Below are 57,671 nucleotides of genomic sequence, written 5' to 3'. Positions count from 1 at the left end.
AGCAGATGCAGCCGTATCGATTGCGCGCGCAGCGTTGCTGGCGTCAGCTCCCATTGCCCGGCACCGCGTCGCTCGGTGCGGGTGGCGGTCGTGTAGAGTTCGACGATCGTCCGCGAACGTCCGTGGGCGCGAGCAACGGAGTCGCCGAGCTTCGGCGCGAGTTGTGCCGCGAAATTATTGGCATCGACGGCAGTCTCGTCACGCAATGCGTCGAGGCCGAAAAAGTCGACAGCAGGGGTGACCCGCGGGTCGATCGAGGAGAAGCCGCCATTGAGCGCGAAGCTGCCGACATGTGGCAGGATCTCATGTCCGGTCAGGGACAGGCCATGCCTTCGCGCAAACGCCTTCAGCGGCTGGAAAAAGCCATCATACATTAGCCGGGTATAGGTTCCGTAGAAGAGACAGCGCAGCCGTGCGGTCGACGGACCCAGGTCCGTCACCAACGACAGCAACACAGTGCCGAACGCGGTTCCGCTTGCCGTCTCGACCGCGGCTTCCAGCAGCGGCGCATAGAGCGGGCTGTTGCCAAGGTTGCCGGTCTGCTGTCGCCAGCGATAGAAGCCGGGACCCGGCTGGTCGAAGAACAGGAATTCAAGCGGCTTCGGCATCAGTCTGCCGAGCGCATCCGCATAGGGTTGGAGGCCGACGTCCACGAACCGTTGGCCGGCTTCCGGCAGAAGATAGTTGATGAGCCGAGAGGTTAGGCAGCGCGCCGAGGCGAACACCGTCAGCCTCCATCCCTTCGGAATTTGGCCATCGTAAGAGAAGCGGCAGCCCTCGTCTGTCCCCACAATGCGAACCCGATCGCTCACGTCCAGGATCAGGTCCGGAGACGGCGCATCGACGGGATGCAGCAAGGCGGCGACGCGTTGCCAGTCACCGAAGCGCGGCACACCGCCGTCATATAGCCAATCGGCAATATCCGGGCCTAATGCGGCCGCGAATGGCGCCTCGATCCCGTCGATTTCGCCTGTGGGCGTCTCTTCGGCTGCCCAGAAGAGATGCCGTTCGCGCAAGTGGTCCGCGCCTTCGACCGTGCGCCCGCCGGCCTGACCGCTCGTCCAGTTGTAGTCATCGTACAGCCCGGCGGTGAGGCCGAGGTCGCCCATAATCGCGACTGCCTGCGCATAGGCCTGCAGAAAGGCAGGCGAGAGGTAGACCGAGCGCGGGAGTGCAAGGCGCGCCTGGATGAGGATCGTGCCGTAACCCTTGTCGCGAAAGTCCGTCAGTTGCGCCCTCATCTCGTCTGGAGACGGCAGACTGTGCCAGAACCAGTAGGCGGCTGGACGGAAACGGGATTGCGGAGCTGCAAACCAGTCCGGCGCTGTCTGCTCAGTCCTTTCCATTTTTCCGGCCTCCTCCATCGTGCGCATTCGCTCCCACCTCAATCCATCGGCTGGGCGGCGCGAGCGCGTTCGATGGCGGCACCAAGCTCCTGCCAGGAGGGTCTATCGGGGGCGAAGCGGGCGCGTAGATAGGTGGCGAGGTCGGTCAGTTGGCGATCACTCAGGCTTTCGCCATAAGCCGGCATGGACATGATCTCGGCGGCATCGGCACCTGCCTTCTGGGCGAGCAGCGCCGGAGCTTCCGCCCCGTGCATCATCGTCAGCAGGACATTGTCGGGTCGGTCAGCGTGCAGGTTGCTATTGAAGGTGAGCGATCCGAGCGGTGAAGTTTCGGTGTGACAGGCTGAACAGGCACCCTCGAATAGCCTTGCTCCCACCGGCGCGATGCGTGCCGCCATCGCCTCGGCCGCCTTTGTGGCAGCGAGCGCGGTCGTTTGCTGCGCGGCCGCACCGTCTTCGGTTTGGCCAGAGAAACTTGCCAGATACGTCGCCATGGCCTGGATATCGCTGTCGGGAAGGGGAGCAAGCGCCTTGACGACCGCGCCCATCGGCCCGCCGGCGCTGCCATGGCCCTTGGCGGTGCCGGTGCGCAGATAGTCGTAGAGAGCGGTTTGGCTCCAGCCGACGGGGGCAAGACCGGCACCGTTCAGCGCCGGTGCATTCCAGCCCTCCGCGACACCGCCCGCAAGATGGAACTCGCCCTTCTTCTCGGCGCCGAGCACGTTGCGCGGCGTATGGCAGGCGCCGCAATGGCCGAGGGTTTCGACGAGATAGGCGCCGCGGCTCCAGGCTTCACCTTTCGTTGCGTCCGCCGGCACTGTCATTCCGCCGGGAAAGAGCATGTTCCAGCCGGCCAGCAATGGCCGGATGTTGAAGGGAAAGCGCAAGGCGTTGTCCTTGGTCTTTGTGGCAGAAGGTGCCTGCGTCATCAGGAAGGCATAGAGCGCCTGAAGATCCGCATCGGTGGCACCGGCAAAGGACGGATAGGGATGCACGGGATAGAGATGTTTTCCATCACGGCGCACGCCTTGTCGCATCGCCCGTTCGAAGGCTGGATAGGACCAGGCGCCGATGCCGCTTTTGGCGTCGGGCGTGATGTTCGTGGCATGGATCACGCCAAACGGCGTGTCGAAGGCGCGGCCGCCGGCAAAGGGTGTTCCGTCCGGTCCGGTGTGACAGACATTGCAGGCACCGACCGCCGCCGCCAGCCGTCCGCGTTCGATCGTGGCGGCGCTGTAGGTGCCGGGGTCCGGTCGCGTGATCTCGGGATAGGCCCCGCGCCAGGGCGAGGCGGCGAGAATGCCGCCGGCAAGCACGCCTGCGACGATGCCGCCTGCGCCTGCGAGCGTCGATCCGCGCCGCCACCATGGTTTCTTGACCGGTGTCGGCGGAGCGAGTGCCGGAGGTGTTTCACCAAGGGCTGCTAGCACGCGTTCGGGTGTCAGCGGCAGTTCGCGGAACCGAATGCCGGTGGCGTCGAAGACGGCGTTGACGATGGCTGCAGCCGATGGGACCGACGCGGATTCACCGGCGCCACGCGGTTCTTCGTCCTGCCGCAAAAGCATCAGCACGTCGATCTCAGGCACTTCCGGGAAGGTGATGATCGGATAGCCGCCCCACTCCGCGCTCTCGACCGCGGTGCTGGAGAAATCCACCTTCTCCTTCAGCACGCGGCTGGTGGACTGGATGACATTGCCGTGGATCTGGTGACGCACGCCATCCGGATTGATCATCATGCCGGAATCCTGGCCGACCGTCACGCGCGTGACCGCGATTTCGCCGGTCTTGCGGTTGACGGCGACATCGGCGACCCAGGCCGACCAGGCGGCCGGCGTTCCCGGAAACTTGCCGTGGACATAGAGCGCGTAAGCAAAGCCCCGGCCATAGAGCAGGTCGCCTTCGCCGCCTATCGTTCCCGGCTCAGTGCGCGGCGTCCAGCCGGCGCGCGCGCTCACCGCATGGACCAGATCGACCGCTCTTGGATCCTTCAGGTAGCGCAGCCGGTATTCGATTGGATCGACTTTGGCCGCGAAGGCGAGTTCGTCGATATAGCTTTCATGCGCGAAGCTGTTCGGCATGGCTGAGACGCCGCGAAACCACGACGCCCGCGCGATCGGCGGCATGTCCTGCACGGCGATGCGCATATTGCTGAAAGCATAGGGCGGGATCGCCGTGCGGTCACCCATGTCCGATGTTGCCGCGATGTTCGAGGCTTTGCCGGTCAGGATCAGGGCAAGCGTCGGCGACAGGTTCGACGGATAGCGCGTCTCGAAATCATAGGCCGCCGGCCCGCCTTCGAAATCGAGCCCGCCGCGCACATCGATCACCTGCGCGGCGCCCTTCGGTTCCCAGCCATGCTCCTGTTCGCGGGTGAGCTGCACGCGCACCGGCCGGCCGACTGCGCGCGACAAAAGGGCGGCATCGGCGGTCACGTCGTCAGCGCAATTGCGCCCGTAGCAGCCGGCCGCCTCCAGCCGCTCGACGAGAACAGCCTCTTCCGGCATGTCAAGAAGAAGCGCCAGATCACGGCGCATCGGATATGGGTTTTGCGTTCCGGACCAGACGACCAATCGCTCCGGGCGCCAATCGGCAACGGCGCAGGATGGGCCGATAGAGCCGTGCATCTGATAGGGCCAGACGTAGCTGCGATCAAAACGCGGCGAGGCGCCTTCGAGTGCGCGGTCGACATCGCCCTGATCGGCTAGAATGCGCTTCTTGGCCGGATTGTCGCGCAGCGCCTGCTCGGGATTGTTGAGGTCGGGCAGAAGTGGCGGATCGCGCCATACGACCTCGAGCCGGCGTGCGGCCTCGGCAGCGTTTTCCTCGCGCGTGGCGACGATGCCGACGAAATCGCCGATCGCCACGACGCCGACCAAGCCGGGAATATCCGAGATCGAGGCCTCGTTGACGGAGATCAGGCTATGGCCGACATGCGGGCCATGGTCGAAGCCGACATAGGGCGGGCGGACGACGCGGCCATGCAGCATGTTCGGCACGCGGACATCATGGACATAGGTCCATTGTCCCGTCGCCTTTGCGGCGATGTCGTTGCGTGACTGCGGCTTGCCGACGATCCTGTAGTTTTCTACCCGCTTCAATGGCGCGGTAACGTCGATGGCGATCCGCTCATGGCGCCCGGCGATCAGCTCGCCGAAGGTGATCGACCAATTGGCCGGTGTTTCGGGGTGAATGATGCCTTCTTCGACCGTGAGTGTCTGCGGTGCTTCGCCATATCGAAGGGCAGCTTGTTCGAGAAGCCATTGCCGCGCGGTTGCCGCCGCCTGGCGCAGCGGTATCGCTGTCACCTGTATCGTTTCGCTGGCGATCGTCGCACCCTGATCGGGTGCCGCCGTCGTGCTGCCGAGCACCATCCGGACCCGCTCGAAAGGCAGATCGAGCTCTTCCGCTACGATCTGCGCCAGAGCCGTCCGGATGCCTGTGCCAAGATCGACATGGCCGTTGAAGGCGCTTGCGGTCCCATCGGGATGAAGGGCAAGGAAAATGTCGGGCTGAAGCGCGTCTCCAGGCTTGACCACCAGCAGGATTTCATCCGCTTCGAGATAGCGGGTGCGGGGCGTCTCTTGCAGTGCGGTCATGGCGCATCCTCCGCAATCACCCACAAGGGGAGGGCAGCCATCAGTTCGCTGGCCCGCCGGGCCGCTGCGAGAATCTCGATATGCGTGCCGCAGCGACAGAGGTGGCGGCTGAGGGCTGCGCGAATGGCACTTTCGTCCGGCTGCGCGTCGCGCAGGAGCAGGGCCGTGGTCGCGATAATCATGCCGTTCAGGCAATAGCCGCATTGCGCGGCCTGTTGCTCGATGAAGGCCTGTTGCACCGGATGCGGCTTGTCCTTTGTGCCAAGACCTTCGAGGGTGACGATGGCGCGTCCCTCGGCGGCGGCAACCGATATCGTGCAGGCCCGCACGGCGCGCTTGCCGATCAGCACCGCACAGGCGCCGCATTCGCCGAGGCCGCATCCGAATTTCGGCCCGTTGAGACCGAGATCGTTGCGCAGGATATAGAGGAGAGGCGTTTCGGGAGGCAGGTCGAGCGTGTGGCAGTGCCCATTGACACTAAGAGCGATCGGACGAGTCTTCACCGCAGCTCCCTTCCTGACGCGAAAGCAATGGAAGGGCTCGCCGTTCCCTGCCGTCCCGGAACAATCCCGCCAACCGCAGAGGATGGCAGGACGCCACGCGAAATCGGGCGGTCGCAGCCGCGCGTTGTCAGGATTCTCATAGGCTCTGTTCCCAAGGGTCTTGGCCGCCCTTCGTTTGTATACGAATGATTGCCGCGGGGTGGCCGTCTGTCAATGGGCAAAGCTTGAAAACTGTATGACGGTGATGTCGTGTTATTTTTGGCGCGGTGGAGCAGCCGATCGGGCTTGAACGCCAATTGGGTGCTCCAGCGACCGAACAGCCGGGGCGAGATCATGCTGCGCTTGGCGGACCCGACGGAATATCCGGCGATCGATCCAAAATATTTCATCGCCGATCCCGGCGGGACAGATCTTGTGACCATGATCGTCGGCGTGCGCTCAACCGTGATATCCTCGCCCAATTGCCCTGGTGATTGATGGAGACCGGCGGCACGCCTGTTTGCAGGGTGCCCAGCATGTTGAGCGGCACGAGCTTGTCGGCGGTCGACGACTTCGAGTACAAATGCGAGAGCGCGTCAGCGGAGAGGACAAAGCGCGGGTCGAGTTCCATGACGACGTGATATTGGCTGACTTGCGTAAAAAGCGTCGCAACCTGCGCAAGACGGCCAAGGAACTGTGCTTGTTGTCGAAGACACAGGTCCCGGCATCCGGCCGGAGGAATCCGAAGCGGTTTTAAGGCGATTTTATAGAGCAGAACGCAGCAGGCACTCTCCGGGTAACGGGCCGGCCTCAGTCTGGTTGCGGCAATCGCGTGACTTCACAACATGGATCTGGCCATCGACCAGTGACCTGCGGGATCGCGCATTCGTCTCATCACGCGTTGACCGAATACGAACCCAAAATCATCGCAAGCGCATATTGCAAGACGCAAACAGCGGCTTTCTTCCTTCAGTCGCCGTTCCCGTGCGGACACCACTGGCTACGATAGCGCTTGAGCTCCAAGCTATACTTACGAAAATGTAAGAATATTACCGCCTTGAGGACATAATGATCTGCGAAGCTTGCGAACTTTCGATGTCCTGCATCTTTCGACGGCAGGAGCCGATGCAAGCAGCGAAGATCAAGAAAGAGTACCGGCATCGGTTCGCCTCAGCATCGGGCGGCGTCATACTGGATTTTCCGCAGAAACGAGAATGAGACCATGATCAAACTACTAAAGACATCTATTTGGATCGCCGGTATCTCGATGGTGCTTCTCGGCTCGCATCTGAGTGCGATCCAGCTTACGGATAATTTCGACGAGGTGGTGCCGGGTCAGCTCTATCGTTCCGCGCAGCCTTCCCAGGCCGATATTGACAATTATGTGAAGCACTATGGTATCCGGACCATCATCAACCTTAGAGGCAGGAGCGACGCCCTTTGGTATAAGGACGAGATCGGTGCCTCACAGCATGCCGGTATCTCCCATATTGATTTTGCGTTGCCACCATCTAAGGAAGTAACACCAGCGCAGGCCAACCGGCTAGTCGCCATTCTGCGCGATTCACCAAAGCCGATCCTTGTTCATTGTGAAACCGGTGCCGACCCTACCGGCCTCGTGTCGGCCATTTATCTTCAGCAAATCGCGGGTGTTGACGAGAAAAAGGCGGAAGGGCAGCTATCGATCCTCTATGGTCACTTAGGGATCCCCTATCTTTCGTCCACCTATGCGATGGACGAAAGCTGGGAGCAGCTTGAAAAGCGCTTTGGGCTGAAAAGCTAGGAGCAGGTTGCTTGGTGCTGGATACTTGCAACGGACTTTTATGGCGCTTCTCGTTCCGGTAGGGCTATGGGTTTGTTCAAGAAGCTCCGGAACCGGCCGCGCTTATCCCATTGCCGACCTTCAGCGCTCGTGGCGGGCGGCGTAATCGGCACCCTGTGAACCCTATTTTATTGTGCGCTCGGCTCGTGTCACCATCCCGTTGAGAAGCAGGTCAACGTGTCCGTCGATGAAGGCTTTTACGTCGCGAGGTTTTCGATCGGCGAACAACATGTACCAAAAGCTCAGCATTATCGCAGGACTGAGGGTAAGTTCGGGGATTTGCAAAGCAGCAGAAGCCCGCAGTTCGCCGGCGGCTACTCCCTCTTCGAAGAGCTCTCTTGCTGCATCGAACATTGGCGCGATGGTCTCTTCATAGTGGCGATCAACCACCTGCGGAAACCGCGACCCTTCTGATATGATGAAGCGCAGCATTTCTCTCGATCTGCGGTCGAGGACGATCCGTTCGTAAAAGAAATAGAAGAATGCCTTGATGCGGTCCGCATAAGGGCCGGTGAGCGTCTTCAGCTGAGCTCTTATATCGGCAAACGGAACCGCCATGTGCTTGAACATTGCCTCGAAAAGAACCTCTTTCGTCTCAAAATAGAAATACACTGTTCCTTTGGTCACTCCGACCCGAGCAGCGATATCTTCGACGCGGGTTGCCACATAGCCATGAGCAACGAATTCCTCAAAAGCGGCGTCCAGGATCTCCAACGGCCTGGCAGCCTTTCGCTGCGCACGCACCCCGAGCTTTTTTTTCTCCGCCATTATCCCTCCGACAGGCATTCCAATGCTGACGAGAAACCATCTCATTGACTAATCGGTTAGTCAAGTTTATCTGTCCGAAAACGTAAAGTGGTTCGGTGTTCGATCGGGGCCTTCATGGGAATTTCCAGAAATCTAATCTGGCTGGCGATGTCGGCAGCCATTCTTTCGTCATGTAGCGAAAAAAGCGGTGATCACTCCGCTGTCAGCCGGGAAGTGCGCACCGTGAGCGCCGAGCTCTCCAGCTATGCCTCCAATACGGCGGTGACCGGCGAGGTCAGAGCGCGGATTCAATCGGAATTGTCTTTCCGCGTCAGCGGCCGGATCATTGAGCGATCGGTGGACGTCGGTTCCAAGGTGAAGGCCGGTCAGGTTCTGGCGAAGATCGATCCCCAGGAGCAGCAAGCGGATGTCGATGTCGCAACGGCGAGCCTCCATTCGGCCGAAGCTCAGCTGATGCAGGCCCAACTTGCCTCGGATCGCCAGAAAAGTCTTTTCGCAAATCAAGTGACGACCCGCGCCAGCTATGACGCGGCGCAGGAAGCGCTTCTGACTGCGCAAGGCACGCTCGACGCGGCGCAGGCTCAGCTCGGGACCGCCAGGGACGCGCTTTCGTTCACGGAGTTGCGGGCAGATGCGGATGGTGTGATTACGGCACGCAATGCCGAGGTAGGGCAGGTGGCACAAGCCGCCCAGTCGGTGTTTACGCTTGCCCATGACGGACCGCGCGATGCGGTCTTTAACGTATTCGAATCGCTGTTCCTTCAAAAGTCCAAAGCGGATGTTCAGGTAAGCCTTCTGTCGAGCCCCGAAAAACGGATATCGGTGCCCGTTCGCGAGGTGTCTCCCACGATCGATTCCGCCACGGGCACGATCCGCGTGAAAGTGGGCCTCGATAAAAGCGGCGACGGCATGCCGCTCGGTGCGGTGGTCGTCGGCACGTTCACGGCGCAGCCACGCCAGGCGATCCTGCTGCCATGGAGCGCAATGACCTCGAGCGGCGGCACGCCTGCCGTCTGGGTTGTCGATCCATCCAAGCAGACGGTCTCGATGAAGAAGATCGATGTCGCGGAGTATCAAACGGGCAAGTTCGCCGTCAGCAGCGGTCTTGAGCCGAAGGAGCTGGTCGTCGTTGAAGGAGGCAAGTTCCTCCGGCCCGGGCAGCAGGTATCGGCCACACCGGAGACGAAATAATGAATAAACGCTCGATCATCGCGATCTCCGCAATAGCCGTCGCCCTTGCCTCCTGCGGGCAGAAAACCGATGCTCCACCGGAGAAAATCCGTCCACTGTTGTCGGTCGTGGTACAGCCGCAAGCGGCCGCCACTCTGAAGCTGGCAGGCGTCGTACAGCCCCGCATTCAAACCGATCTCGGCTTCAGGGTACTCGGCCGCCTCATTGCCAGAGAGGTCGGGGTTGGAGACGTCGTCACCAAGGGACAAGTCGTCGCCGCCATCGACCCGTTGTCGCTGCAGCTCGCGGTTCGCAGCGCGCAGGCCGATCTTTCGAACAGCCAGGCGCAATTGGCCAACGCCTCCACGACCGCGCAACGGCAGCAGGCGCTTGCGGACGCGAAATCCGGCAGCGAGGCAGCTCTCGAGAGCGCACAGCAGGCCGAGAAAACCGCCAGCGCCGCCGTTGCCAAGGCGCAGGCTAATCTTGCAAAGGCGGAAGAACAGCTTGGATATGCGCAGTTGAAAGCCGAGTTCGATGGTGTCGTCACGGCGGCATCGGCGGAAGTCGGACAGGTGGTGTCCGCGGGAGATACCGTTCTGACGGTCGCCCAGCCGGACCTCCGCGACGTGGTCGTCGATATTCCGGAAGCCGACATGCAGGGTCTGAAGATGGGCTCGCCGTTCGAGATCGCCCTTCAGCTCGACACCACCATTCGCGCCAGCGGCACGGTTCGCGAGATCGCTCCGGAAGCCGAGGCGGCAACCCGCACGCAGCGTATCAAGATCGGTCTGAACAATCCGCCGTCGGCCTTCCGGCTCGGCTCGGTCGTCACCGTCACGGCAACGACCGATGCCTCGCCGACGATCTCCGTCCCGCCACCGGCAATTCTGCAGAAAGATGGCAAGGCGAGCGTCTGGGTCGTCGATCCGGAGAAAAAAACCGTTTCGCTGCACTCGGTGGAAATCGCAAAACCGGATGGCGACGAAAGCCCGGTCACCGTTCTGTCGGGGCTGAAGCCCGGCGACCGTATCGCGATAGCCGGTGTCAATCACCTCTCCGAAGGCCAGCAAGTCAGAATTAATCAGGAGACGACCCCTTGAAGACGTTTAACCTCTCCGATTGGGCGCTCGAGCATCGCTCCCTCGTCTGGTATTTCATGATCGTCTTCATCATCGCCGGGGTTTTCTCCTACGTCAGCCTGGGACGCGAGGAAGATCCGAATTTCACGATCAAGACGATGGTCATCCAGGCCCAATGGCCGGGCGCATCCGCCGAGGATGTGACGAAGCAGGTCACCGATCGCATCGAAAAGAAGCTTCAGGAACTGCCGTCGCTCGATGTGACGCGCAGTATCACGACCGCCGGACAGACGATTGTCTTTGTCGACCTCCTCGCAACAACGAAAGCGAAGGATGTCGCCGGAACCTGGGTGCGCATCCGCAACATGATCGCCGATATCAAGGGCGACTTCCCGTCCGGCGTCGTCGGGCCGTTCTTCAACGACCGGTTCGGTGATGTCTTCGGCAACATCTTTGCCTTCACCAGCGACGGTCTCTCGCAGCGACAGCTGCGCGACCGGGTCGAGGACGCCCGTTCGAAGATCCTGACTGTGCCCAATGTCGGTAAAGTGGACGTCATCGGCGCTCAGGACGAGGCAATCTACCTGGAATTCTCGACCCGCAAGATCGCAGCTCTCGGCATCGATCGGCAAGCTGTGATTTCGACGTTGCAAGCGCAGAACGCAGTGACGGCGTCGGGCTTTGTGGAAGCTGGCCCCGAGCGCATCGCTTTGCGCGTCGGAGGGCAGTTCACGTCCGAGGAGAGCCTGCGCGCCATCAACCTTCGCGTCAACGATCGCTTCTTCCCGTTGACGGATATCGCGACGATCAAGCGCGGCTATGTCGATCCGCCGTCTTCGCTCTTCCGTTTCAACGGACAGCCGGCAATCGGTCTGGCGATCGGCATGAAGGACGGATCGAACCTGCTGGAATTCGGCAAGGCCCTCGAAAAGGAGATGGGCGTCATCGTCGGCGATTTGCCTATCGGCGTCGACGTCCATCAAGTGTCCGATCAGCCGGCCGTGGTCGATGAGGCGGTTTCGGGCTTTACACGCGCACTGTTCGAAGCGATCGTCATCGTTCTTGCCATCAGCTTTATCAGCCTCGGGCTTCGCGCCGGTCTCGTGGTGGCGATCTCGATCCCCTTGGTGCTGGCGATTACCTTCCTGGTCATGGCCTATTCGGGAATATCGCTGCAGCGTATCTCCTTGGGCGCGCTTATCATCGCGCTTGGCCTTCTCGTCGACGATGCCATGATCGCGGTGGAAATGATGGTGGCGCGGCTGGAATTGGGAGACGACCTGCGCAAGGCAGCCACTTACGTCTACACCTCCACCGCCTTTCCGATGCTGACCGGCACGCTGGTTACGGTCGCCGGCTTCATTCCGATCGGCCTCAACGACAGCGCCGCCGGTGAATTCACCTTTACGCTATTCGTCGTCATTGCTGTCTCGCTCCTCGTCTCCTGGATCGTGGCGGTCCTGTTCACGCCGCTGCTCGGTGTCAGCATCCTGCCGAAAACGATGAAGCAGCATCACGAGAAGAAGGGCAGGTTCGCGTCGATCTTTGCGGCCGCGCTCGATCTCGCCATGCGCTTCCGCTACGTCACGATCATCATCACGGTTGCCGCTTTTGGGCTTTCCGTCGCCGGAATGGGCTTCGTCCAGCAGCAGTTCTTTCCGTCTTCCGACCGGCCCGAGCTCGTAGTCGACTGGAATCTGCCGCAAAACAGCTCGATCGGCGAGACGAATCGCCAGATGGCGCAGTTCGAAAAGGACATGCTGGTCGGAAATCAGTCGATCGACCATTGGTCCAGTTATGTCGGCCAGGGCGCCCCGCGCTTCCTGTTGTCGTTCGATGTTCAGCCCGCCGACGTCAGCTTCGGCCAGACGGTCATCGTCACCAAGGGGCTGGACGTGCGTGACAAGGTTCGGGCCGATCTTCAGGCCTATCTCAACAAGACCTTCCCCGGAACGGACGCGTTCGTAAAGCTTCTCGATATCGGCCCGCCGGTCGGCAAGCCCGTGCAGTACAGAGTGAGTGGTCCGGACATTCAGACCGTCCGCGATCTTGCGCAGAAGCTTGCGGGCATCGTCGGCACGAACCCCTCTCTCGCGGCCCTGACCTTCGATTGGAATGAGCCCGCACGTGTCGTCAAGGTCGATGTTCTTCAGGACAAGGCACGGCAGCTTGGGGTGACGTCAGAGGACATCTCAACGGCGCTCAACGGTATTGTCGAGGGCTCCAGCACCACGCAAGTCCGTGACGACATCTATCTCGTCGATGTGATCGGCCGCGCCCAGGGATCGGAACGCGGATCTATCGACACGTTGCAGAACCTGCAATTGCCTGGCTCCAATGGCAAATCGGTGCCGCTGTCAGCGGTCGCGACATTCCGCTACGAGCTCGAGCAGCCGGTTGTCTGGCGGCGTAACAGGGTGCCCACGATCACGATCAAGGCCGGCGTCGTCGGCGCGATCCAGCCGGCAACGATCGTCACGCAGCTGGAGCCGAAGGTGGCCGAGTTCGAAAAGACCCTCCCTGTCGGATACTCGGTCGCCGTGGGCGGCGCCGTCGAGGAAAGCGGCAAGGCGCAAGGCCCGATCGCAGCGGTGGCGCCGATGATGTTGTTCGCAATGGCGACCATCCTGATGATCCAGCTTCAGAGCTTCCACCGCCTGTTTCTGGTCTTCGCCGTTGCCCCGCTGGCACTGATCGGCGTCGTCATCGCGCTACTGTCGAGCAATGCGCCCATGGGGTTCGTGGCGATCCTCGGCATTCTCGCACTGATCGGCATTCTGATCCGCAACTCAGTCATCCTGATCGTGCAGATCGAGCATCTAAGAGAGAGCGGCGTGCCCCCCTGGCAAGCCGTCGTCGAGGCGACAGAGCATCGAATGCGGCCGATCCTTTTGACCGCAGCGGCCGCCACGCTCGCGCTGATCCCGATATCGAGGGAAGTGTTCTGGGGACCGATGGCCTACGCCATGATGGGCGGCATCGTGGTCGGCACCGTCCTGACGCTGCTCTTCCTGCCGGCGCTCTATGTCGCGTGGTTCAGGATCAAGCGCACGTCACCCCATGGGAGTGAAGGCGTGCCACACACTTGACGAGGCATAGCGCATCGCCGGTCCGGACGGCGGTGCGCTGGAAATTCCATGTCGCTCGGCCCAACTCGGGCTCGTCGGCACGGGATATGATCCAAGCAGAGGGCTGAAGCTAAGCGAGAACGGTGTCGGCAAAGCTGTTGAGCAGCCGACGTCGGTACAATCCACGAAATAGTGATTTTATCGGATTTCAGCACAATGCAGTTTCTCGCCTCCTTCCGCCGTTTCCCACGGTTGCTTTTCCCGCTTGGCATCCTTCTCATCCTCGGTGCATGTGCCGGACGTCCTGGGCCTGAGGTTCTCAAGGTCGTCTCGGCAAAGAGCGCCGGTACACAAGAAGTTACCCTCTACGCAGCGACGACCAGGACAAAGGACGAGGGAAACGACAACGGGTTTTCCGTGGGACGCGCTGATGATCTGAATTACACCAAATATACGATATCGATCCCGCCGGCTCACAAGGCTTCGACGATCGAATGGCCAAAGGGTGCGCCGAATGCAAAAACCGATTTCGTTGTCACCTCTCAAAGCACACTGACGGCACCGGTCTTTGACAAGGATGTGGCCACCCAACAGATGCGGCACCGGCCCGTCGCCATATTTGTCCATGGCTATAACTATACATTTCAGGAATCGCTTTTCCGGTTGGCGCAAATGGCGGCCGACGCAAAGATGGCCGTGGTTCCGATTCTATTCGCATGGCCGTCGCAAGGGGCATTGACGGGCTACGTCGCCGATCGCGAATCCGTACTCTATTCCCGAGATTATCTCGCCTCGCTTCTGGTCTCGATCTCGGCTGATCGAAACAGCGGGGATATCATCCTGTTTGGGCACAGCATGGGTGGATTTTTGATCATGGAAACCGTGCGGCAGCTCAAGCTCGAAGGCCGGGACGATGTCCTGTCGAAGCTGCGCATCGTGCTGGCCGCACCTGACATCGATGCCGACGTTTTTCGCCGGCAGATGGACGTGATCGGCAAACTGAAGATACCGCTAAACCTGCTTGTTTCGAAAGACGACCGTGCGCTTGCCGCGTCCAGCTTTCTTGATGCCAATCATCCGAGGGTAGGACGTCTGGATATCGATGATCCGCAAGTCAGGGAAGCGGCAGTTAGGTTCGGGGTTAAGGTCATCGACATCACATCCGTCAAAGGATCCGATGGGCTTGGCCATGATCGTTTTGTGAGCCTTGCCAAACTTTATCCGCAACTGGCATCGCTCGATGAGCCGCCCAACCGCAGATCCGCTGGACAGGTCGGCGCCTTCATTTTCGACGCGGCGGGAGCCACGGTCGCCAGCCCCTTCAAATTGGTGAGCAAGGTGTTCGACCCTCAATAGGTGAGTTCCTTGATGCTTATGTTGCATCCGTCGAGCGGCGTGGAGCGAACACCTAAGTCAATGGATCCATTCGTTGGAATGCTTGGCCGACGGACACGCCGTGTTTGTCAATGAATGAACACACAGTGCGGCGCTTGACAGATCCGCGATTGTCAAACAGGATTAGTAAAGCGATTTACTAAAGCGGTTTACAAGACAATGGCGCATGAACGAGCTCCCGGTTTGAAAGATGTGGCGAAAGCCGCCGGGGTATCGGTGACAACCGTCTCGCGCATGCTGAATGGGTCACTCGATCTGCCGGCCGCAACCAAGCAACGCATCGACGAAGCGATCTCCGCGCTAAAATATCAGCCCAACCCTCATGCGCGTCGTTTGAGCCGTGGCCGTTCCGATACGATCGGGCTCGTCGTCCCCGACATCGCGAATCCCTTTTTTGCCACCATGGTTGCCGCCGTCGAGGAGGCAGCCAATGATCTGGGCCTTGCGGTCTCGCTATATGCGACCCTCAATCGCACCGGGCGTGAAGTCGCCTATCTTCGGCTGCTTGAGCATAATCATGTCGACGGCCTTGTTTTCGTGACCAACCATCCGGACGACGGCGAACTGGCGGCACTCATCAATCGAACCGGGAAGGTCATCGTTGTCGACGAAGACGTACCGCTCGCGATGGTGCCCAAACTTTTTTCCGACAACTTGCAGGGTGGTTATCTCGCGGGCCGTCACCTGGCCGAATTCGGTCATCGTAACGTGCTTTTTGTCGGAGGCCCCGACGCGATGATCAGCACGCAGCGCCGCTTCAATGGATTGCGCAGCGGTCTGCAGGAACGGTTTGGCGAGGCATTTTCGATCCGGCGCTATAGCGGCGAATATACGGTCGCGTGCGGCCGGGAGATGGCACGGCGTTTCCTTGAGGAAGGATCCCCTGCGACGGCCATTTTTGCCAGCTCGGACGAAATCGCGATCGGCATGATCGAAGTGCTGCGCGAACACGGCATCTCCATTCCCGATGATCTGTCGATCATCGGTTTCGACGATGTCAGCCCCTTGCATCTCTTTGCACCGCCTTTGACGGCGATCCGCCAGCCGGTGCGTGCCATCGGCCGGCGTGCCCTATCCCTTCTTCTAGAAACAAACTGGCAAGAGAGCGAGGTGCTTGCCACCGAGGAACTCGTGCCGGTCGAAATCGTCGTGCGGAACTCCGTTGCACTGCCGTCGACCCGTAATAAGCAACGGTAACAATAAGCAAAGATAACGAAACCAGAGGATGAGAACATGATGAAACAGATCAGACGTCGGGCGTTCAATACCGCGCTCGCTTTCACAGCCCTTGCCGGTGTCGCCATGAGCGCATCGCTTGCTCATGCCGCGGGCAAGACCTATGCGCTTGTGCAGATCAACCAGCAGGCCCTCTTTTTCAACCAGATCAATGAAGGTGCGCAGAAGGCGGCCGATGCGTCGGGCGACAAGCTGGTCATCTTCAACGCCAACAATGACGCCGCGGCGCAAAACAGCGCCATCGAGACTTATATCCAGCAGAAAGTGGACGGCCTGATCGTTGTCGCCATCGACGTGAACGGTATCATGCCGGCCGTCAAACTGGCCTCCGACGCAGGTATTCCGACCGTCGCGATTGACGCTATCCTGCCGGAGGGCCCACAGAAATCGCAGATCGGCGTCGACAACGGCAAGGCAGGTGCCGACATCGGCGCCCATTTCCTCGACTACGTGAAGAAAAACATGGGCGGCAAGGCAAAGGTCGGAATTGTCGGCGCCTTGAACTCCTATATCCAGAACGTTCGTCAGAAAGGCTTTGAAGACGCCATCAAGGGTGATGGGATCGAGACGGTCGGCGTTGTCGATGGCCAGAATATCCAGGATAACGCGCTGGCTGCCGCCGAAAATCTCATCACCGGCAATCCCGACATGACGGCAATCTACGCGACCGGCGAACCGGCTCTTCTTGGAGCGATCGCCGCCGTCCAAAGCCAAGGCAAGCAAGGTAGCATCAAGGTGTTTGGCTGGGATCTCACCGCACAGGCTATCGCCGGCCTTGATGCGGGCTATGTTGTTGCCGTGGTTCAACAGGATCCGGCAGGCGAAGGCACGGCGGCCGTCGAAGCGCTTGCCAAGCTGACGTCCGGCGGCAGCGTCCAAAAAAGCATCTCCGTGCCGATCACAATCGTGACGAAGGAGAATGTCGAGCCGTACCGGGCTGTTTTCAAATGATCACAGAGAATCGGCCTGTTCATGCCGGAGCCGGGGAGGCGAAAGCCTCCTCGCAGCCTCCCGGCCGATCGATGCCGACGCCGGCCGTCTCCTTGCGGGGCATCCGAAAGACTTTCGGCTCGCATCAGGCGCTCCGCGGCGTTGATCTTGATCTTTTTCCCGGCGAGTGCCTCGGCCTTGTGGGCGATAACGCCGCAGGCAAGTCAACGCTTACTAAGATTATCTCCGGCACTTATCTGCCGGATGAGGGGACGATTTCATTGAACGGCGAAGAGGTCCGCCTTTCCGGTCCGGCGGACGCTCGCGACCGCCATATCGAGATGGTTTTCCAGGACTTAAGCCTCTGCGATCATATCGATGTCGTCGGCAATCTCTTCCTCGGGCGCGAGCTGACCAGGGGGCCGTTTCTTGACCGCAAGAGAATGTTGGTCGAGGCTCGCGGGATGTTGGATGCCTTGGAAATCCGCATTCCGCGCCTTTCGGCCAAGGTCGAGAAACTGTCCGGCGGCCAGCGCCAGGCGATCGCGATTGCGCGCGCTGCCTCTTTCAATCCGCAGGTTCTGATCATGGATGAGCCAACATCGGCTCTGGCAGTGGCTGAGGTCGAGGCGGTCCTTTCCCTGATCAATCGGGTCAAGGCCAAAGGCGTTTCCGTCGTCCTCATCACCCATCGCCTGCAGGATCTCTTCAGGGTCTGTGACAGGATCGCGGTCATGTACGAGGGTACCAAGGTCGCCGAGCGCGATATCGGTAAGACCAATCTCGAGGATCTCGTTAAGCTCATCGTCGGGGGAGAAGGACATTGACCCTCTATACCGAACGCGCCAAGGGTTCGCCGCTGGCCGATTTCTTCGGCGAGCATGCCCAGGTTCTATCCATCGCCTTTTTCTTCCTGGCCTGCCTCGTCTTCTTTTCGCTGACGACCACCACCTTCATGACCGCCGGCAATATTCTCAACATCGTGCGTCAGGCCGCCCCCATTCTCATCGTGGCGATCGCGATGACCATGGTCATCGTCACCGGGGGCATCGACCTGTCGGTCGGCTCCATGCTGGCGCTCATAAATGCGGTTGCCGCGATCACGCTCGCCACGGGCCTGCCCTGGCCCCTCGTGTCGCTCGGCATGCTTCTGTTCGGCGGTATTATTGGCCTGCTGCAGGGCTGGTTCATTGCCTATCAGGACATTCCGGCCTTCATCGTCACCCTGGCCGGGCTCTCCATCCTGCGCGGCGTGGCACTCTATCTGACGCAGGGCTATTCGATCCCCATCAATGACGTCCCGGGCTTCTTCTACATGGGGCGCGGCGAACTGGCGGGCTTTCCCGTGCCGGCGCTGATCGCAATCGTCATTGCGGTCTTCGGCTATGTCGTCATTGCGGCCACGAAATACGGCCGGCAGATCGTGGCGGTCGGTTCCAACATGGAGGCGGCTCGCCGTGTCGGCATGCCCGCCAAATGGATCGTTGCCTCGGTCTATCTAGTATCGGGCCTTGCGTCCGCGCTGGCCGGATTGTTGATCGCGGCGCGTCTCGGTTCCGGCTCGTCGAATGCCGCCGTCGGTTTCGAACTGCAGGTGATTGCGGCGGTTGTCCTCGGGGGCACGTCATTGATGGGCGGGCGTGGGACGATGATCGGCACGGTGCTCGGGACCATGACCATCGCCGTCATCGGCAACGGCCTGATCCTGATGCATATTTCGCCCTTCTTCACCCAGATCGTCACCGGCGCGATCATCCTCGTCGCCATCTGGCTCAACACTCGCATCTTCACCACCAATTTCCGGTTCGCCCGCAAGAGGAAAGCCTGACATGAAGATCGACGAGCTTTCACCAGGTCATGTGCGCTCCGGCATGGTAATGACCGTGGACGGACCAATTCCGGTATCCGACCTCGGCGTCACGCTGATGCACGAGCATATCCTCAACGATTGCCGCTGCTGGTGGCATGCGCCGAAGACGCCCGAACGGCAATACCTTGCCGAAGGCTTCGTCTGCATGGAAATCTTGAGTGAGCTTCGGCAGGATCCCTTCGTCAACAAGCATAATATTACGCTCGATGATGAAAAGCTTGCTGTCACCGAGCTTCAGGATTTCGCGGGGCTTGGCGGCCAGACCGTCGTCGAACCTACCTGCCAGGGCATCGGACGGGATCCGCTGGCGATGCGGCGCATATCGAAGGCGAGGGGATTGAACATTGTCATGGGGGCCGGCTTCTATCTCGGCTCCTCGCATCCGGCAAGGGTCGCCGACATGTCGGTCGGTGATATCGCCGACGAAATCGTCCTTGAAGCCACGGTCGGGGCGGACAATACCGATGTCAGGATCGGCCTCATCGGCGAGATCGGCGTCTCTTCCGACTTTACCGCGCAGGAGGAAAAGTCGCTGCGTGGCGCAGCGCAGGCGCAGACACGCACCGGCCTGCCCCTCATGGTGCATTTGCCCGGCTGGTTTCGTTTGGGTCACAAGGTCCTCGACATCGTCTCGTCCGAGGGCGCTGATCTCAGGCATACCGTCCTTTGCCACATGAACCCGTCGCATGACGATCTCACCTATCAGTCGGAGCTGGCCGCCCGCGGCGCCTTCCTCGAATACGACATGATCGGCATGGATTTCTTCTATGCCGACCAGCAGGTGCAGTGCCCGAGCGATGAGGAGGTGGCCCGCGCGATCGTCAAATTGGTCGAGATGGGCCATGCCGGCCGGATACTGCTGTCGCACGACGTCTTCTTGAAGATGATGCTCAAGCATTATGGCGGCAACGGCTATGCCTATATCCTGCGCCACTTCCTGCCGCGACTGAAGCGTCACGGCTTGGATGACAAGATGCTCGACATTTTCATGCGCGCCAATCCACGGTCGGTCTTCGAAGCGACGATCTAACCATCAAGAAAAAACAGAAATGGAAACATCATGACGAAGAAGGTTCTTCTGGTCGGCGAAAGCTGGGTCAGTTCGGCGACGCACTACAAAGGGTTCGACCAATTCGGAAGCGTCACTTTTCATCTCGGCGCCGAGCCGCTCGTCAAGGCTCTCGCAGGCAGCGAGTATGAGTTGACCTATATGCCCGCCCACGAAGCGGTCGAAAAGCTGCCCTTCGAGATGGCGGGACTTGACGTCTATGATGCCATCATCCTTTCCGATATCGGTGCGAATTCTCTTCTTCTGCCACCGGACGTCTGGCTGCATTCCAAGACCGTGCCGAACCGCCTGAAGCTGCTCAAGGCCTGGGTCGAGAAGGGCGGCGGCCTGCTGATGGTCGGCGGCTACTTTTCGTTCCAGGGGATCGACGGCAAGGCCCGCTGGCGTCGCACCGCCGTCGAGGATGTGCTGCCGGTCACATGCCTGCCTTATGACGACCGCGTCGAAATCCCGGAAGGGACCATGGCCGTCATCGAAAAGCCGGATCATGCGACCGTCACCGGCATGCCGAAGGAATGGCCTCTGCTCCTGGGTGTCAATGAGGTCGAGGTGCGGGAACGGGCCGACATCGAAGTCATTGCCCGCCTGCCGGACGACCAAGGCGGCCATCCGCTGCTCGTCACAGGCAAATTCGGCAAGGGCCGCACGGCTGCGTGGACGTCGGATATCGGGCCGCACTGGCTATCGCCGGCCTTCTGCGAATGGGAGGGTTACGGACGCCTTTGGAAGAACATTCTCGGTTGGCTGACCGAGAGGTCGTAGGCTCAGCCGCCGGCAAGAATGTCGGCAAGCTCCTGGCGGCTGGGGAATGCGGATCTTGTTCCCCGCCGGCTGACGGTAATGGCCGCAGCCGCCGTCGCATGGCCGATAGCCCTGATGTCGAGCGCGGCGTTTCTGAGCGCTGCCGAGGCGAGGGCGATGGCCATGAATGTATCGCCGGCACCGGTCGTGTCGACGACGTCAGTGGTAAGCGCGGGGACGGTTGCGACGATTTGGTTTGCATGTGCAAGGATCGCACCTTCGCCGCCGAGCGTCAGAACGGTCTGGGCAACACCGGCTTCGGCAAGGTGGCGAATGGCGTTCTCGCCCGAGGATCCGGTCAAGCTTTCCGCCTCGCCTTTGTTGAGGAAGGCAATGTCGATCAGCGGCCAGAGGTCGGTGAAGTAGGGTCGAAGCGGCGAGGGGTTGAAGGCCGTGGTGAGCCCGCGGCGCCTTGCTTCGGTAAGGATGCCTCGGGTGACATCCTGGCTGAGGTTGCCTTGCAACACGACGAGGTCGCCGGCTGCGGCGTCGTCCAGCGGCGCAAGAGCCTCGGAAAGGGACAGCGCTTCGGCGGAAGCCGTGGTGGTTACGATGGCGTTTTCGCCGTCGGGAGTGGTGAAGATGATGGAAAAGTCGCTGGAGCGGGCAGGACTGCCCGACAGCCGGGCATGCAGGGTTTCTCCGGCAAGCTGGTCGCGGATCGTCTGGGCGCGAAAATCCTCGCCGACAGCTGCGACGAGCGTCGTGGAGAGGCCGGTCCGGCTCATCACGACTGCCTGGTTGGCGCCCTTGCCGCCTAGGTCGCGGGTTTCCTCCCGACCAAGGATAGAGGCGCCCGCTTCGGGCATCGATAATACGGATATGGTTTCGTCGATGGCGACGTTACCGATGACATAGGCACGCATGGCACACCTTCGGAAGGGAAAGAGAAATGCAACTGATATCGGACAGAGCTTCAAGCGCCATAAGGGAAATATTCGGGACTGACAAGGCGCTGATCGGCATGATTCATTGCCCGGCCTTTCCGGGCGCGCCGCGTTATCGCAGTGCCGCGATGGACACGATCTATGACGCCTGCATGCGCGATGCGGAAGCGCTTGTCAAAGGTGGCATGCATGGGCTGATCATTGAAAACCACGGTGATATTCCCTTCTCCAAGCCCGAAGACATTGGACACGAGACGGCCGCCTTCATGTCTGTTATCACGGATCGCATTGCCCGTGCCGTCGGTGTGCCGCTTGGCATCAATGTGCTTGCCAATGCGCCTATCCCCGCCTTCGCGATTGCCATGGCCGGAGGCGCGCGCTTCATCCGCGTCAATCAATGGGCCAATGCCTATGTCGCCAATGAGGGCTTTATGGAGGGCCGGGCTGCCGAGGCGATGCGTTATCGGTCGCTGCTGCGCGCCGAGCATATAAGGGTTTTTGCCGACAGCCACGTGAAGCATGGCGCGCATGCCATCACCGCAGACCGGACGATCGATGAATTGACGCGCGATCTTGCCTTCTTCGATGCCGACGTGGTGATTGCCACCGGCCAGCGAACGGGCAATAGCGCGACGATTGAAGAGATCGAGGAAATCGGCGCGGCAACGCATCTGCCGCTGCTCGTCGGATCCGGCGTCACCAAGGACAATATCGTTGAAATCCTCAGGCGTACGAACGGCGTCATTGTTGCCTCCTCGCTCAAAGAGGGGGGTGTCTGGTGGAACCCAGTCGATCCAGCCCGCGTCGCAGCTTTTGTGGCCGCTGCTGCACCCGGCCTGGAGGCGTGAGCAAATGATGCAAAGCCTCTCCGACCAGATGCTCGAAGAAAACCGCGATATATTCGATGCCATGGTTCATCATCGATTTGTCGAGGACATCAAGGCTGATCGACTGCCAGTCGCCGCTTTCGAGCGCTATCTGGTTTTCGAAGGCGCCTTTGTCGATACCGCGATCGCGATCTTCGCCTATGCCACCGCCAAAGCGGAGACGATGGCGCAGAAGCGCTGGCTGATCGGCGTGCTCGACGCTTTAGCCAATCAGCAGATCGCCTATTTCGAAAAGACCTTCGTCGTCCGTGGCATTGATCCGGCCAGCTATGACACCAGCCGCGAGGATGTCGCCGCTTTCCGCGACGGGATGCTGGCGATCGCGCGCAATGGCGGCTTCCTCGATACGATTGCGGCGATGTTTGCCGCCGAATGGATGTACTGGACCTGGTCGAAGACCGCCAGCAGATGCACGATCAACGATCCGCTTCTGAAGGAATGGGTTGCGCTCCACGCCGAACCGGCATTCGAGGCGCAGGCGCGATGGTTGAAGACCGTGCTGGACGAAGCCGGCGAGACGCTGGATGCCGCCGAGCGCAAACGCCTGAGCATGATTTTCGGACTGGTGCAACGCTTGGAGATCGATTTCCATGAGGCGGCCTATTCCTAGAACCTCAGAGATGACCCGGGGTTAGCAATCAATGGGCCCGATCGCTCACCTTTTTCATCTGCACCGCAAACACTTGGCGCTTCCGACCATCGTCAATGCCGTACCGCCGCTGTGGCAACCTGGCACGAAATCGTGTTGTCGATTGCCCTCATAGGTAGGTCCACAACTCCGCTCATCCTGTGTCCCTGTCCAGATTAAGCCGAAGCCTCCAATCAGCCTGCTCGCCGCCAGGTAATCATGGAGCTGGTAATATAGTTCCAGCCTGCACCAATGACGGCTCCCGCCAGGCCGGCGAGCCACCATTGCGGCTCCCGACTGTAAAAAAGTGACGACACACCGGTCCCTGCGAGAACTCCAATGCTGCAAAATGCCGAGAACAACATCAAGCCTGTCAGGAATCGCACGCCGCGGCGGCGTCGATCTCTATATGTGAGGGCATTGTTGAACGTGTAATTCGAGACGACTGCGGCCAACATGGCGGCAGCCTGGCTGACCGGAAACTCCAGCCCGCCCAGCAGCAGCAGCCGCAAGATAGTCAGGTGAACGACAACACCGCTAAGGCCGACCAAGCCGAACAATAGCATTCGCGAGGAGATAATATCGCCCGACCATTTTGCGACGAGGAGCCCAAGATATTCGAATACCACCAATGCATCCAGTTTGCTCTCGCCGTGAATCCTCGGCCGAAACACGTATGAAATCTCCCCAATTTTCAAGGGAACGGGCGATGACGCTATAATATCCAGCAGGATCTTGAAGCCTTGCTGCGAGAGCTTCGGAGCAAGCTCGTCGATCAGCGCGCGTTTGACCATGAAAAACCCGCTCATCGGATCGGACGTCTCGATCCTCAGCAGACGCCTGGCAATCCGGATGGCCATCTGACTTCCCACTTGGCGGACGCCAGTGAACCCCTCAGACGACGAGCCTTCCCCGCCATATCTCGTTGCAACCACCAGATCGGTCCGATTGCTGCGCATCATGGCAAGCATGGCTACCAGCCGTGTTTCATCGTGCTGCAGATCAGCATCCATAACGGCAACGATAGGCGCCGATGTCGAGAGAATGCCCTCTAGGCAAGCACCGGCAAGTCCGCGCCGATGGATCCGTCGGATCCCTCGGATACGCCGATCGGTTAGAGACAGGCTTCGCACGACATCCACGGTCTTGTCGCTTGAATCGTCATCAACGAAAATCACCTCCCATGCGATACCGACAAGCGCAGCCCGAAGGCGTTCGATGAGCGGGACGATGTTTTCACGTTCATTGAAGGTCGGTATGACGATGGAGAGCTCAAAGCCCTCCTGCCGTGGGATTTCGCTCTTTAAGATTGCCAAATCCCCAGGCCATGCGCTGATGGGAGCCAAACGAGATGAAGTCATATGGGTCTAATATTCCTTGGAGGGAAGAGCGAGTCCTGTCGACGAATTCGCGGAAGGTTCGAGCCGAACACATGCGACCGCTTCAGCGGCTCATGAAGCCAATTTGCTCCCACGAATCTTCCTCGCCCATTGGCCCGCCATGACGCCGGAGCGACTTCGATATCGCCTATATGCCACGATCACCTGACAATACTCTGAATTCGCGTCGAAATTTGGGACCTATCCACCCATAGCACATGTAGCCGGCACAGGAAATGTTTAGCCTCCCGACGACGAGACGCACTGCATGCCTGCATTCTCGCAACCACCAAGATTAAAACCCACGCGATAATAGAAGCTCCCAACGACGACGCCGTTCTTTCGCACGACCTGCTCTTGAATGTCGGTCAGACGCGAGAAGTATCGAGGGATGTCGTCTTGCTCCAACTCGTTTCGTTTCAGGGAAACGAGCACTGCTGTACTTCCTCGCACTGTTTTGGCCGGATGCCAGACGTCATACATCAGACTGCTGCCGCCAATGGCGCTCAGCCCTATTGAATTGTCTCGAATGCGCTGTGCTTGGCGCGCATAGAAGGCCATTTCGCTGGCAAGGAAGTAGTTGTCCGTACCGATCAGCACGACGGGAGCTGCATTCTCCTTGGCTACCGTGGCCTCAATTGCGCCGACCGCCTCGCCGAATTCGCTCCACGCGACCGGTAATGTGCGGATGTTATGAATGTAGCCGACCCCGGGTAAACCCAGAACCACGTAATGAAAAAGCACCGCATAAACAGCCGTTGTGATTCCGATCGTCGGTATCCATGCGCGTCTCAGGCGCCGTCCCAGCCACCGCTCTTCTCCTGCCGCTCGGGCAAGCACGGATGCGATGAAGGGAAGGACCGCGAGCCACAGAGGGCCGGTCCAATTCGGCTTGTTCTCATGGAAAAGGCTGAAGAGAACAAACACACTAAGCGGGATAAGCGTGAAGAGGAGAACGAAAAGCGCTCTGGTCGCGCCTGGTCGTGATCGGAGTGCAGAGACATTTTCCTTCAGGCTGGCGGCCGCGGCGATGAGGCCGGTGGGGGTCAATAGAACAGCGGCGCTGACGATGAGAGATGGCAAAGTGAATTGAAATGCCTCACCCACGCGTCTCGACCCCTGGAATGCGAAGGACATCCATTGGTGCGTTGCATTCCAGTAAACCACTGGCGAAAATAACAGGGCCGAGATTGCAGCGGCAAGATATGGCTCTCTTCGACCAAGCCATCGGCGCGATCTCGGGTCGATCAAAACGAACAGCAACGCTGCCGGCCCCAATAGCAGTATCGTATACTTCGACAGCAGGCCTATACCAAACGACAGGCCAGCCCCGAACCAGGCAAGACGCTTCTCACCAAGGAGAGCTCGCTCCAGAAAATACAGCGTGGCCACCCATGCTGCAGCCAGCGGCGCGTCCGGCATCATCAGAAAGCCGGTTGAAAAATAAAATGGGAGCACGGCAACCAGCAGAGCGCACGCTATTGCCGTCGCCTTATCGAAGAGATTCCGCGCGAGATAGAAGGAAAAACCGGCGGTCAACAGCCAACAAATATATGCGCCGACGCGAACACCGAACTCGTTATCTCCAAAGAGCGTGGTTCCCAGCCAGATCAACCATGCGACCATCGGCGGATGATCAAGATAACCGATGTCCAGATGCTGCGCATAATTCCAATAGTAGGCCTCTTCAGGCAGAAGGTTGGCGAAACCGAGAAATACGAGGCGAAGTGAAAGAAGATAGATGATGAGGCCAACCGCCGCGAACAGCTTTCGCCTTTCAATGGATATGGTCGGCCATAAGAAAAGCGTGTCGCCCAGCAAACCAATGGCAGCACTTGCAAGCACCACGGAGGCGCCGGAAAGAACGACCGGAAGATTGAGGGTTGTCATTGCGACAACGAAGATTCCGCCTCTCAGACTGAGCGTCAAAAGCCTCAGGAAGAGGAAAATTGCCAGCTGCTGCGAACTGGAATTGCTGTCCACAGCGGGATCGATCCGCGCCAAGATCCCGGTCGCAATGCAGACAAAATATAAGAGAACACCACAGACGAAGCTCAGAACGTGAGCTTTCATCGGGTCGATGCCAACTCTGATCAGCACCACGAAAGCCATAAAATCGAGAAGCGCGCATATCATGCCAACGACAAAAAGGCGCATGACAGTGTGCTTGTGTGTGGCCCCAAGAGCCTGAACCTGTCGCACGATATTATCCGATCTCAATTTTCTCTTGTTGCCGATGATCCAGCGTGCCCGAGGGGTATCTCTAGCCAGCGACGTTGCTGGATGGGCAGCGGACAAGACCAGCCTGATGCGTCTCTCGGTCGTGCCGAAGGCCTGCGAGCTACCATCGACGCCCAGCTGGACGCATTCACTTCAAAAAAGTCGCCGCTCAGCTTCCGTCGCTATCGCACAGTGGCACCGTTTACAAGCTCGGCCCGCGCCTGCTTTTTGTCCTGAGCCTCGACATCCTCCCAGCTCCTGTCCATTGCGTAGGCCGCTGAAACTACGGGTATGCCCACATGCCCATAATAGAAGGATAGTTGCTCTTCAGCTCTGGCCTCATCCAACCCGGCAATCTTCCTGACATAAAGTGCTGCGGCCAAACCGCTGCGATCAGAACCCGAGAGGCAGTGAATAAGGATGGGTTTCGGGGCCGAGGCCATCAACTCGACAAGCCGCTGCGCCTTTTCAGGCGAGATAATTTTCGAAGCCGACATACCAAAATCGATATGCGTTATGCCAAGGCCACGAGCCGTCGTGACTTCATCGTCATACCACGCAGCACCCGGATGCGTTCCGCGCAGATTGATGACTGTCTTGATTCCGTGTGTCCGTATGTAGGAGATGAGCTCATCGGATGTTGGCTGAGCCGAGCGGTAAAATTGGCCATCAATCACCGAATGAAAGTTACCGGTGGCCTGCAGAAGGCCAGCATAAGCCGCGCAACTCGCGCCCAGAATTCCGATGGCGCCAAGGGCGGCGAGGGCCACCTTGCGAAATACAGTCATTGCTCTTTCAGCCCGTCCTTCTGTGAAGTTTCCATGACATGCCGCAAGAGCCTGACAGACGCCTGAACAATGGCGGCGCAAAAATGCGAAACGCCTGTCAGAACATACGGACCAGACGTGTGTTGATTTTCGACCAAATCCGCAGCGACTTGCCGCGGCAAATACGGCCGTCTAGGTGGGAGAAGGAAGCATCATGCCATTGGATCTGGCTGGCAGGACAATCGTGGTCTCGGGCGCTGCCGGCGGCATGGGTCGCGCGGTCGTCAGCAAGCTCGCGGCAACGGGCGCGCGCGTCTGCGCAACGGATCTGTCGCCAACGTTCTGGAGCTCGCGGCGAGTGGCGCAGACGAGGTGGCCTCGATCGCTGGCGATGTCACGAAATCGGACCATGTGAACACCATCTATGATTTCGCAGAGAGCAAGTTTGGGCCTGTCGACGGTCTGGTCAGCAACGCAGGCTTCATCATTTCGAGGTCAGTCCACGAAACCTCCGAGGACGAGTGGGACAGCGTCATGAACGCAAACGCCAAGTCCTTCTTTCCGATGGCCAGGCGAGCCCTTCCACGGTGCAGTCATGCCGCCGGCATATGCGGCGTCTCGCAGGGCGTCGTGGTGGTTCGCTCCGACATGGAGGGATCGGCATCGATGAGGGCGGTCAGGAAATCGAGGACGATCTTGACGCGTTGGGGAATGTTCCGGCGCGAGGGGTAGACGAGGTAGATCGGCAGCCTTGCCGGGGGGAAGTCCTCCATCAAGTGGATCAGCCGGCCGGCGTATATATCCGGCACGGCGATGATGTGGGAAAGGATGGCAAGGCCGGCACCCGCAAGGGCGGCGCGGTGGATGGAGAGGGCATTGTCCGCCACCAGCCGCGGCGATATCGGCACCGCGATATCCTCGGATCCATCGGAGAAAAGCCAGGCGCGGCCGTGGCCGCCCCTGGCGTAGCAGATGCAGTCATGGGCTGAGATATCGGCAGGGACCTTCGGCGGCGAGCGCCGAGCGATGTAAGACGGAGCTGCGACGAGGAATGCCGTCGTCCAGCCGATACGGCGGCAGATGAGGCTGCTGTCGGCCACGGCGCCGATGCGTACTTCGAGATCGATACCCTCTTCGATGAGAGCGGAGGCCTGCTCCCGGAAGGCGAGTTCGAGCGACAGGTTCGGGTGCGCGCTGAGCAGGTCCACCAGCCGGTCGCTGACGAGAAGGCCGAGGGGAGCGGGCAGGGCGAGCTTCACCTTCCCTGATGTGCGCGTGCCATCCGGGCATAGGGCGTCGCCAAGATCGTCGACATTGCCCAAGATCCGCAGCGCGATCGGCAGTACGCGCTCGCCTTCCGCCGTCGGAGACAGGCCGCTCGTCGTGCGGTGCAGAAGCCTCGTATTGAAGTGTTTTTCCAGCGCCGCAACCTGCCGCGATACCGCCGGCTGCGTCAGATTAAGATCGGCGGCTGCGGCGGAAAACGAGCCGGTTTCCGCTACCCGCAGAAATGTGCGCAACGCCGAAACGATATCCATTTCGCTGTCCCCCATACTTTTCGACATAAGCCTTATGCACGCAGCATAGGCCGGGAAGGCTTTACAGTCCAGCAATTACGGATATTTTATATCCATAAGGATAGATAATATCCTTAATAGGAGAGAGACGATGACCCAGCGTTTGAACTATGCCCAACAGTCCCCCGAATTGTTCAAGAAATTCATGGAATTCAGCATGGCGCTGAAGAACAGCGTGATCGAGGACAGGATCCACGATCTCGTGCAGATCCGCGCTTCGCAGATCAATGGCTGCGCCTTCTGCCTCGATATGCATGTCAAGGAAGCCAAGATCCACGGTGAGACCGAACTGCGCCTCTACCACATCGCCATCTGGCGCGAATCCAACCTGTTCGTGCCCCGCGAGCGCGCGGCACTTGCATGGACGGAAGCGCTGACGAAGCTGCCGGAAGGCGGCGTGCCGGACGAAATCTATGAGCGTGTGCGCGGCCAGCTTTCGGAAAAGGAGATTTCCGATCTCACTTTCCTCGTGATGGCGATCAACGCCTGGAACCGTGCCAGCATCGCCTTCAAGGCCGTGCCCGGTTCGGCCGACAAGGCCTATGGTCTCGACAAGGCCGGCCTGAACTAAGCCTCTCGCCCGAGGACCCATCAAATAATGCCTGTCCGCATGGGCAGCTGCGACAGAAGACATCTTACGACAACCGTCATTATCGGTGTAACCGGCCTGCCCGGTTCCAAGACCGTGTTCCACAGGAGACAGACATGACCGTAGACACTATCTCCCATCCCGGTAAGCCAGCCAAGGACGAGCTGGTTCCATCACGCTACGCGGTGCGCGTCGGCGAAATCGAGGTGCTGGTGATCAGCGATGGAGTGCTGCCGCTCCCCACCACGATGTTGGCGCACAACGCCGACCCGGCCGTCCGGGCGGCCTGGCTGAACGACATGTTCTTGCCGCCGGACGCTTTCGACTGGTCGCTGAACGTGGTCGTGGTGCACAGCGGCGAGCAGACCATACTCATCGATGCTGGACTGGGATTGGACCCGAACCTGAACTTGCCGCGGGCCGGGCAGTTGATCAAGCGACTGGAGGCCGCCGGTATCGATCTTGCGTCCGTAACCGACGTGGTGCTTACCCACATGCACATGGACCACATCGGCGGGCTGCTCGTCGACGGGGTAAAGGACCGGCTGCGTCCGGACCTGCGGATTCACGTCGCGGCCGCCGAGGTCAAATTCTGGGAGGCGCCCGACTTCACCCATGTCTCCATGCCGCCAGGCTTCCCGGATGCGCTTCGGTTGGCCGCCAAGCGGTTCGCGAAAGAGTACGGCAGCCAACTGCGGTTGTTCGATGATGAGTACGAGGTGGCGCCTGGGGTGGTTGTCCATCGCACCGGCGGCCACACCCCCGGACACAGCGTGGTCCGCCTGGCATCCGGCGGCGATCGGCTGACGTTTGCCGGCGACGCCGTGTTCACGGTCGGGTTCGACCACCCCGACTGGTTTAACGGTTTCGAACACGACCCCGAAGAGGCGGCTCGCGTTCGGATCCGTCTCTTGCAGGAACTGGCGGCGACTGGCGAGCAGCTGGTAGCCACTCACCTGCCATTCCCCTCCGTTGGTCGGGTGGCGGTCGATGGCGATGCCTTTCGCTGGGTACCGGCCTTCTGGGACTACTGACGCTTGTTGGCCGATAAGATCTACGCGGCCTGAACCACAACCACCATCCAGAAACGAATGGACAATGCGGCGCGTTGAGCGGCCGCGAATGGAGAAGCTTATGAAAATCGTTATCATTGGCGGAACCGGCCTGATCGGTTCAAAGACAGCCGACCGCCTTCGCAAGCAAGGCCATGAAGTCATTGCCGCCGCTCCAAACACCGGCGTCAATACGATCACCGGCGAGGGACTAGCTGAAGCGCTTGCCGGCGCCTCCGTCGTCATCGACCTCGCAAACTCGCCGTCCTTCGAGGATAAGGCCGTGCTCGAATTCTTCGAGACCTCGGGCCGCAACCTGCTTGCCGCCGAGAAGACCGCCGGCGTCAAGCATCACATCGCGCTTTCCATCGTCGGCGTCGATCGCATACCTGACAGCGGCTATATGCGGGCCAAGGTCGCTCAGGAAAAGATCGTCCGGGGGGCCGGCATTCCCTATACCATCGTCCACTCGACGCAATTCATGGAATTCCTCAGTGGCATCGCCCAGTCCGGCACGATCGGGGACACCGTGCATCTGTCGCCAGCCTACGTCCAGCCGATCGCCTCGGACGATGTGGCGGACAATATGGCCGCCGTTGCGACAGCCGAGCCGATCAATGGGATTTTGGAGATCTCGGGGCCTGAGCGCGTCCGGCTGAACGAGCTTGTTGCTCGCTATCTGAAAGCAATGGGCGATGCCCGCAAGGTTGAGGCAGATCCGGAGGCTCGCTACTTCGGCGCCAAACTGAACGATGGCTCGCTCGTTTCCGACAACAATCCGCGCCTCGGCCACATCACCTTCGAGCAATGGTTCGCCAAGGCCGGCCAGCCGAAGTGAACTGCAATCTTTGATGTAACCCCGCGTGCCCGGCGGTTTAGCTGCCTGGCATGCTATTCACCAAAAGGAGATCGAGATGTTCAGAACGCAACTTATCGCACTCAGCATGCTGCTCGCCGCCGCAGGCGCTGCGAAGGCAGACGACAACCACGCCGCCAAAGTCAGCCTCGTCTACGAGCACGAACTGCCGAACGTTCCCGGCAAGAGCATCAAGGGCATCCTCGTGGAATACGGGCCGGGCGGCTTTTCCGAGGGTCACACCCATCCGAGCTCGGCCTTCATCTATGCCACGGTTCTTGAAGGAGCGATCAAAAGCCAGGTCAATGACGGCCCGGTGAAAGTCTATAAGGCTGGCGAAAGCTTTTCCGAAATGCCGGGCGACCGCCACGGCGTCAGCGCCAATGACAGCAAGACCGCGCCCGCCAAGCTGCTGGCCGTCTTCGTCGTCGATACCAGTCAGAAAGAGCTCACCTATCCCCTTAAGAAGTGAGTGCTGAAAGCGCGCCGCACTGGCTCTGCGTGGGTGCGGCGTTCTTTGAAGTGCAGGAGAGGAGCTCGCTGTGTCGCAATTGCTTCCCGATGTGGTAGCCAGTTCACCTCTTACCTCGCTGATCGGCGTGGGCCTTGCGGGAATCCTCGTCTGGCATCTGATCCCGCGCGCTTCGGCCTATACACGGCTCGTGGTGCAGATCATCTTCTTCGGCGTCATGACTGCCATTCTTCTCAACGGCAAGATCGCCCCCAACAGTTTCGAGGGCTATGGCACCGACGATGCCCGTTCGCTCAACGTCATCCTGGCGAAATCCCTCTGGTGGCTGCATCTCTCGTGGGCGCTGATCGGTTTCGTACGCATCTATCTGGTGCTGGAGGGGCGCCCGCGCGAAGCTCGCCTGCTACAGGATATTGTCGTCGGCCTGGTCTATCTCTGCGTCGCCCTTTCCGTTCTCGCTTTCGTCTTCGGTGTGCCGATCGGAACGCTGGTCGCGACCTCGGGCGTGGTCGCGATCGTCCTCGGCCTTGCCCTGCAGAATACGCTCGGCGACGTCTTCTCCGGCATTGCGCTGACAATCGGCCGGCCCTATTCACTCGGAGATTGGATCGCGCTTGGCGACGGAATTGAAGGGCGGGTGATCGCCAGCACATGGCGCTCCACCCACATCCTGACCGGCGCCAACAATATCGCCATCCTTCCGAACAGTCTGCTGGCCAAGCTTGCGCTCACCAATGTCAGCCAGCCCGACGAGACGCATCTCGTCACCATGACGTTCCGCGTCGCCCCGACCAAAATGCCTTCGATCGTCGAGGATGTGATGTGCACGGTTCTTGCCGGCTGCAACACCATCCTCCGCGAGCCGCCGCCCCTCGTGGCGCTGAAGGGCGTGGATGCGACCGCGCTGGAGATCGAGCTGCAGTTTCGCGTGACGAGTTCGTCCGTGCGCATCCGGGCGAGAAACGAGGTCATCGATCTCTTCTATCGTCATTGCAAGTCGGCCGGGTTGCTGCTTGCCATGCCGCCGGCCGTCACCGCCGTGGTGGCGGCACTTCCGAGCGAGGAGGCGGCGAAGCCGCCGGAAGTGACGCCACTCGATCTCATCCGGGCGATCCCGATCTTTACAAGCCTGACACCGCAGGAACAGGAGAGCCTGGCGGACGCGGCAGTCACGCGCGAATTCCAAAAGGGCGATGTGATCGTGCAGGAGGGGCAGACGCTGCCGTCGCTGATGATGATCCGCGCAGGAATAGTGGTGATGCGCGAGGAGGGGCGGGAGCTGAAACGGCTTTCGCCTGGCGACTACTTCGGCGAAACTGGCCTGTTAGCCGGCATGGAAGAGGCCTTCACGCTGGAGGCGCTGACGCGGGTGACGGTCTACGACATCGGCCAACCGGCCTTCGAACCGCTGTTTGCAGCGCGCCCCGCTCTTGCCGAGGAGATCGCCGCCCATCTTTCGCGGCACACCGGACATCTGCCAGAGCACGCGCTGCCGCATGAGCGGGAGCGACGCACGCTGAGGATGCTGAAGGCGATGCGAATGATCTTCGGCCGTTGAAACAGGCCATGGATGTCTTACCCGGCGCGCTGCAAAACCCACTCGAAGGTGTTTTTCCAGATGTCGGCCGGGACGTCTTCCGACAGGGTCTCAACGAGGTCTGCGAGGCTAACGCTCTTCAACGTGTTGCGCCAGGCCTCGTCGGCCTGCCACATGACGCGTGCAACCGAGCAGGGCTTGCTGTCGCAGAAATCTTTCGGACGGCAGGGGTTGTTTGCCCGGATATTGGAGCAGGTGAAGGTGCGCGACTTCCCTTCCACCGCCTCGACGATATCGAGAAAATTGATCTCCGAAGTCGGTCTTGCCAGGCGATAACCGCCGCTCGGCCCAAGCGTCGTCTCGACCAGCGATGCCTGGGATAGGCTCTGCAACGCCTTGGAAAGATATTCCTTCGGCAGGCCATGGAGCTCGGCCAAGGCTTTCGTGGAAAGATACCGCCCTTGCGGCAGACCTGCGAGAATAGCGCAGCAATGCAACGCCCACTCGACCTGGCTTTTGAGGATCATTCTAGCTCACTTGATGCCGGCGGGGCGCCGATGCTCCTTATTAAGGACAATATATATCCGCAAATGAAGCGGCTGTAAATTGAATGTTTGCCACAGGCGTAAAAGCCGCAACGACGCATTCCTGGGACCTCTTCTGATGCAGGCTCCACAGACCACGACTGGGAGCACGTCGAATGTCGAACAGGTGAGTGTGCTCGGGATCGGTGTTCAGGTAATCGGTGAGCCGTGTTTTCCGCTGCCGCCCTTGCCGCCGGCCGACGACCCGGCGCTGGTCGCCATTCCCGTGGGTTAGAGCCCTGATTTGCCGACTGCTTAACAACAATTGGGGCGGCCTAGCGGCTGCTTTTCTTCTGTTTCCATAGTTTGAACAGCGCGACATCGCTCGAATACCCTTGGGCGCCGTTCCTCTTGCCTGGTATCTGTATTTCCAGCGAAATGTCTTGGAAGACCTTTCAAAACGAGCAAATCCGCCGCATGGACTTCGTGTCGCCGATCATCCATTTTGCCCTGAAATGGACAGCAACCATCGCATTTCGGATGAAGTGACCTGCAACAACTGAGGTCAACAAAGGTTGACTTCGCTGGAGATAGTTTCGAGGCTCCTCGATATGGTCGCGGCATACTGAATCAGTTATCGTGAATATGACCGAGACAAATCGTGCTCGATCGGAAACGGAGGCCTGCTGATGAGGTTTGACTGGTCCGGTTTGCGTGAGGATGGTCGAGATCGACGGGATCTGCTTCGATCATGGCCGAGTAAACCTCGCCTTCAGCGCGCGGGAGATGTTGGTCTGCGGCGCCTTTCGATGCACACGCCTTTGTCCACTCGACCCCACCGATCCATATCACCATCGGCCGTCGTGCAGGCTCTGAATGCGGCTGGCGGCGCGCTCGCCACCACGCCCACGGAGAGACGTTTTCGGTGAGACGCGCCAGAGCCGATGCCAATCAGATCTTCTTCCCTTCCGTCCCTGAAGAGTAGAGTTTGCAATCATGATAAAACGCATGGTGATCATGTTGATCGTCATAGGCCTGATCCTGGGCGGGATTTTCGGCTTTCAGGCATTCAAGAACCGCATGATCGCGGCGTATCTGGCTAATCTCAAGGCGCCGCCGCAGACCGTCTCGACAATTACGGCTGCAATGAGCCCATGGCAGACAACACTGCAATCCATAGGCAGCTTCAATGCCGTCCAGGGCGCCAATCTCTCGGCTCAGGTCCAGGGCATCGTGCAGAAGATCGGTTTTCAGGATGGCCAGGACGTCAAGAATGGCGATCTCATCGTGCAGTTGCTTGCCGATCAGCAGATTGCCACGCTGCAGCAATACCAGGCGTCGGCGGCGAATGCGCAGATCGCTTATGATCGCGATTCCAAGCTTATCAAGGCGAACACCATCGCGCAAAGCCAGGTCGACAGCGATCTGGCAACCTGGAAGGCTGCGCAGGCGCAGGTCGCCTCCCAGCAGGCGTTGATAGACCAATATTCCATACGTGCCCCCTTCGATGGGCACCTCGGCGTCAGGCTGGTCAGCCTCGGTCAATATCTGGCGGCCGGAACCGCAGTCGTGACCTTGCAGTCGCTCGACCCGATCCAGTTTGATTTCTCGATGCCACAGCAGGCTCTGTCACAATTGAAGGTCGGCCAGGCGGTGACTGCAACGATCGACGCCTATGGCAGCCAGACCTTCGACGGCAAGATCACGGCGATCAGCCCGCTGGTGGACAGCCAGAGCCGCAATCTCACCATCCGGGCGACTTTCGCCAATCCCGACCGCAGGCTTTTGCCGGGCATGTTCGGCAACGTGTCTGTCGTCGTCGGAGAGCCGCAAAACTATATCTCCCTGCCGCAGACCGCCGTCACCATCAACCCTTACGGCAACGTCGTCTATATCGTGACCGACAAAGGCAACGGCGCGGACGGAAAGCCGCAGCTCGTCGCCAACCAGAAGTTCGTCTCCACCGGGCAGGCGCGGGGCGATCAGATTGCGGTGACCAAGGGGTTGAACGCAGGTGACGTCGTGGTGACCTCCGGCCAGCTGAAACTGAACAACGGCTCGCCTGTCATTATCAACAATGAGGTGCAGCCTTCGAACGATCCCAATGCCAATCCTGCAAATCCCAACTGAGGCGTGACGATGAATATCACCGACATCTTCATCCGCCGCCCCGTTCTTGCCCTGGTGGTGAGCGCGTTGATTATCGTGATCGGCTACCAGTCGTTCCGCACGCTGACCGTGCGCCAATATCCACGGACCCAGAATGCCGTCGTCACGGTGACGACCACATATCCGGGTGCCGCACCCGACGTGATCGCCGGATTCATCACGACGCCGCTCGAAAACGCCATCGCCCAGTCCAACGGCATCGATTACATGACCTCGACGAGCACCAGCGGTACGTCGACCATCACCGTCAACCTGCGCCTCAACTATGATGCGGATGCGGCAATGACGGAAATCAACGCCAAGGTGTCCTCGGTTCTCAATCAACTGCCGACGGGCACGCAGCAGCCGATCATGTCGGTTTCCATCGGCCAGTCGATCGACGCGATGTATATCGGCTTCCGCAGCGATGTTCTGGCCGGGAACCAGATCACCGACTATCTGTCGCGCGTGGTCCAGCCTAAGTTGCAAACGGTCAACGGTGTTCAGACAGCCGAAATTCTTGGCGGCAGAACGTTCGCTTTGAGGGCCTGGCTGAAACCCGACAAGCTGGCCGCCTATGGGCTGACGGCCGGCGATGTGGGGACCGCACTTGCAGCCAATAACTATATTTCCGGCATCGGCACCACGCGCGGACAGATGACGCAGACAGTGCTCACCGCACGGACCGACCTGCATTCGGTCGACGAATTCAACGAGATGGTAGTCAGGCAGATCGGCAGCGCAACCGTGCGCCTGAAGGATGTCGCTACCGTTGTGCTCGGGTCGCAGAACACCGACGTCCAGGTCGGGTTCGATGGGCAGACCGGTGTCTTTATGGGTATCCAGATCGCACCGACGGCAAACCTGCTCGACGTGATCGCGGGCGTGCGTGCGGTGTTCCCGGGCATTCAGGAGCAACTGCCGCAGGGGCTCGAGGGCTATATCGTCTACGATTCCAGTACCTTCGTCACGACGTCGATCGAGGAGGTCGTGAAAAGCCTGCTCGAAGCCTTGGTTATCGTCATCTTCGTGGTGTTCGCATTTCTCGGTTCGCCGCGTTCGGTTGCCATTCCTATCGTCGCCATACCGTTGTCGCTGGTCGGCACGTTCGCGATGATGCTGGTCTTCGGCTTCTCGATAAACCTTCTGACATTGCTCGCCTTGGTGCTGGCCATCGGCCTTGTGGTCGACGACGCCATCATCGTCGTCGAAAACGTCAACCGTCACATCGAGGAGGGTGCCGCACCGATGCAGGCGGCGCTGGCCGCTGCGCACGAACTGGTCGGGCCGATCCTGGCCATGACCGTGGTGCTGATCGCCGTCTACGTGCCGATCGGCTTTCAGGGCGGCCTGACCGGTGCTCTGTTCACGGAATTTGCTTTCACGCTGGTCGGCGCCGTGACCGTCTCGATGATCATCGCGTTGACCCTGACGCCGATGATGTGCTCGCGCATCCTGAAGCCGCATCTGACCGACCGCAGTGGCTGGGAGGAGCGTGTCTCGGATTTCATCGACCGCCGCTTCTCGGAGATCCATCGGCCCTATACGCGCATGCTGCACGGCAGCTTGAACACGGTACCGGTGACATTGTTGTTCGCTGCCATCGTTCTGGGCAGCATCTATTTCCTCTATTCCAGCGCCAAGAACGAGCTGGCCCCTAACGAGGATCAGGGCTTCCTTGGTGCGCAGGTCACCAACGCTCCCAACGCGACGCTTCAACAGAAACTGCTTAATTCCGATCAGGTCACCAAGATCTTCAAGAGCTTCCCGGAGACCGACAAGACCCTGCAGGTCGAGGCGCCAGGCACGTCCTTCGAGGGTATGGTGCTGAAGCCATGGGATCAACGCACGAGAACGGCGAACGATCTGCAGCCATTGGTGCAGGCCGACATGGCAAAAATTGCCGGCGGCCAGGCAGTGGTCTTCCAGATACCGCCGCTGCCTGGCGCCAGCGGCTTGCCGGTGCAGTTCGCCATCGGTGGCACCAGCGGCTTCGACCAGCTGAATGAGGTATCCAACACCTTCCTGCAGGAGGCGCAGAAATCCGGTCAGTTCATCTTCCTGACAAAGGATCTCTACATCGACAATCCGCAATATTCGATCCAGATCGACCGCAGCAAGGCGTCGGCGCTTGGGCTATCCATGAACACAGTCGGTGCGGCCCTCTCCTCCATGTTGGGCGGCGGCTACGTCAATTATTTCAGCATCGACAACCGCTCCTACCAGGTCATCCCGCAGGTGGAGCAACGCTCACGCCAGACCATCGATCAGATCATGAATTATCCGATCGCAAGCGTGAACGGCGAAAAGATCCCGCTTTCGGCAATCGCTACGGCGAAACTCCAGGCAACCCCGCGCTCGGTCGCGCATTTCCAGCAATTGAACTCTGCCACCATCTCCGGCGTGCCGGCACCGGGCGTCGCCGTCGGCAATGCTCTTGATACCCTCAAGTCGATCGCGGCGCGCACCCTGCCGCAGGGCTATACGGTCGACTATGGCGGCCAGTCGCGCCAGTTCGTGCAGGAATCCAGCGGCATGGCCACCACCTTCGGTCTCGCGCTGATCATCGTTTTTCTGGCGCTGTCGGCTCAGTTCAACAGTTTCCGAGACCCTCTGATCATTCTCGTGTCGGTGCCGATGTCGATAGCAGGCGCACTCGCGTTCATAAGCGTTGGTGTCGGCGGCGCGACCATGAACATCTATACGCAGGTCGGGTTGGTGACGCTCATGGGGTTGATCAGCAAGCATGGCATCCTGATCGTCGAGGTGGCGAACACGTTGCAGGCTTCCGGAAAGTCCAAGCGCGAGGCAATCGAGGGCGCCTGCGGCATCCGGTTGCGTCCGATCCTGATGACGACCGGCGCCATGGTTCTGGGCGTGGTGCCGCTGATCCTGGCCACCGGCGCTGGCGCGGCTTCCCGCTACAATATGGGGTTGGTGATCGCAACGGGGTTGGCTATCGGTACATTGTTCACGCTCTTCGTGGTGCCCGCTGTCTACATGCTATTGGCTGCGGACCATCACAAGCAGGAAGCGTCTGAAGCAGAGCCGGCTCCCACGCATTGATGAGCATCGGAGGTGGAGGTCGTCCACGTCATCGCTCCATCGGGAAGTGACGAACATGGATGATCAGTCTCGCACGTCCTGATGGGGCCGTGCATGCGGTGCAAAGGAAAATGCTTCCTGGGCCGCGAAATATTTCTGATACAGTTGCAGCGCGCATTTCTGTTGAGTGGCAACCATTCTTGGCAATTGGGTGGGGCACATGAAGCTGGATTTCGAAGCAATCTTTAGACGCGAACTGGATGTCATCAATTTCCGCCGTCAGTCACTTCAGAATGGCGGTGCGAAAGCTCATCGCACCGAGCGAGCGGCGAGTGAGGATAGCGCACGGTTTCATATCCCTCGTCGTGCGGCAAAACTGTCGCAAGACCACGTCGGCGCGGACAAGCGTGGCACGGTAAGAATGGAGACGGGCAGCAACCTGACGGGGCTTTCGTTTTCCGGCGGCGGTATCCGTTCCGCGGCCTTTTGCTTGGGCGCTTCACAGGCGCTGGACTCGCTCTCGCATGACGGTGAACCGCGCGTTCTCGACGCCTTCGATTATCTCTCCACAGTGTCCGGCGGCGGCTACATCGGCACCTCGATCGTTTCAGGCATGATGCAGGAGCCCTATACGTTTCCCTTCGCCAGCAAACTCGACGCTCAGGAAACGCCGGAAATTCAACATCTGCGAAACTATTCGAACTTCCTCGTCCCGAACGGATTGATCGACTATCTGACCAGCGCCGCGCTTTTGATGCGCGGATTGCTCGTAAACGCGCTGATCGTCCTGCCTGGCCTGCTCTTTCTGGCGGTGCTGACCGTCGCTTGCAATCCGCGGTCAATCGATCTTGGGCAGCCGGATATCTTCGGCTTTCCGCTCGACGGGCTTCCGCTCGTCACCGTCAGCGGCATGGAAGCCTTCACCTTGACGGTCAATGTTCTGATCGCCGTCTCGATCCTGATGTTCGCAAGCGCAATCACGACCTCCCTGACCTTTCAGACAAGCCAGTTGGCGGCGCGCGAAAGGCTTGCGCGGATCCTTGGCTGGCTGGTGGCGGCCATCGCCCTTGCGTTTCTCATCGAGCTGCAGCCGCTGATCCTCAGCGGCATGTTCGAAAAGACAGATGCCGGTTCGGCTGCGGTTACCGGCCTGGAGGACGGCAACTTGAAAAGTGTCCTTCTGGCGATCGCGCATATCGTGCCTGCGTTGACAAGCGCCCTGATCCCAACGGCCATTGTTCTGATCGGCGCGGCGCAGAAGCTGGCAAACATCGCAAAATCGACGCTCGGGGAGGCGACCTGGACGGCGATGCTGCAGAAATATGCGAGCCGCATCGCGCTCTATCTCTCGGCTATCGTCGTGCCGTTGCTGTTGTGGGTTTCCTATCTCTACCTCAGCTTTTGGGCGATAACGCCTGCGATCGGTGCGGCCAGCGCCGATCCGCCTGCGCCAGTCGCTCCCACATGGCTGTCCGACCTGTCTCTCCTTGTCGCGCATTGCCTCCCCGTGATCGGCCGCCTGGGAGCAATCGGCTCGTTCTACCTATGGATCGCATTGGGGCTCGCTTTCGCCTGCCTTTTCATCGGCCCCAATTCCAACTCGCTCAACCAGCTCTATCGGGACCGTCTCAGCCGGGCTTTTCTGTTTGAGCGCGCACTCCTTAAGAAGAACAAGCCGTCGGTCGATGTCGACGGTTGGAAGTTTTCATCGCTGAAACCTTTTGATGCCGCAAGCGACGGCTGGTCCGAGGGGGCTGCCTATTCTCCCTATCTTCTCGTCAACACGACGATCAATTTGATCGGATCGAAGAACCTCAACAAGCGCGGCCGCAATGCCGACAGCTTCATCTTCAGTCCACTGCATGTCGGCAGCCAGGCAACGCATTATGTGGCGACCCAGGATATGGAAGATACCGTGCCGTCGCTCACGCTCGCAACGGCGATGGCCACATCCGGCGCCGCCGCCTCGGCGAATATGGGCAGCCATACCATCCGGATCCTGACCTTCAGCCTTTCCCTGCTCAACGTCCGTCTGGGCTACTGGCTTGCCAACCCGGCAAGACTCGACGCATTCTGTCATTGGTGGAACCGATGGTGGTCGAATTTCGGCACGTGGTACTTTGCCAATGAAACCGCCGGCCGTTTGGACGAGAAGAAGTTGAATGTCTATCTGACCGATGGCGGCCACATCGAAAATCTCGGCATATACGAACTGCTGCGCCGACGCTGCAAGGTCATTGTGGCAGTCGACGCCGACGCCGATCCAAGCATGACCTTCGAATCCTTCGTAAAGCTTCAGATCATGGCGCGTATCGACCTTGGCGTCCGCATCGAGCTTCCGTGGCAGGATATACAGAGGAAAACCCTGGAAGTGGCCGAGCATTTGGCACCGAACGTCGCCGCTTCGGTCGAATCCGCAGGACCCCACATCGCCGTCGGAATCATCGAGTATGGCGAGGACGAAAGGGGCATATTGCTTTACATCAAATCGTCGCTGACCGGCGACGAGAACGACTACATCATGGACTACAAGAGGCGGAACCCGACGTTCCCACACGAGACGACCCTCGACCAGTTTTTTAGCGAGGAGCAGTTCGAGGTTTACAGGGCGCTTGGCTTTCACGCCGTCCAGCATTTCTTCAGTGGCAAGGACAATTTTGCCCGACCTTCGGCTTTCCAGCCCGGCTGGATCGATGAGCTTGTCGCAGCGCTTGCATTGCTCAATATTCCACCGGCGATGCGAGAGGCTTTCACCGCCCGGCTTTAGAAAAGAACAAGGCGCGGCCTTGTCTGCCCGTCGCCATGAGGCCCCGTGGTAATCTGAAGTTGAATTCTGTTACAAAGTGCGCGAATATAACGCGACAAGCCTGGAAAAGGGCGAGATGGGATACATCATCCGCCAGCTGCACTTTCGTTCGATAGCATGTTTCGAATCAGCAGCTTGAACGTCCGCTCGCAGGGCGTTGCAAAGCGACGCAGTGGACCGATTTCAAATCGTAATCTTCTAATATTCATTGGCCTTGAAGCATAGCAATAGCAGTATTCTGCATGCGCAATTCGGTGGGAGACTAAATACGCCCAGTCAATTTGGGTGTCTGTCTGGAGGGCATTCTCGATGAGAGTCTACGAGGCGATCGTGAAGGCGCTGGAGGGAGTGGGGGTCGGCGCCGCCTTTGGTGGAGCGGGCGAAAATGCCGCCGGTCTGATGCTTGCCCTCAAACATTCCTCAATCCGCCCCGTCATTACTCGCCACGAACAAGCGGCCTCATTCATGGCTTGCGGCTACGCCATGCATTCGGATCAGTTGGGCTTCTGCTTCGCGACGGCGGGACCGGGCGCGTTCAATCTGTTTTCCGGATTGGCTGTCGCCATGTCGGATTCTTATCCGGTATTGGCCGTTTCCGGCTATGCTTCCCTTGACTGGAAGGGAAAGGGGGCGTTGAACGAAACCTCCGGCACCAGTCGCACTCCAGATTCCCAGGCGATGTTTGCCGCCACCACGAAGAAGTCATTTCTGCTGACGGATGCGGCCAAGACCTGCGACGTCGTCGAGGAGGCAGTCAACCTGGCCTTCGACGGCCGCCCTGGCCCAGTTCACATCCATGTCCCGGAGAACCTGACGCATCATGGCGTTTCCGTTGACAATTTTCGCGCTATCGATCTCCGGCGACGTCCGGTGACGCCGGAGTCCAAGCGGGTGACCGAAGTTGCCCAGCTTCTGGCGGACGCCGTTGCCAAGGACAAGAAGATATTGGCGCTGATCGGCTTCGGCGCTGTTCGCAGTGGCGCGGGGCCGGAGCTGAGGGAGCTTCTGGAGCGCTATCAGATTCCGTTCGCGACGACGCTCGATGGAAAAGGCATCATCTCGGAGCGTCATCCTCTCTCGGTTGGCGTGTTCTGCGACAGTGGCCACAGCGCCGCCTGGAAAGCTTTCCTGCAGGCCGATGTCATCCTTGCGGTGGGGAACTCCTTCGCGCAGCACGCCACCTTCAATTTTCGCGATGATCTTCTGGCCGGCAAGACGCTCATCCATATCAACATCGATATCGGCGAGATCGACAAGGTCTACAAGGCCGATGCCGCCATCATCGGCGATGCAAAACTTGCGGTTGCGGCGCTCAACAAGGAGATATCGCCCAAGGCCGCGGCTGTTGCAGCAAGACCCGCCGAGGGGCGCGATTACGACGCGGAGCGGATCATCCATCTTCTGGATGAAATCCATCCAGGACAGCTTGCGCAATCCCTGTCCAAGCGTTTGCCAAAGAATGCCATCGTCCTTGCGGACGCCGGCGCGCATCTCGCCTGGCTCGGCTATTATCTGGAGCTGTCGCCGGGACAGTTTTTCCGAAAGCCTGGCGGATTCGGACCGATGGCGGGGCATGTCAACGGCGCGCTTGGCGCCAAATGCGCCAATCCCGACCGTCCGGTTATCGTCGGTTGCGGCGATGGATGTTATCTGCTGTCGGGCTTCGAGCTTCTGACCGCCGTTCAATACGATATTCCTGTCATCTGGATTATTTTCAACGACGGCGAGTTCAAGCTCATCAAGCTTTATCAACTCGAAGCCTATGCGGAATCGGCCCTCGTCGAATTCGGCAATCCCGATTACGTTGCCTATGCCAGGGCTTGCGGCGCGCAGGGATACAGAGTCGAGACAATCGATGAATTCGAAAGCGCCTTCGACGAGGCGCTGGCACTGGGCAAGCCGGCAATCATCGATGCCCACATCACCAGGCTCGCGCTGCCGCATTACAGCCCATCACCGAAAGGGCTTCTTTCCGGCATCGCAGAGATGGTCGAGGATCGGGTCTTGCCGGGTCACAGTGGGCAATAGCCATTTTGGTCGTCGGCGGGACAAGCCGAAATAAGCAGGCGTTTCCCGGTCGCATAGCGGACGGCGACGGGAAACGGGGGAACGTCCGCCTCTTTTGTATCCCATGCAGTCCATCGATGCGATGCGCCGAGGGCCATTGTTCGATGCGTTCACGGAGGGCGAGCGGTAATGGCGTGGAGTGAATCCTATCAAGGAGATGTCGAGGCCGAGCGCCTCCTGTTCGAGCGCCTCGCTCAGGATATGATGCGCGCGCAGTATAAGACGCGCGCCTATGCCAAGGCCGCCGACATTCAGCGCGCCTTTCACAGCAAGGCCGTTTTTGCGGCGATAGATGCTAAACTGACCTTCATAGACGACTTGCCCGATGATCTCAGAGTGGGTTTTGCCGGGCCTGGCAAGAGCTATTCCGCGATACTGCGCCTGTCCAATGCCAGCGGCTACGGTCAACCGGACTATAAGCCCGATCTGCGCGGGCTGGCGGTGCGGATCAATGTCTCGGACCAGGAGCAGCACGATCTGCTGGCGACCAACTTTCCGGTTTCACATGCCCGCGATGCCAAGCAATTCGTTGCTTTCGCCAAGGCGACGGCGGGAGGAGGCTTAAGTCGGCTCCTGGGTGTGATCGGCCTTGCCTTCACCTTCGGACCCTCGGAAACCCTGCGGATGATCCGCAACGTCACGACCGGCCGCAACCGCAAAGTCCGCAGCCTGGCGCTCGAGACCTTCTGGAGCCGCGGCGCGATCTGTTGGGGCGACAAGCTGGCCGTGCGCTATCTATTCCGTCCCGCACCGAATGCGCCACATGCTCCCGATCCGTCCAAGACCGATCCTGGCTATCTCTCCACCGAACTCGCCCGGCGGCTGGAGGTTGGAGACATCCATTACGAACTCTGTCTCCAGCTTTTCGCCGATCCGAAGTCAACGCCAATCGAAGACACGTCCGTCGAATGGACGGAGACCGCCTCGCCTCCGATCAAGGTGGCAGATCTCAAGGTCAGCAAACCGACGACCGGAGACGCCGAGGCCATTGCCAATGCGCGCCTTGTCGACGAACTGGCTTTCAACCCCTGGAACACGACCGACGCCTTCAGGCCGCTCGGCAATCTCAACCGGGCACGCAAGGTGGTCTACGATGCCAGTGCTGCCTATCGCCACAGTTTCCGCTGGACAAGCCCGGTGCCCTTTCGCAACCGGCTGGCAGGAAGTATAGTGCGCCGTGCTTTTCTGGTCATCAATCGCTACATCGCCTGGCATCGCCTGTCGCTACGGCTGAGCCTGCTCAATCTCGATGCTTTCCGCTATGTCCTGCGTGAAAAGAACCTGATCGGAACGGATCCCGTCGAAGCGCCGCCCGTCGCGCGCCCGACGCCGCCGCCGGCGATTGCCGAAGGCGAGCGGCAAATGCGGACCTATGACGGCACTTTCAATGATCTGTCGGCGCCGCAGATGGGCGCAGTCGGCTCGACTTTTGGCCGCAACCTGGCACCGGTTTTCGCGCCCGAATTGTTCGACACGCCCAATCCGGTGGTGGTCGCGCAGCAACTGATGCATCGCGATACATTCATTCCGGCGCGCTCGCTCAACATCCTCGCCGCCGCCTGGATCCAGTTTCAGGTCCATGATTGGGTCAACCATGCCCGCCATCCACTCGGGAAAAAAGACGTGGTCGTTGGCCTTCCCGCCGGCATGAAATGGACCAGCGAGGTCGGCGGCCAGCCGGAAGACGTGATGCGAATTGCCGGAAACATGGAGATCGCCGGCTATGCCGGCAAGCCGCCCATCTATTTCGGCAACGCCGCCTCCCATTGGTGGGATGGATCCGAGGTCTACGGCCCTGACAGCGAGAAGGCGAAGCTGTTGCGGGAGGGACCAAAGATCCGTCTCGTCAATGGGCATCTGCCGGTCGACGTTCATGGCTTCGAGGTTACCGGTTTCAACGAGAGCTGGTGGCTCGGCCTCAGTGCGATGCACACCCTGTTTGCGCGCGAACATAATCTGCTGTGTGACGAACTGCGCCGCCAGTATGGCAATTGGGACGATGAGCGCGTTTATCAGACGGCGAGGCTGATCGTCTCGGCACTGATCGCCAAGATCCATACGGTCGAATGGACGCCGGCGATCCTTGCCACCAAGGCGATCGAAGTCGGCCTCTCCAGCAATTGGAACGGTCCGCCCGCCAATGACTGGCTGACAAGGGCGGGCCTGTGGCTGATAGACCAACATGCGTCCACCGGCATTCCGAAGACGATGCCGGATCACCACGGCACGCCCTATTCGCTGACGGAGGATTTTGTCACCGTCTACCGCATGCACCCGCTGCTGCCTGATGATTATTGCTTCTACGACCACAAAACGGGCGGCAAGATCGCTGACAAGAGCTTCATGGATATCCAAGGCCCAGGCGCCGACGACATCATGCGGCAATACGGCCTTCGCAACACGCTCTATTCCTTTGGCACTGCCCACCCCGGCGCGATCACGCTGCACAACTTCCCTCGTGCATTGCAGGCTTTCACGCGCGACAACGAGATTATCGATCTTTCCGTTGTTGACCTCGTGCGCACACGGCACCGTGGCGTGCCGCGCTACAATGATTTCAGGGCCGGCCTGCACCGGCCACGGATCAAGAACTGGGAGGAATTGTCGACCAATCCGGAAGATGTGCGGCTGATCAAGGAAATCTACGGCGATATCGACCGTGTCGACACGGTGGTCGGCCTATTTGCGGAGCCTCCGCCGACCGGTTTCGGCTTCAGCGACACCGCATTCCGCATCTTTATCCTCATGGCTTCGCGCCGGCTGCAAAGCGACCGTTTCCTGACGGTGGATTTCCGCCCCGAAGTCTATTCGCCCTTCGGGATCGACTGGATCGCCAATAATGGCATGACGAGCCTGATCCTGCGCCACTGTCCTGACCTCGCCTCGATGGTGCCGCGCAATGCCAGTGCCTTTGTGCCCTGGCGGCCGATCCTTCCAGGCGGTGAAAAGCAGGATCTGGAAAGGAAGGCATCATGACCAACATATCCGGAGCAGATGGTTCTTCGCCAGCAAACGCCGCCGCGTCGGAGACTTCGACCGGCAATCGTGGTCTCGACGCGCTTTTCCGCCGGCCGCTCATCGAGGCGATATGGCGCCGTCGCACCCATCGCGTCAGCCAGGGAAGCTCGGTGCTCGCCGGCACCATGAGCTATCAATCGGATCAGCCGCGCGAGCCTCTTTCGGAACTCGAGGAGGCGGTGCTGATCGCCATTACCGGTTCGACCGGGCTTACCATGCCGGACCGGCCCTTCGAGGACCCCGCCACGCATCAGCCGATCATGGCCAAGCCGAACCTCACCATGGAAGGCCGCACCGCCGGCAGCCCCGACAATGCCCAGGGCACGCATTTCTTCATGATCAACGACAGCGGCACCTATTTCATCCGAAAATTGCCGCCACCGCCGGACGGTGAAAAAGCGCTGACGCCGGAGAGATTGATCGCCCGGGCGGCGGAGGCGAAGGTGCGCATTCTCGATCACCGCCTCGATGTTCCGGACGGCAAGCGTGCCTTTCCGGCCTATCTGGATTCCAATCGTTTCCTGTCGAACCAGCCAGGCACGACGATCTTCCTGCCGGTCGTCGACCTTTCCCGGCAATATATCAATGGCATGATGTATCTTCTGACCCAACCGGACGGTGCCCGGCCGGCCATCGTCGACGACCGCAACTTCTATCGGCTCGCGGGTGTGAAGCGCTGGGTGGACAAGGGCTTTCTGAATAAGGATATCAAGATACCGCTCGGCGTCATCGGTTCGTTGCGTACGCAGATCGAAGCTGATCTTCTTCTGCAGAATATATTCCTGACTGCCGACGCCATGGGGCTTGGCGCCTGGATCCATGCTTCCATCAGCCCGCCTGTCCTTGTCGGCGATCCGAAATTCCTGAAAACCTATGGTGCGATGCTGGGCTTCGACGTCGTTACGCCGCGCTGGCGCTTGATGGACATCCTGCGATGGCAGATTCCTTTGCCGCGTTATTCCAATCTGCGTAGCAACCCGATCGGACTGCGCTACAAGGGCGAGCACCTGATCAAGGGCATGTCGCCACCCTATTACGACAGCATGGCCGATGCCGTTGCTTTCGTCATCGAGGAGAAGTTCGGCAAGCGCGGCCTTTTCAACGACCAGGCCTTGTTTGCCGAAATCTACAAGGACGATTATGGCAGGCGTTATCTGGCGGAAGCGGCCGTCTACAACGACGACGTCGTCAACTGCGCACGCGACATCTGCACCTACATTTACGAGACGCATGGGCGGTTTCCGGCGCATTGCGACGCGATCCATGTGCCTGGCGTCTGGCTCCAGGCACATCATGTCGAACTTGGCTACTACGACCGGTACTTCAAAAACGGGCTGACGGACGCCCATCGCTCTCATCGTCAGGACTGGCACTAGAGAAAGGCGCATTTCTGCGCTTGATTGAAATGTGCTGAATATCCGGCGATGTAAAAAGTGATTCGAAGTACAAGTGATAGTTTTATATAGTGCTGTTTTCACGCAATATGGGGAGGTCGAGATGAACGACTTATGCGTGATATTAACGGGAGCTGCGATGTTAAGCTCCGGTTTCTGTGCAGGCGTCGCCAGCGCTCATGGATTTAGTTCCGAGTATTTTGTTTTCGTTGATCCGATCGTGGATTCGGGTTCCGGCAGTGACGGTTTGGTCACCCGGCGACTTGCGATTCCCGCGCAGGCGAATGATTGCAAGGTTGAGAACTACGGCGACATTCGTAGCGAATGGTCAACGGGCCGCGCAGTTGCCGATAGTGAATCCGGTCGCAAACCGTTTATGTGGCCCTGGGCATCGTCGCCAGCCCAGGACAGCTCGGCCAAGAAGAAAAAGCCGTGGCACGGAAACCGTAATGACGACACCTATGGTGGGCGATCAGGCAATTCCGGCAGCGGTAGTATGGGCGGTGGTAGCACCAGTGGAGGCACCAACGCAGGCGGCGCCGGTAACATGGGTGGTAACAGCACGAGCAACGCCGGCAGTATGGGCAGTGGTAGCACCAGTGGAGGCACCAACACAGGCGGTTCCGGTGGCATGGGTGGCAGCGGCACGGGCGGCAGCGGAAATATGAAGTGAGGTAAAGCCGGCGTTTGGCGGAGGCCCGGGTGGCAGCCGCACACAGGATGGTTGTCCCGATCGAGAGCACACGGGGAAGCTATCTGCGCTGGTCGACATTGGCCACGGAGCGAGCATTTGGGGCATGAGTGAGAATTGGGCGATCTGCATAGGGATAAATCGCTACGATAATTTGAAACCGCTCGAGTACGCCCAACAGGATGCTCAAGCGATGAGCGATTTTTTTCGCGCTTCAGCCCATTTCAGCCAGGTTTATTATCTGGCTGAGGACGCGCCGCCACTCCCTTCGGATTTCGGAAGCCCGCTGCAATCTCGTCCGACATTCGGCAATCTGATGCGTTTTCTGCGCGTGCGTTTCGAACAGCCATTCCTCCGGCCGAGTGACAATCTCTGGTTTTTCTTTGCAGGCCACGGGCGGCGGGAGCGAGAGCAGGACTATCTGCTGCCGATCGATGCCGATCCCGGCAATGTCGAGGAGACAGGAATCTCGGTGCAACATATAGCCGAGCGATTGAAGCGCTGCGGCGCGGACAATGTCATCCTGCTTCTCGATGCCTGCCGCAATGAGGGCGCACGCGATGGGCAAGGCCTCGGTCTCGACAGGCAGCAGGGCGCCGTTACCGTCTGCTCGTGCAGTCCTTCGGAATTCTCCTACGAGATTGCCGAACTTGGTCACGGTGCCTTCACCTATGGGCTGCTCGAGGGGCTCGGCTTGGAAGGTCCACAAAATTGTGCCACGGTCGAGCGGCTCGACAACTATCTGAAATTCGCTGTCCCCGATTTGTGCCGCAAATACGGCAAGCCTCGCCAGACACCCTCGACCTTTGTCGAGCCGCTTGCCAAGCGCCACTTCATCTTGCTTCCGGCGCGTGCGCTACCCGAAGATCTGGAGCCGCTGAAGCTCGAAGCGCTGGAGGCCGAAGCGAACGGCAATCTCGCCGAGGCTGAACAATTGTGGTGGCGCATCAATGCCGTTGCTCCGGCAGATGCGCAAACCAGAGAGGGCATCAGGCGCGTCACTCTGAAGCAGCCCGGTGGACACGTTGGCCCACCCGCATCGATCGCGAACAGATCGACTATGCAGCATTCCGTCACGGTTCCGCGACGGACGCTTCTTTACGGGATTGGTGCGGCCGGTCTTGTTGCCACGATCGGAGCGGGGGCATGGGTTGCCCGGACCCGGGGGAAACTGCGGCCCTCGCCGATCCGCGCCGAAACGGTGCCGGTGACGACCGTCAACGACGAGGGCACGCTGTTTGATACGCGTTGGGAGACGGTCGAAACCTTCAGTCAGCCAGTCGATGCGGAAAACGACATCGAATTCAGCCTGCTGCCGGCCCACAGCTTCAAGATGGGTTCGCCTGATGGCGAGCTGTTGCGCATCGGCCAGTTTGAGCAGCAGGTCGATGTCACCGTCGGCCGCATCGCCGTCAGCCGGACGACGATTACGCAGCGAATATGGCGTGCCGTGATCGCTGCCTATCACGAACAGACCGGCCTTTCGCTACCGATGGCACCATCCTCATTTCCGGGCGACGACCGCCCTGTGGAAACCGTTACCTGGCTGCAGGTGATGGAGTTCTGCGCCAGGCTCTCCAAATTGACCGAGCGCGTCATCCGATTGCCGAGCGAAACCGAGTGGGAGCGCGCCTGCAGGGCGGACACGCTGACGGCCTTCCACTTCGGGTCGACACTGACCCCGGCGCTTGCCAATTACTGCGGTACGGGCGGCGCGGTCTGCGGAATGAGTTTCGGCGAGAATGTCTCTCGTGCCAGCTATGCCGACGTTGCCTATCCCGATGGCGCCTATGCCAAAGGCCCTCGAGGCACCTTCTACGGATCAACGAAGCCCGTTCGATCCTACCCACCCAATCGTTATGGGCTCTTCGAGATGCATGGGAATGTCTGGGAACATTGCCTCGACAATTGGAATCCCGACGTGCGATCGATACCGCATGACGGTCGGCCGTTCATCGATGCTGATTCCTCTACCCGCGTTCTTCGAGGCGGATCTTTCTCGCATAATCCGGCGATTTGTCGCTCGGCATATCGGGACTGGATGAAGGAGACGACGGCGGGATGGGAGGGGCGTGTCGGTTTCAGGGTGGTTTGCGAGGTCTGAGCCGCGGGGAAATAGGTTTTCTCGAGCGTGTCCGATGACGGATGAACAAGGAGCGCCTGACATGAACAGAGAAATTACTTTTATTACCAACGCAGCTCCAACACCCGGCTTTGCAACCGGACCCATCGTTAGTGACCGGGGTGCGCGGGGTGGCGATGACGTCGGCGGCGGTTTCGGCTCCGTCCTCGGGTCCCCGTTCAAGGCGGTCAGACTTGGCGCCGACGCGCTGAAAGAGCAGATGACCAATCTGCTTGAAGTGGTTCAACATGTCTTCGATCAGTCACCGAGCCGATTGGGACTGATGCTCGACGAAGTCGAGCTCTCGGTTGAGATCAGCTCGGAGGGAGAGGTTCGTGTGTTTGGCAGCGGCGGAAAGTTGGGTGGCAACGGCGGGATCAAATTAGTCTTCAAGAGAGGAGAGCTCCCCGTCGCTACGCAACATCCGATCGGCGATGCTGGAATTGCGAAGAGCAATCCTCAGTCATAGCGACAATGGGCTTGCCGGGCTTGTCCATCGAAGGGCGCCCGCCTGACAGCCGCGATGTGCAGGCCGCCGGGATCGTCAAGCGCGGTCGGTGCCCTCGCACATGCCGATCGAGATCGCATTCGGGATGCCAGGGTTTGAGGCCCAGCGGCCGTTGTCAACAGCGGTCGACCAGATGCCAGTCGCCGGTTCGAATCCTTTCAAAGCCACCATGGACTATCTCGCATGAGAGATAGTCCTCGACGAATGGCTTCGCCAGTCGACCTGCGATAAGATGTGCGGGAGGGGCCATCACGGTCAGCGGGGAGGGGCATGGAGCGCCGTCTTGCAGCAATTCTGATCGCTGACGTCGCAGGTTACAGCCGCCTGAGCCAGATCGACGAGGAAGCGACGCGCCGCAGCTTTAAGGCCGACCTGGATGATCTCATCGAGCCCAGAATTGCTGAACATCACGGCCGGCTGGTCAAGACGATGGGCGACGGCCTGCTCGTCGAGTTTCATAGCGTCGTCGACGCCCTGCAATGCGCCATCGCGATCCAGCGGGAGAAGGCGAAGCAGAACCCGGCCTCCGGTGACGCCATACCGCTGCGGTTCCGCATCGGGGTCAATCTCGGCGACATTATCGTCGAGGGCGAGGATATTCACGGCGATGGCGTAAACATCGCCGATCGCATGCAGACGCTAGCCGAACCGGGCGGCATCGCCATCTCCGGTACGACATACGATCAGGTGAAGACGAAGATCGATGCGGGTTTCTTTTCGCTCGGGCGGCAGAAAGTCAGAAGCATTGCCGAGCCAATCCGGGTCTACAGAGTTGTTTTCGATCCGGCTGCGGCCCGCCGGTTTCCGCGATGGTCCCAGCGCGTGCGCCGCGGCGCGATCCTGACCGTCGCACTGTCCCTGATTGCCGGCTGCGGTGCTTACCTGTGGCAGAGACTGGATATAGGTGAGACGCCTGCATTCGTCCGTCGCTTCGCTTATCCTCTGCCAGATAAGCCTTCGGTCGCCGTCCTTCCTTTCATCAACGTCAGCGGCGATTCAGAACAAGATCATCTGGCCGAGGGGCTGACGGACGATCTGATTACCGAACTTTCCAAAGTGTCGGGGCTTTTCGTCATCGCTAGGCATTCGGTCTTTGCGTTGAAGGGCAATGCGGGCAAGACGGAGGACGTGGCAGCGGAGCTCGGCGTGCACTATCTGCTCGAAGGCACGCTGCAGCGAGCGGGGCCACAGTTGCGGATCAACGTCAAACTGATCGACGCGCTGACGGGGCTCTCCATGTGGGGGGAACGTTACGACCGACAATATGCTGATCTGTTTGCAATTCAAGACGATGTGACCGGCAAGATCATCTCGGCGTTGAAGGTGGAGCTCAGCGAAGGCGAGCGCACCCAGATCGAGAAGATCCCAAGCGATAACCTCGAGGCCTACGACTATTACATGCGCGCGGAGCACGAAGGGTTGCTCTACAGCGACGTGGAGACCTATCGCCGGACGCTTTCTTATTACCAGAAGGCGATCGATCTCGATCCGGATTTCGCCGACGCGCATGCCGGTATCGCACGCGTCGCAGTCGATGTCTGGCGCAACGATTACAATTTTCTCTGGTCGGCGGCGGTGGCGCGCAAGATCGCCTATGACGCGGCGGGGCAGGCGCTGAAGCTCGACCCGAACAATGCGCGCGCTCATACCGTGCTCGCCTTGTTGCAACTGGTCGACGGGAGGGAGGCAGAAGCCCGAGAGTCGGCAAACCGGGCTGTGGCGGCCCAGCCGAACAGTGCTGAAGCTGCTGGTAACTTAGCGCTGATCCTATCCCAAACAGGAAACCATGACGAGGCCATTGCCGAAATCGACCGGGCGCTCAGGCTCGATCCGTCGCCATCGCCGAGCTTCCAGCTGTTGGCGGGCATCGTTCTCTACACGGCGCGAGACAATGGCCGTGCCGTCCCTCTGATAGAAGCGGCGCGCGACGCATTGCCGAACGTCGAACCAGCGCGCGAATATCTGACGGCGGCCTATGGCTTTGATGGCGACCGGGTACGCAGCGCGGCGGAGAAGACCAAGCTTCTGGAACTCTTTCCGGAAAGCAATCTCGCCTATTACGAATATCTCTACGACTACTGGCGTCCCGCCGACCTGGAACACCATCTGACCGGGCTGAAGGCTGCGGGCATTCCGGCATGGCCTTTCGGATTTGTCGGGAACGATGCCGATCAGCTCGGCGAGAAGGCTCTGCGCGATCTCATCGACGGAAAGACCTGGGCCGGAAAACACAAGAACGGAACGGCCTTCGTCCAGTATTTCGACAAGGCAGGCAACACCGCCTACAGGAGCGCCAATACCAATATTACCGGCACGGTTGACGTGAAGGGAAACAGGCTGTGCGAAAGGTTTAGCGGTTACTTCCTGGATCGTATGGTCTGTGGGCAGGTCTACCGGAACAGGGACGCCGGACAGCTCGACGCCCAATATGTCCACGTGACCCCCCAGGCACTGATGTTCTTTTCGCCGGCGCCATGAGGTCAGTCTGCCGGCATGTGCTGCCAGTCCTTTTGCATTTTGTCCGAAATCAGCGTGTTCTGCACTTCAGACCAGTGTTTCTTGGAGTCGACGACCTTTGTCGGCTTTTTCTCGAAGCCGTCGGCGGCGCCCGGATCGTAGCTCAGGTACAGCTTGCCATCGATGATGCGCCAGGCATTCGGGTCGATATTGGTGGTCACCGTGCCGAATGAAACGCCGTCTGCGCAATAACCGCCGTATTGCGGCGCGTATTTGCCGGGATCGGCGATGAACAGGTCACGGTTCTTGGCGCTGGCGAAATGCCACTCTGCACCCAGCCAGCGGTGCGAATAGGCCGCGGATCCCTCCACAGCCTTGTTTTCAACGAAATATGCCACCGGATCGTATCCCTTGATCGCGACGTCACCAAAATAGCCGGTGTTGACCAGCTCCTCGGCGCAGACCGGCGCGGCAAAGGCGATTGCCAGGCCTGCGAGGATCAGCGCGGCGGGTCCTGTCTGTTTGCGAGACATGTTATCAGTCCTCCCTTTTCGGGCAGTGAATATGGCGCTATTGGCGCTTGGTGCATTCGGCAAAAAGCCAGTCGCCGACGAGATCAGCCTTTTGGCAGACCGCTCCGGCTTTCAGCAGAAGTTCGACGGTATCCCAGTGGGACCGCCATCCGGCCTGGGTCAACGGCGTGTAGCCATTACGTTCCTTCGCTTCTAGGTCGGCCTTGTGTGCCACCAGGAAGGCAACCACATCGGCTTGTCCTTCCTCCGCCGCAGCATGCAGCGGCGACATGTGATAGAAGTTCTTGTCGTCATTGACTTTAGCACCTTTCGACACGAGCAGCTCGACCACGTCGAGATGTCCGCCGTAGGCCGCGGCGTGCAGAGCGGTAAGGCCGCCTTTGTTGCGGCATTCGATATCGGCGCCGTTTTCCAGCAGAAGTGCGACGATATCCTTCTGCCCGGCGAGCGCAGCAATTAGCAGGGGCGGTTCGCCAGACTCGTTCGGTGCGGCGATATCAATGCCGGCCGCGATCAATTGGGCCACGCGTTCCCGATCGCCGGTCCGGGCCGCGTCATGCAGCGGCCCTGCATAGACGAGCGGCGTCCAGAGTAGAAGGCATGCTATAAATCCGCTGACGACCCTCATCGCGTACCTCGTCCAACAGGACGGCCTCACCGGCGCGAAAGAACATAACCTATCACAAATACGTCATCACAATCAAGAAATCGCGCAAGCCCGAGCTTAGGCAATCACAGTGTGAAGGCGTTGCGGCCATCACTACTTAACATGCGGCAAGAAGAGTTGAGATGGAGACATAATCGAGTACGGGCTGCATTCCTGAACTACAATAGCGCTGCTTGATATTACAATGCTGAAACGGCTGCGCTGAAAAATGTCTGATATTTAGACTGATTCTGAGGGAACGCAGCTGCCACCAATCTTTCTTCGGTTCATGGGTTCCATAAATCATTGTTATCCCAGGAAATCGAGATGACGGGCAGTCGGTTCGGTCCCCATCAAGGCGAGCGAGGCGCTTGCCTCATAGCCGTGTTTCACGTTCACGAGTCAGCAGGCACGTGGCCTGGCTTCGCAATTACGATCCACAGGCCTCTGATGCAGAGATCGGAGCACGGATTGGGGGCCAAAAGCGACGTCAGCACGCTGGAAATGACTAGGCGTTGAAGTTCGGCCGTTTGCCGGACTCAATATCCTGTGGAGGGCGGCCGGCTCGTGCCGCAATGCGCACACGTTCCTCACTAGGATCTCTATGCTCTCGCGAATCGCTTCAATGTTCCTTCCCGCAAGCGGCAGGCGATTGCGATTGAGAATGCAATTGATCCAATGGAGTCCTTCATGGCCGACATCCGCACACCAGTTTCCGAGGTGATACCGAAGATTTCCGTCGTCGGTGTCGGCGGCGGCGGCGGCAACGCCATCAACAATATGATCGCGGAAGAGCTTCAGGGCGTCGAATTTATCGCGGCAAATACGGATGCACAGGCGCTCGCGACGTCGAAGGCGAGCAGGCGCATTCAGCTTGGTGCACAGGTGACGGAAGGTCTCGGCGCGGGCTCCTTGCCGGAAATCGGACGCGCCGCCGCTGAGGAATCCATTGATGAGATCATGGATCATCTTCAGGGTACGCACATGTGCTTCATCACGGCGGGAATGGGTGGCGGCACCGGCACGGGCGCTGCCCCGATCATCGCTCAGGTCGCACGGCAGGCGGGGATTCTCACGGTGGGCGTCGTCACCAAGCCCTTTACGTTCGAAGGCAACCGACGCATGCGCACCGCCGACGAGGGTATCGAGCGGCTCCGCGAAAGTGCGGATACCGTCATCGTCATTCCCAATCAGAACCTGTTTCGTATTGCGGATGCCACGACCACCTTCGCCAATGCTTTTGTGACCGCGGACCGGGTCCTGTATGCCGGCGTCAGCTGCATCACGGATCTGATCATCAAGGAAGGTCTCATCAATCTCGACTTCGCCGACGTCAAATCCGTTATGCGTGGAATGGGTCGAGCGATGATGGGAACAGGCGAGGCGACAGGACCAGGCCGTGCACTAAGAGCCGCTGATGCCGCCGTTGCCAACCCGCTTCTGGATGACATGAGCATGAAGGGCGCGCGGGGCGTGCTGATCTCCATTTCCGGCGGGACCGATATGACGTTGTTCGAGGTCGATGAGGCCGCCAGTCGCATACGCGACGAAGTCTTCGATGATGCCGATATTGTTGTTGGAGCGATCTTTGACAGAAACCTCGATGGCGTGTTCAGGGTATCGGTCGTTGCCACCGGGCTGGAAGGTCTCGTGGCGCCCGGTGGTCAGTCCGCAGGGCGTCAGTGAGCCCCTGCTCCCCCACCGGGAGAGGGCTTGCGGGCAAAGAGGACGGCGACTGCGGCTGTTGCCAATAGAATGCCGATCACGGCAAACGTATCGCTGAAGCCCATGATCAGTGCCTGCCGTTTGACGATGCTGCCAAGCGCGACCGTCGCCTTCTGTGCGGCAAGGGCATGATCCGAGACGCCATGCGACAGGAAATAATTGGTCACCTGCGTCAGCCGTTCCCGTACCTCGTCGCGTGACAATGTCACCGACTGGCCGATGATGTTGGAGTGGAACTGCTCGCGCTTGGTGAGTACCGTGCCGAGCGTCGCCGTTCCAACGGCGCCGCCAAGATTTCGCAGCATGTTCGTAAGACCCGATGCTGCGGCGGCGTCAGCCGCGGCGATGCCGGCGGTTGTGATCGCGGTGATCGGTGTGATGACCATGGCCTGGCCGATGGCGCGCACGATATTCGGGATCCAGAACTGATCGCCGGCTGTATCGGCCGAAAGCGTCACGTTCATGAAGCAGCTTATCGCGAAGATTGCGATGCCGAGGAAG

General features: G+C 59.7%; 45 protein-coding genes and 1 pseudogene (2 of these 46 cut by a window edge). 33 read left to right on the top strand and 13 right to left on the bottom strand.

Translation table 11 applies throughout. The annotated features are described in order from the left end of the window. The 3 genes in view from AB8B29_RS29175 to AB8B29_RS29165 are tightly spaced (at most 38 nt apart) and all read right to left on the bottom strand, a layout consistent with a single transcriptional unit that may run on beyond the window. Positions 1-1,346 carry the 5' portion of a hypothetical protein gene (locus AB8B29_RS29175; RefSeq protein ID WP_092575571.1) on the bottom strand. 1,321 nt of this gene lie to the left of the window's left edge, so only the first 1,346 of its 2,667 coding nucleotides appear in the window; the start codon lies at positions 1,344-1,346; its stop codon lies beyond the left edge, outside the window. A 38-nt stretch (positions 1,347-1,384) separates the two neighbouring features. Beyond that, positions 1,385-4,942 (bottom strand): molybdopterin cofactor-binding domain-containing protein, encoded by a 3,558-nt coding sequence (locus AB8B29_RS29170; protein WP_092575476.1) that lies wholly within the window; start codon positions 4,940-4,942, stop codon positions 1,385-1,387. Next, a complete protein-coding gene (locus tag AB8B29_RS29165) occupies positions 4,939-5,445 on the bottom strand; it encodes a (2Fe-2S)-binding protein (RefSeq protein WP_037197086.1) in 507 nt (168 codons plus the stop codon). Before AB8B29_RS29165 ends, AB8B29_RS29170 begins: the two co-directional genes overlap by 4 nt. A gap of 285 nt (positions 5,446-5,730) precedes the next feature. Between AB8B29_RS29165 and AB8B29_RS29160 the strand changes: the two genes are divergently transcribed. Beyond that, positions 5,731-5,922: a GMC family oxidoreductase gene (locus AB8B29_RS29160; RefSeq protein ID WP_245297570.1), complete on the top strand. Its 192-nt coding sequence runs from the start codon at positions 5,731-5,733 to the stop codon at positions 5,920-5,922. A 724-nt stretch (positions 5,923-6,646) separates the two neighbouring features. Beyond that, on the top strand, positions 6,647-7,207 hold the full coding sequence (locus AB8B29_RS29155) for a dual specificity protein phosphatase family protein (protein ID WP_092575479.1): 561 nt from the start codon (positions 6,647-6,649) through the stop codon (positions 7,205-7,207). Between the two features lie 162 nt (positions 7,208-7,369). Here the strand turns inward: AB8B29_RS29155 and AB8B29_RS29150 are convergent, their stop codons facing one another. Beyond that, positions 7,370-8,014 carry a TetR/AcrR family transcriptional regulator gene (locus AB8B29_RS29150; RefSeq protein WP_047553297.1) on the bottom strand — a complete coding sequence of 215 codons (645 nt, stop codon included), beginning with the start codon at positions 8,012-8,014 and terminating at the stop codon, positions 7,370-7,372. A 114-nt stretch (positions 8,015-8,128) separates the two neighbouring features. On the opposite strand from AB8B29_RS29150, the gene AB8B29_RS29145 reads away from it, so the two are divergent. The 10 genes from AB8B29_RS29145 to AB8B29_RS29100 all read left to right on the top strand — a co-directional run bounded on the left by AB8B29_RS29145 (position 8,129) and on the right by AB8B29_RS29100 (position 20,596). Continuing rightward, entirely contained in the window at positions 8,129-9,205 is a 1,077-nt protein-coding gene (locus AB8B29_RS29145; RefSeq protein ID WP_167669594.1) for an efflux RND transporter periplasmic adaptor subunit, read from the top strand. Beyond that, positions 9,205-10,287 (top strand): efflux RND transporter periplasmic adaptor subunit, encoded by a 1,083-nt coding sequence (locus AB8B29_RS29140; protein ID WP_037197082.1) that lies wholly within the window; start codon positions 9,205-9,207, stop codon positions 10,285-10,287. Before AB8B29_RS29145 ends, AB8B29_RS29140 begins: the two co-directional genes overlap by 1 nt. Continuing rightward, entirely contained in the window at positions 10,284-13,355 is a 3,072-nt protein-coding gene (locus AB8B29_RS29135; RefSeq protein WP_092575483.1) for an efflux RND transporter permease subunit, read from the top strand. Before AB8B29_RS29140 ends, AB8B29_RS29135 begins: the two co-directional genes overlap by 4 nt. A gap of 195 nt (positions 13,356-13,550) precedes the next feature. Further along, a complete protein-coding gene (locus AB8B29_RS29130) occupies positions 13,551-14,690 on the top strand; it encodes an alpha/beta hydrolase (protein ID WP_051963513.1) in 1,140 nt (379 codons plus the stop codon). A 198-nt stretch (positions 14,691-14,888) separates the two neighbouring features. Continuing rightward, positions 14,889-15,926: a LacI family DNA-binding transcriptional regulator gene (locus AB8B29_RS29125; protein ID WP_439006906.1), complete on the top strand. Its 1,038-nt coding sequence runs from the start codon at positions 14,889-14,891 to the stop codon at positions 15,924-15,926. A gap of 39 nt (positions 15,927-15,965) precedes the next feature. Further along, complete coding sequence (locus tag AB8B29_RS29120; RefSeq protein ID WP_092575486.1) at positions 15,966-16,916, top strand: substrate-binding domain-containing protein; 951 nt, start codon at positions 15,966-15,968, stop codon at positions 16,914-16,916. Continuing rightward, positions 16,913-17,722 carry an ATP-binding cassette domain-containing protein gene (locus AB8B29_RS29115; protein WP_037197078.1) on the top strand — a complete coding sequence of 270 codons (810 nt, stop codon included), beginning with the start codon at positions 16,913-16,915 and terminating at the stop codon, positions 17,720-17,722. The genes AB8B29_RS29120 and AB8B29_RS29115 overlap by 4 nt, the downstream gene beginning before the upstream one ends. Next, positions 17,719-18,723, top strand: coding sequence for an ABC transporter permease (locus AB8B29_RS29110; RefSeq protein ID WP_092575489.1), 1,005 nt, complete (start codon positions 17,719-17,721; stop codon positions 18,721-18,723). The genes AB8B29_RS29115 and AB8B29_RS29110 overlap by 4 nt, the downstream gene beginning before the upstream one ends. 1 nt (position 18,724) lies before the next feature. Further along, complete coding sequence (locus AB8B29_RS29105; RefSeq protein ID WP_208865029.1) at positions 18,725-19,795, top strand: phosphotriesterase family protein; 1,071 nt, start codon at positions 18,725-18,727, stop codon at positions 19,793-19,795. Between the two features lie 30 nt (positions 19,796-19,825). Next, complete coding sequence (locus tag AB8B29_RS29100) at positions 19,826-20,596, top strand: glutamine amidotransferase (protein ID WP_092575492.1); 771 nt, start codon at positions 19,826-19,828, stop codon at positions 20,594-20,596. A 2-nt stretch (positions 20,597-20,598) separates the two neighbouring features. On the opposite strand, the gene AB8B29_RS29095 is transcribed toward AB8B29_RS29100, so the two are convergent. Then, complete coding sequence (locus tag AB8B29_RS29095; protein WP_092575495.1) at positions 20,599-21,501, bottom strand: PfkB family carbohydrate kinase; 903 nt, start codon at positions 21,499-21,501, stop codon at positions 20,599-20,601. Between the two features lie 26 nt (positions 21,502-21,527). On the opposite strand from AB8B29_RS29095, the gene AB8B29_RS29090 reads away from it, so the two are divergent. After that, on the top strand, positions 21,528-22,370 hold the full coding sequence (locus tag AB8B29_RS29090) for a BtpA/SgcQ family protein (RefSeq protein ID WP_113108798.1): 843 nt from the start codon (positions 21,528-21,530) through the stop codon (positions 22,368-22,370). A 4-nt stretch (positions 22,371-22,374) separates the two neighbouring features. Next, positions 22,375-23,019: a TenA family protein gene (locus AB8B29_RS29085; protein WP_092575501.1), complete on the top strand. Its 645-nt coding sequence runs from the start codon at positions 22,375-22,377 to the stop codon at positions 23,017-23,019. Between the two features lie 212 nt (positions 23,020-23,231). Here the strand turns inward: AB8B29_RS29085 and AB8B29_RS29080 are convergent, their stop codons facing one another. The 3 genes from AB8B29_RS29080 to AB8B29_RS29070 form a co-directional block, all read right to left on the bottom strand. Next, positions 23,232-24,398 (bottom strand): glycosyltransferase, encoded by a 1,167-nt coding sequence (locus tag AB8B29_RS29080; protein ID WP_092575504.1) that lies wholly within the window; start codon positions 24,396-24,398, stop codon positions 23,232-23,234. 258 nt (positions 24,399-24,656) lie between these two features. Beyond that, positions 24,657-26,573 carry a glycosyltransferase family 39 protein gene (locus tag AB8B29_RS29075; RefSeq protein ID WP_113108797.1) on the bottom strand — a complete coding sequence of 639 codons (1,917 nt, stop codon included), beginning with the start codon at positions 26,571-26,573 and terminating at the stop codon, positions 24,657-24,659. A gap of 245 nt (positions 26,574-26,818) precedes the next feature. Further along, a complete protein-coding gene (locus tag AB8B29_RS29070) occupies positions 26,819-27,424 on the bottom strand; it encodes a dual specificity protein phosphatase family protein (protein ID WP_080760435.1) in 606 nt (201 codons plus the stop codon). Positions 27,425-27,617: 193 nt separating this feature from the next. Here AB8B29_RS29070 and AB8B29_RS29065 point away from each other — a divergent pair, with 193 nt between their 5' ends. Then, the gene (locus tag AB8B29_RS29065) at positions 27,618-27,818 is read left to right on the top strand and encodes a hypothetical protein (protein WP_244655272.1); all 201 of its coding nucleotides are present in this window, start codon (positions 27,618-27,620) and stop codon (positions 27,816-27,818) included. Continuing rightward, positions 27,746-27,967 (top strand): annotated as a pseudogene (locus tag AB8B29_RS29060) (SDR family NAD(P)-dependent oxidoreductase); the annotation flags it as partial. The gene AB8B29_RS29065 and the pseudogene AB8B29_RS29060, both read left to right, overlap by 73 nt. A 29-nt stretch (positions 27,968-27,996) precedes the next feature. Here AB8B29_RS29060 and AB8B29_RS29055 read toward each other — a convergent pair. After that, positions 27,997-28,941, bottom strand: a complete 945-nt coding sequence (locus AB8B29_RS29055) for a LysR family transcriptional regulator (protein WP_092575580.1) — start codon at positions 28,939-28,941, stop codon at positions 27,997-27,999. 130 nt (positions 28,942-29,071) lie between these two features. Between AB8B29_RS29055 and AB8B29_RS29050 the strand changes: the two genes are divergently transcribed. From AB8B29_RS29050 to AB8B29_RS29030, 5 genes are all read left to right on the top strand, one after another. Further along, a complete protein-coding gene (locus tag AB8B29_RS29050; protein WP_047552696.1) occupies positions 29,072-29,551 on the top strand; it encodes a carboxymuconolactone decarboxylase family protein in 480 nt (159 codons plus the stop codon). Positions 29,552-29,685: 134 nt separating this feature from the next. Beyond that, positions 29,686-30,603: an MBL fold metallo-hydrolase gene (locus tag AB8B29_RS29045; protein ID WP_037197068.1), complete on the top strand. Its 918-nt coding sequence runs from the start codon at positions 29,686-29,688 to the stop codon at positions 30,601-30,603. A gap of 100 nt (positions 30,604-30,703) precedes the next feature. Next, positions 30,704-31,459 (top strand): SDR family oxidoreductase, encoded by a 756-nt coding sequence (locus AB8B29_RS29040; RefSeq protein WP_092575510.1) that lies wholly within the window; start codon positions 30,704-30,706, stop codon positions 31,457-31,459. Positions 31,460-31,535: 76 nt separating this feature from the next. Beyond that, positions 31,536-31,949, top strand: a complete 414-nt coding sequence (locus tag AB8B29_RS29035) for a cupin domain-containing protein (protein WP_047552693.1) — start codon at positions 31,536-31,538, stop codon at positions 31,947-31,949. Positions 31,950-32,028: 79 nt separating this feature from the next. Beyond that, entirely contained in the window at positions 32,029-33,507 is a 1,479-nt protein-coding gene (locus AB8B29_RS29030) for a cyclic nucleotide-binding domain-containing protein (protein WP_092575583.1), read from the top strand. Between the two features lie 17 nt (positions 33,508-33,524). On the opposite strand, the gene AB8B29_RS29025 is transcribed toward AB8B29_RS29030, so the two are convergent. Continuing rightward, a complete protein-coding gene (locus AB8B29_RS29025) occupies positions 33,525-34,013 on the bottom strand; it encodes an RrF2 family transcriptional regulator (protein WP_037197063.1) in 489 nt (162 codons plus the stop codon). A 136-nt stretch (positions 34,014-34,149) separates the two neighbouring features. Between AB8B29_RS29025 and AB8B29_RS29020 the strand changes: the two genes are divergently transcribed. From AB8B29_RS29020 to AB8B29_RS28970, 11 genes are all read left to right on the top strand, one after another. Continuing rightward, positions 34,150-34,305 carry a hypothetical protein gene (locus tag AB8B29_RS29020; protein ID WP_162732605.1) on the top strand — a complete coding sequence of 52 codons (156 nt, stop codon included), beginning with the start codon at positions 34,150-34,152 and terminating at the stop codon, positions 34,303-34,305. A gap of 713 nt (positions 34,306-35,018) precedes the next feature. Beyond that, positions 35,019-36,140, top strand: coding sequence for an efflux RND transporter periplasmic adaptor subunit (locus AB8B29_RS29015; protein WP_234903964.1), 1,122 nt, complete (start codon positions 35,019-35,021; stop codon positions 36,138-36,140). A gap of 9 nt (positions 36,141-36,149) precedes the next feature. After that, positions 36,150-39,224, top strand: coding sequence for an efflux RND transporter permease subunit (locus tag AB8B29_RS29010; RefSeq protein ID WP_047552690.1), 3,075 nt, complete (start codon positions 36,150-36,152; stop codon positions 39,222-39,224). A gap of 199 nt (positions 39,225-39,423) precedes the next feature. Next, the gene (locus tag AB8B29_RS29005; RefSeq protein ID WP_092575513.1) at positions 39,424-41,970 is read left to right on the top strand and encodes a patatin-like phospholipase family protein; all 2,547 of its coding nucleotides are present in this window, start codon (positions 39,424-39,426) and stop codon (positions 41,968-41,970) included. 348 nt (positions 41,971-42,318) lie between these two features. After that, entirely contained in the window at positions 42,319-44,037 is a 1,719-nt protein-coding gene (locus AB8B29_RS29000; protein ID WP_092575516.1) for a thiamine pyrophosphate-binding protein, read from the top strand. A 168-nt stretch (positions 44,038-44,205) separates the two neighbouring features. Beyond that, on the top strand, positions 44,206-47,052 hold the full coding sequence (locus tag AB8B29_RS28995; protein WP_113108795.1) for a peroxidase family protein: 2,847 nt from the start codon (positions 44,206-44,208) through the stop codon (positions 47,050-47,052). Further along, the gene (locus tag AB8B29_RS28990) at positions 47,049-48,470 is read left to right on the top strand and encodes a hypothetical protein (protein WP_113108794.1); all 1,422 of its coding nucleotides are present in this window, start codon (positions 47,049-47,051) and stop codon (positions 48,468-48,470) included. Before AB8B29_RS28995 ends, AB8B29_RS28990 begins: the two co-directional genes overlap by 4 nt. A 121-nt stretch (positions 48,471-48,591) precedes the next feature. Then, entirely contained in the window at positions 48,592-49,161 is a 570-nt protein-coding gene (locus AB8B29_RS28985) for a hypothetical protein (protein WP_092575525.1), read from the top strand. 124 nt (positions 49,162-49,285) lie between these two features. Then, positions 49,286-51,283 carry an SUMF1/EgtB/PvdO family nonheme iron enzyme gene (locus tag AB8B29_RS28980; protein WP_092575529.1) on the top strand — a complete coding sequence of 666 codons (1,998 nt, stop codon included), beginning with the start codon at positions 49,286-49,288 and terminating at the stop codon, positions 51,281-51,283. A gap of 61 nt (positions 51,284-51,344) precedes the next feature. Next, a complete protein-coding gene (locus AB8B29_RS28975) occupies positions 51,345-51,770 on the top strand; it encodes a Pepco domain-containing protein (RefSeq protein WP_208865030.1) in 426 nt (141 codons plus the stop codon). Between the two features lie 309 nt (positions 51,771-52,079). Further along, a complete protein-coding gene (locus tag AB8B29_RS28970) occupies positions 52,080-54,287 on the top strand; it encodes an adenylate/guanylate cyclase domain-containing protein (protein WP_047552674.1) in 2,208 nt (735 codons plus the stop codon). A 2-nt stretch (positions 54,288-54,289) separates the two neighbouring features. Here the strand turns inward: AB8B29_RS28970 and AB8B29_RS28965 are convergent, their stop codons facing one another. Continuing rightward, a complete protein-coding gene (locus tag AB8B29_RS28965) occupies positions 54,290-54,799 on the bottom strand; it encodes a YHS domain-containing (seleno)protein (protein ID WP_047552670.1) in 510 nt (169 codons plus the stop codon). Between the two features lie 37 nt (positions 54,800-54,836). Further along, positions 54,837-55,427 carry an ankyrin repeat domain-containing protein gene (locus AB8B29_RS28960; RefSeq protein WP_037197052.1) on the bottom strand — a complete coding sequence of 197 codons (591 nt, stop codon included), beginning with the start codon at positions 55,425-55,427 and terminating at the stop codon, positions 54,837-54,839. Between the two features lie 708 nt (positions 55,428-56,135). Here AB8B29_RS28960 and ftsZ point away from each other — a divergent pair. After that, a complete protein-coding gene (ftsZ, locus tag AB8B29_RS28955; RefSeq protein ID WP_037197124.1) occupies positions 56,136-57,131 on the top strand; it encodes a cell division protein FtsZ in 996 nt (331 codons plus the stop codon). Here the strand turns inward: ftsZ and AB8B29_RS28950 are convergent. Then, a protein-coding gene (locus AB8B29_RS28950) for a DHA2 family efflux MFS transporter permease subunit (RefSeq protein ID WP_037197051.1) crosses the window boundary here: on the bottom strand, positions 57,125-57,671 show its end. The gene runs 1,037 nt beyond the window's last position; the window shows 547 of its 1,584 coding nt (coding positions 1,038-1,584); its start codon lies beyond the right edge, outside the window — the gene reads right to left on this strand; it ends in the stop codon at positions 57,125-57,127. The genes ftsZ and AB8B29_RS28950 overlap by 7 nt on opposite strands.

The sequence above is a fragment of the Rhizobium sp. 11_C7_N12_5 genome (genome assembly GCF_051811145.1).
Lineage (GTDB): Bacteria > Pseudomonadota > Alphaproteobacteria > Rhizobiales > Rhizobiaceae > Rhizobium > Rhizobium lusitanum.
This window is presented reverse-complemented; position numbering and strand designations above follow the sequence as displayed.

Bases quoted from the DNA above. Each gene is read 5' to 3' on its own strand.
- AB8B29_RS29170 (WP_092575476.1), bottom strand. From the start codon at position 4,942: ATGACCGCACTGCAAGAGACGCCCCGCACCCGCTATCTCGAAGCGGAT.
- AB8B29_RS29155 (WP_092575479.1), top strand. From the start codon at position 6,647: ATGATCAAACTACTAAAGACATCTATTTGGATCGCCGGTATCTCGATG.
- AB8B29_RS29150 (WP_047553297.1), bottom strand. From the start codon at position 8,014: ATGGCGGAGAAAAAAAAGCTCGGGGTGCGTGCGCAGCGAAAGGCTGCC.
- AB8B29_RS29145 (WP_167669594.1), top strand. From the start codon at position 8,129: ATGGGAATTTCCAGAAATCTAATCTGGCTGGCGATGTCGGCAGCCATT.
- AB8B29_RS29140 (WP_037197082.1), top strand. From the start codon at position 9,205: ATGAATAAACGCTCGATCATCGCGATCTCCGCAATAGCCGTCGCCCTT.
- AB8B29_RS29130 (WP_051963513.1), top strand. From the start codon at position 13,551: ATGCAGTTTCTCGCCTCCTTCCGCCGTTTCCCACGGTTGCTTTTCCCG.
- AB8B29_RS29125 (WP_439006906.1), top strand. From the start codon at position 14,889: ATGGCGCATGAACGAGCTCCCGGTTTGAAAGATGTGGCGAAAGCCGCC.
- AB8B29_RS29120 (WP_092575486.1), top strand. From the start codon at position 15,966: ATGAAACAGATCAGACGTCGGGCGTTCAATACCGCGCTCGCTTTCACA.
- AB8B29_RS29115 (WP_037197078.1), top strand. From the start codon at position 16,913: ATGATCACAGAGAATCGGCCTGTTCATGCCGGAGCCGGGGAGGCGAAA.
- AB8B29_RS29105 (WP_208865029.1), top strand. From the start codon at position 18,725: ATGAAGATCGACGAGCTTTCACCAGGTCATGTGCGCTCCGGCATGGTA.
- AB8B29_RS29100 (WP_092575492.1), top strand. From the start codon at position 19,826: ATGACGAAGAAGGTTCTTCTGGTCGGCGAAAGCTGGGTCAGTTCGGCG.
- AB8B29_RS29095 (WP_092575495.1), bottom strand. From the start codon at position 21,501: ATGCGTGCCTATGTCATCGGTAACGTCGCCATCGACGAAACCATATCC.
- AB8B29_RS29090 (WP_113108798.1), top strand. From the start codon at position 21,528: ATGCAACTGATATCGGACAGAGCTTCAAGCGCCATAAGGGAAATATTC.
- AB8B29_RS29085 (WP_092575501.1), top strand. From the start codon at position 22,375: ATGATGCAAAGCCTCTCCGACCAGATGCTCGAAGAAAACCGCGATATA.
- AB8B29_RS29080 (WP_092575504.1), bottom strand. From the start codon at position 24,398: ATGACTTCATCTCGTTTGGCTCCCATCAGCGCATGGCCTGGGGATTTG.
- AB8B29_RS29075 (WP_113108797.1), bottom strand. From the start codon at position 26,573: ATGCGCCTTTTTGTCGTTGGCATGATATGCGCGCTTCTCGATTTTATG.
- AB8B29_RS29070 (WP_080760435.1), bottom strand. From the start codon at position 27,424: ATGACTGTATTTCGCAAGGTGGCCCTCGCCGCCCTTGGCGCCATCGGA.
- AB8B29_RS29065 (WP_244655272.1), top strand. From the start codon at position 27,618: ATGCCATTGGATCTGGCTGGCAGGACAATCGTGGTCTCGGGCGCTGCC.
- AB8B29_RS29055 (WP_092575580.1), bottom strand. From the start codon at position 28,941: ATGGATATCGTTTCGGCGTTGCGCACATTTCTGCGGGTAGCGGAAACC.
- AB8B29_RS29050 (WP_047552696.1), top strand. From the start codon at position 29,072: ATGACCCAGCGTTTGAACTATGCCCAACAGTCCCCCGAATTGTTCAAG.
- AB8B29_RS29045 (WP_037197068.1), top strand. From the start codon at position 29,686: ATGACCGTAGACACTATCTCCCATCCCGGTAAGCCAGCCAAGGACGAG.
- AB8B29_RS29040 (WP_092575510.1), top strand. From the start codon at position 30,704: ATGAAAATCGTTATCATTGGCGGAACCGGCCTGATCGGTTCAAAGACA.
- AB8B29_RS29035 (WP_047552693.1), top strand. From the start codon at position 31,536: ATGTTCAGAACGCAACTTATCGCACTCAGCATGCTGCTCGCCGCCGCA.
- AB8B29_RS29025 (WP_037197063.1), bottom strand. From the start codon at position 34,013: ATGATCCTCAAAAGCCAGGTCGAGTGGGCGTTGCATTGCTGCGCTATT.
- AB8B29_RS29020 (WP_162732605.1), top strand. From the start codon at position 34,150: ATGCAGGCTCCACAGACCACGACTGGGAGCACGTCGAATGTCGAACAG.
- AB8B29_RS29015 (WP_234903964.1), top strand. From the start codon at position 35,019: ATGGTGATCATGTTGATCGTCATAGGCCTGATCCTGGGCGGGATTTTC.
- AB8B29_RS29010 (WP_047552690.1), top strand. From the start codon at position 36,150: ATGAATATCACCGACATCTTCATCCGCCGCCCCGTTCTTGCCCTGGTG.
- AB8B29_RS29005 (WP_092575513.1), top strand. From the start codon at position 39,424: ATGAAGCTGGATTTCGAAGCAATCTTTAGACGCGAACTGGATGTCATC.
- AB8B29_RS29000 (WP_092575516.1), top strand. From the start codon at position 42,319: ATGAGAGTCTACGAGGCGATCGTGAAGGCGCTGGAGGGAGTGGGGGTC.
- AB8B29_RS28995 (WP_113108795.1), top strand. From the start codon at position 44,206: ATGGCGTGGAGTGAATCCTATCAAGGAGATGTCGAGGCCGAGCGCCTC.
- AB8B29_RS28990 (WP_113108794.1), top strand. From the start codon at position 47,049: ATGACCAACATATCCGGAGCAGATGGTTCTTCGCCAGCAAACGCCGCC.
- AB8B29_RS28985 (WP_092575525.1), top strand. From the start codon at position 48,592: ATGAACGACTTATGCGTGATATTAACGGGAGCTGCGATGTTAAGCTCC.
- AB8B29_RS28980 (WP_092575529.1), top strand. From the start codon at position 49,286: ATGAGTGAGAATTGGGCGATCTGCATAGGGATAAATCGCTACGATAAT.
- AB8B29_RS28975 (WP_208865030.1), top strand. From the start codon at position 51,345: ATGAACAGAGAAATTACTTTTATTACCAACGCAGCTCCAACACCCGGC.
- AB8B29_RS28970 (WP_047552674.1), top strand. From the start codon at position 52,080: ATGGAGCGCCGTCTTGCAGCAATTCTGATCGCTGACGTCGCAGGTTAC.
- AB8B29_RS28965 (WP_047552670.1), bottom strand. From the start codon at position 54,799: ATGTCTCGCAAACAGACAGGACCCGCCGCGCTGATCCTCGCAGGCCTG.
- AB8B29_RS28960 (WP_037197052.1), bottom strand. From the start codon at position 55,427: ATGAGGGTCGTCAGCGGATTTATAGCATGCCTTCTACTCTGGACGCCG.
- ftsZ (WP_037197124.1), top strand. From the start codon at position 56,136: ATGGCCGACATCCGCACACCAGTTTCCGAGGTGATACCGAAGATTTCC.